Genomic DNA, 57,514 nt, shown 5'->3' with positions numbered 1-57,514 from the left:
GGTGGGAAACGTTGCCGAACACATCGAAATTCACCGCCAACTGATAGTAGGTGCGCTCCAGCAACGGGTAGTCGAACAGCCACATCGTTTGCGGCACTTCGCCGATCAGGCCCTTGGTCACCGAGGCGCTGTCGAAGTGGCGGAAGATGCTCAGCAGCGCGTTGTCGTTGCCGGCCCACAGGCTGGACCAGCTGGGCGCCGGGGCCTCGGCATAAAAGTCGCGGCGCAGGGCTTCGTATTCGTTGCGCTTGTCGCGATAGGCCAGCCACAGGCTGAGCACGCTGCCGACATCGTCGTTCTGCCCGGGCATCGCCAGCAGCGGCGTGGCCTGGCCGCGATAGGCCGGGTCGGTGATGTACAGGTCGTGTTCCGGGGCCTGGAACAGCGCCCAGAAGTTGTCGCGAATCACATCCGTGGCGATCTGCCCGCGACACACCGGGCCGCGAATGAAGGTGCGCACGAAGTATTCGGCGTTATCCAGCATGAACTGGTAGCGGGCCTTGGCCGGAATCGCCTCGAAAGTCTCGAACGGGTTGGCCCGGCGCGCCGGCCCGTAGCCGGGCAAGGCGTTGACCTGCCAGTCGCCGCTGTAGAACAGGGTCTTGACCCGGGCCATCTTCGCCGCGCTCAGCGGGTAGGTGATGTGGGTCTTGTGCACGATCACCCCCTGCACCGGCCACAGGCGGTAATACACCTGGGTGCCCGGATCGTCGTTGGGGCGCCGGGTGTTGATCAGGTCGATGGGCTGGCCGCTGGGGGTACGCGAGCGCACCCACTGGAAGAAGTGCCCCGGCTCGCCGCCTTCGAAATAGATATGGGCGAGGAACCAGTGCTCGTAGAGCCAGCGCGCCACCAGGCTTTCCCGGGCGCCGGGGGCGTTGAGCAGGTTTTCCCACTGGGCCACTTGCAGGCTTTCCCGGGCACTGGGGGCCAGGCCCTGCTCGTCGATTGGTGCGCCGGAGGCCAGCCAGCGTTGCAGGGTCTGGTATTGCTGGTCGCTGAGGCCGGTGACGGCCAGGGGCATGCCTTCCTTGGGATGAGCACCGGCATAGGCGTCAAATTCACCCGGCTGCGGGCACATGTTCTCGCGGCTCAGGCCCAGCACGATGTCACTGGGCAGCTTGGCATTGGGCTGCAATGGCGTGCGGTGGCCGAGTTCGAGCATGCGCGCCATCAGCGCCGCCTGGCTGCCCTGGGCATCGAGCACCGAATAGAAGCCCTGGCGCTGCCAGGCCGCCTTGCCGCTGGCGTCATAGAACAGCCGCGTGGGCGCCTGGGCGTCGCTGCGCTCGCCGTCGTACACCGGGATCTTCGACGCGCCGCGGCTCGCGCCTTCGCCGCTGCCCAGGTTGAGCTGACAAGCGGAGTCGTAGCAGGCATGACAGGCCACGCACTTCTCGGTAAAGATCGGCTGGATGTCGCGGGTATAGGAAATGGCCGGCGCCGGACCCTGGGCCATGCACAATGAACTGAGCAGCAGCAAAGCGCTGGCAACGACAAAACGGTACGGCATGTCCCTGATCCCGAAAGTAAAAAACGCCGCGATTCTACCGATGTCGCCCGACCACCAACATGAGCGATATTCATGCAAAACCCGCGCATTCCGCAAAACCATGCAGGTTTGCTATGATCCTCGCCCTTCGTAATGGCCCTACCAGGTAGTTCTCATGTCTGATCGCAGTGCTCGCCTCCACGCTCTCCAGCAAGCCCTCAAAGAGCGCATCCTGATTCTTGATGGCGGCATGGGCACCATGATCCAGAGCTACAAGCTCGAGGAGCAGGACTACCGCGGCAAGCGCTTCGCCGACTGGCCCAGCGACGTCAAGGGCAACAACGACTTGCTGGTGCTGACCCGCCCTGACGTGATCGGCGCCATCGAAAAAGCTTACCTGGATGCCGGTGCCGACATTCTCGAAACCAACACCTTCAACGCCACCCAGGTGTCCCAGGCCGACTACGGCATGGAGCAACTGGTCTACGAACTGAACGTAGAAGGCGCCCGCCTGGCGCGCAAGGTGGCGGATGCGAAAACCCTCGAAACTCCGGACAAGCCGCGCTTCGTCGCCGGTGTCCTGGGCCCGACCAGCCGCACCTGCTCACTGTCGCCGGACGTCAACAACCCCGGCTACCGCAACGTTACCTTCGATGAACTGGTGGAAAACTACACCGAGGCCACCAAGGGCCTGATCGAAGGCGGCGCCGACCTGATCCTGATCGAGACCATCTTCGACACCTTGAACGCCAAGGCGGCGATCTTCGCCGTGCAGGGCGTTTTCGAGGAGTTGGGCTTCGAACTCCCGATCATGATTTCCGGGACCATCACCGATGCCTCCGGCCGTACCCTGTCGGGCCAGACCACCGAAGCCTTCTGGAACTCCGTGGCCCACGCCAAGCCGATTTCGGTGGGCCTGAACTGCGCCCTGGGCGCCAGCGAGCTGCGCCCGTACCTGGAAGAACTGTCGAACAAGGCCAGCACCCATGTCTCGGCGCACCCCAACGCCGGCCTGCCCAACGAATTCGGCGAATACGACGAACTGCCGGAACAAACCGCCAAGGTCATCGAGGAGTTCGCCCAGAGCGGTTTCCTCAATATCGTCGGTGGCTGCTGCGGCACCACCCCGGGGCACATCGGCGCCATCGCCAAGGCCGTGGCCGGCTATGCCCCGCGGCAGATCCCGGACATTCCCAAGGCCTGCCGCCTGTCGGGCCTGGAGCCCTTCACCATCGATCGCAACTCGCTGTTCGTGAACGTCGGTGAACGCACCAACATCACCGGCTCGGCGAAATTCGCCCGGCTGATCCGCGAAGACAACTACACCGAAGCCCTGGAAGTCGCCCTGCAGCAGGTGGAAGCCGGCGCTCAGGTGATCGACATCAACATGGACGAGGGGATGCTGGATTCGAAGAAGGCCATGGTCACCTTCCTCAATCTGATCGCCGGCGAGCCGGACATCTCCCGCGTGCCGATCATGATCGACTCCTCGAAGTGGGAAGTGATCGAAGCCGGCCTCAAGTGCATCCAGGGCAAGGGCATCGTCAACTCCATCAGCATGAAGGAAGGCGTGGAGCAGTTCATTCACCACGCCAAGCTGTGCAAGCGCTACGGCGCCGCCGTGGTGGTGATGGCCTTCGACGAGGTCGGCCAGGCCGACACCGAGGCGCGCAAGAAGGAAATCTGCAAGCGCTCCTACGACATCCTGGTCAACGAAGTGGGCTTCCCGCCGGAAGACATCATCTTCGACCCGAACATCTTCGCCGTGGCCACCGGCATCGAGGAACACAACAACTACGCGGTGGACTTCATCAACGCCTGCGCCTACATCCGCGATGAGCTGCCCTATGCCCTGAGCTCCGGCGGCGTGTCCAACGTGTCGTTCTCGTTCCGCGGCAACAACCCGGTGCGCGAGGCGATCCACTCGGTGTTCCTGCTGCACGCGATCCGCAACGGCCTGAGCATGGGCATCGTCAACGCCGGCCAGTTGGAGATCTACGACCAGATCCCGCAGCAGCTGCGTGACGCCGTGGAAGACGTGGTACTCAACCGCACGCCGAACGGCACCGACGCGCTGCTGGCCATCGCCGACCAGTTCAAGGGCGACGGCAGCGTCAAGGAAGCGGAAACCGAGGAATGGCGCAGCTGGGACGTCAACAAGCGCCTGGAACACGCCCTGGTCAAGGGCATCACCACCCACATCGTCGAAGACACCGAGGAGTCGCGCCAAAGCTTCAGCCGCCCGATCGAAGTCATCGAGGGCCCGCTGATGTCCGGCATGAACGTGGTTGGCGACCTGTTCGGCGCCGGCAAGATGTTCCTGCCCCAGGTGGTGAAATCCGCCCGGGTGATGAAGCAGGCAGTGGCCCACCTGATCCCGTTCATCGAGCTGGAAAAAGGCGACAAGCCGGAAGCCAAGGGCAAGATCCTCATGGCCACGGTCAAGGGCGACGTACACGACATCGGCAAGAACATCGTCGGCGTGGTCCTGGGCTGCAACGGCTACGACATCGTCGACCTCGGGGTGATGGTGCCGGCGGAGAAGATCCTCCAGGTGGCCAAGGAACAGCAGTGCGACATCATCGGCCTGTCCGGGCTGATCACCCCGTCCCTGGACGAGATGGTCCACGTCGCCCGCGAGATGCAGCGCCAGGATTTCCACCTGCCGCTGATGATCGGTGGCGCCACCACTTCCAAGGCCCACACCGCGGTGAAGATCGAGCCCAAGTACAGCAATGACGCGGTGGTCTACGTCACCGACGCCTCACGCGCCGTGGGTGTGGCCACCCAGCTGCTGTCCAAGGAGCTCAAGGCCGGCTTCGTCGAGAAGACCCGGGAAGAGTACGTGGAAGTGCGCGAGCGCACCGCCAACCGCAGCGCCCGCACCGAACGCCTGAGCTACGCCGCGGCCATCGCCAAGAAGCCGCAGTTCGACTGGGCCGGCTACCAGCCGGTCAAGCCGACCTTCACCGGCGCCCGGGTGCTGGACAACATCGACCTCAAGGTACTGGCCGAATACATCGACTGGACGCCGTTCTTCATCTCCTGGGACCTGGCCGGCAAGTTCCCGCGCATCCTTGAGGACGAAGTGGTGGGTGAAGCCGCCACCGCGCTGTACAAGGACGCCCGGGAGATGCTCGACAAGCTGATCAACGAGAAGCTGATCAGTGCCCGGGCGGTGTTCGGCTTCTGGCCGGCCAACCAGGTGCAGGACGACGACCTGGAAGTCTACGGCGACGACGGCCAGCCCCTGGCCCGCCTGCATCACCTGCGCCAGCAGATCATCAAGACCGACGGCAAGCCGAACTTCTCCCTGGCCGACTTCGTCGCGCCCAAGGACAGCGGCATCACCGATTACGTGGGCGGCTTCATCACCACCGCCGGGATCGGTGCCGAGGAAGTGGCCAAGGCCTATCAGGACGCCGGCGACGACTACAACTCGATCATGGTCAAGGCCCTGGCCGACCGCCTGGCCGAGGCCTGCGCCGAGTGGCTGCACCAGCAGGTGCGCAAGGATTACTGGGGCTACGCCAAGGACGAGCAACTGGACAACGAGGCGCTGATCAAGGAGCAGTACAGCGGCATCCGCCCTGCCCCGGGCTACCCGGCCTGCCCGGATCACACCGAGAAGAGCACGCTGTTTGCCCTGCTCGACCCCGAGGCCAGCGAAGGCCGCGCCGGCCGCAGCGGCGTGTTCCTGACCGAGCACTTCGCCATGTTCCCGGCGGCGGCGGTCAGCGGCTGGTACTTCGCCCACCCGCAGGCGCAGTATTTTGCCGTGGGCAAGGTCGACAAGGATCAGGTGCAGAGCTACACCGAGCGCAAGGGCCAGGACCTGGCGGTCAGCGAACGCTGGCTGGCGCCGAACCTGGGCTACGACAACTGACTCAGATGCGGTAGGAGCCGGATTGTCGGCGAAGGCGTGGTCGAGGCGTCTTCGCTGGCAAGCCAGCTCCTACGAGCCAGTTCCTACACCCGCCCGCCATCACCGACGGCATTGTCTATGCTCTGTTGACACCCCACCGTGTCGAGGGATTTATGGACGATCCAAGCAACGACCACCAGCCCCCAACCTTCCTGCAGATGCTGCAAAGCGTGCTGGCCGCGGCCTTTGGCGTGCAAAGCGGGAAAAACCGCGCCCGCGACTTCAGCCACGGCAAGCCCAGTCACTTCATCGTGCTGGGCATTGTCTTCACTGCCCTGTTCGTCCTGGTGCTGTTGGGCATCGCCAATCTGGCGATGCATCTGGCTGGGGTGTGAAGCCCGGTCAGCGCAGCAACAGCTGCAAACCGAAGGGATAGCGATAGCCGTCTGGCTTGCCTTGGGCGGACAACCCATGAAAGTCGACACGGGCCCCGGCCTGATCGCCAAGGCGCAAGAGCTGCTGGGCTTGAGCACGGGTCAATGACTGGAACAGCGGCAATTGCCAGTCGGGCCCTCCCAGGCGCCGGGGATCGAGCCCCAGCGCATCGTCATGCAGGGCCACCAGAGCCCAGCCACCGATGGTGAAATGCCCGGCCATGAGTACCGACAGCTGCCCGTCGATCAATGCCCGCAAGGCTTCGGGTGAACTGTTGAGCCCGCTGAACAGCAGATCGCCCCCTGGCTTGCGGCCCAACTCCCGGGCAGCCTGCATGGCCCCCAGAGCCATCTCATCGTTGGCCGACCAGACCAGTTGCGTCTGCGGATAGCGCTGCAGCAGTTGACGCGCCTGTTCGTGCGCCCGCTGCCGGTTCCACTCGCCATACACCATTTGCCGCAGGCGCACCTGAGGATGCTCCGCCAGGGCCCGACGCAGCCCTTGTTCGCGCAACTGCGCCGCCGGCGTGACTTTCACCCCGGAGAACGCCAGCAAGTCGATGCTCTGCCCCTCAGGCACAGGGCCGTGCTTGAGCAGCAGCTCATTGAGCATCCGATAGCCGGCCTCTTCGTCGTTGCCCACCATGCTGCCGATCCAATCGGAATAACTGCTGCGACTCTGGTTGATCAAGGCCCGCTGATCTTCGGTCAGCGGACTGTTGACGATAAACAGCTTGACCCCGGTGCCCTGAGACATGCGCAGGATCTGCGGCGCGACATACTGCTCGTTGACCAGCATCAGGTAATCGGGCTTTTGCGCCCGCTGAAACAGCTCGCGGGCCTGATCGAGAGAGTTCTGGGGATTGCGTTCGCCATAGAGAATCTGCAGGTCCATGCCCAGGTCCCGGGCGGCGGCCTGCATGAATTGCGAATAGCTGACCCAGAAGGTTTCGGTTGAATTGCCAGGATTGAGAAACACCACGGATGTCGCCTGAGCCACCGCCCAGAACGGCAGACTCAGAAACAGCAAGCACTTGAACAGAACCTTGAACATTACGAGAAGAGCCCCAGAATTATCCCAGGCAGTATAACTGGCAAAGTACTGGCCAACGGCGGCAAATTGTCATGATTGTCCGACAATTCGGGCTCCTGGTTCGGACTCGACTACTGGTGACTGACCCAAAACACGGCCGTACCCACGACCAGTATGATCAGAAAGAGAATGGCCCAAGCATCAACACTACTGTCACTTTTCCTTGTTTTGGTTGGATGGCTCATAGCATCGCCTCTAGTAGATTTTGTCGGTGACTGCTCAAAGACACGCCCACAGTTAAGCTCAGGATTGCCCCTACCACAAATGGGGTTACTGCATCCTCCCTACCGTTAGTCGTTTTGGTTCTTTTCATATACTCAAACATCACTTTTGCGCATAACCACAAACTGGTATCGTTCGCCGGCTCCGAAGGGAGTGCGCGGCCGTGCGCGCAGATTTGCTTACATGGGTGGCGTTGAGCGTGTGCGCTGGTGTGCCACCTGTAGCCTGAGAACTGGACCTATATGTACGTATACGACGAGTACGATCAGCGGATCATCGAGGACCGCGTCAAGCAGTTCCGTGATCAGACCCGACGCTATCTGGCAGGCGAGCTGAGCGAAGAAGAATTCCGCCCCCTGCGTCTGCAGAATGGCCTCTATATCCAACGTTTTGCCCCGATGCTGCGAGTTGCCGTGCCCTACGGCCAACTGACCTCGCGCCAAGCGCGGATGATGGCCAAGATCGCCCGCGACTACGACAAGGGCTACGCGCACATCAGCACCCGGCAGAACGTGCAGTTCAACTGGCCGGCCCTGGAAGACGTGCCGGACATCCTCGCCGAGCTGGCCACCGTGCAAATGCATGCCATCCAGACCAGCGGCAACTGCCTGCGCAACGTCACCACCGACCAGTTCGCCGGTGTCGCCGCCGATGAGCTGATCGATCCGCGCCCCTGGTGCGAGATCGTCCGTCAGTGGACCACCTTCCACCCCGAATTCGCCTACCTGCCGCGCAAGTTCAAGATCGCCATCAACGGCTCGACTTCCGACCGCGCGGCCATCGAAGTCCACGACATCGGCCTGGAGCCGGTGTACAACGCCGCCGGCGAGCTGGGCTTCCGGGTCCTGGTGGGTGGTGGCCTGGGCCGCACTCCGGTGGTTGGCGCCTTCATCAACGAGTTCCTGCCGTGGCAGGACCTGCTGAGCTACCTCGACGCCATCCTGCGGGTCTACAACCGCTATGGCCGTCGCGATAACAAGTACAAGGCGCGAATCAAGATCCTGGTCAAGGCCCTGACCCCTGAAGTGTTCGCTGAGAAAGTCGAGGCGGAAATGGTCCACCTGCGTGGCGGCCAGACCACCCTCACCGAAGCCGAAGTCCATCGTGTAGCCAAGCACTTCGTCGATCCGGACTACAAGGCCCTGAGCAACCAGGACGCCGAACTGGCGGCCCTGGACAAGGAGCACCCGGGCTTTGCCCGCTGGCGAGCGCGCAACACCCTGGCCCACAAGAAGCCGGGCTACGTTGCCGTGACCCTGTCGCTCAAACCGACCGGCGTAGCGCCGGGGGATGTCACCGACAAGCAGTTCGACGCCATCGCCGATCTGGCCGACCGTTACAGCTTCGGCCAGTTGCGCACCTCCCATGAACAGAACGTGATTCTCGCCGACGTCGAGCAGAGCCAGCTGTTCACCCTGTGGGGCGAGCTGCGTGAAAACGGTTTCGCCACGCCGAACATCGGCTTGTTGACCGACATCATCTGCTGCCCGGGTGGTGACTTCTGCTCCCTGGCCAACGCCAAGTCGATCCCGATCGCCGAATCCATCCAGCGCCGTTTCGACGACCTGGACTACCTGTTCGACATCGGCGAGCTGGACCTGAACATCTCCGGTTGCATGAACGCCTGTGGTCACCACCACGTCGGCCACATCGGCATCCTCGGGGTGGACAAGAAAGGCGAGGAGTTCTACCAGGTGTCCCTGGGGGGCAGCGCCAGCCGCGACGCCAGCCTGGGCAAGATCCTCGGCCCGTCCTTCGCCCAGGACGACATGCCCGACGTGATCTCGAAGCTGATTGACGTGTACGTGGAACAACGTACCGAAGACGAGCGCTTCATCGACACCTATCAACGTATTGGCATCGACCTCTTCAAGGAGCGCGTCTATGCAGCGAATCATTAAGAACAACGAGGTCATCGACGAGACTTGGCACCTGCTGCCCAAGGACGCGACCCTGGACGGCATCTCCAACTGTGACGACCTGATTGTGCCGCTGGCCCTGTGGCGCGACCACGCCCACGCCCTCAAGGCTCGCGACGGCGGTCTGGGCGTATGGCTGGATGCAGACGAAGAAGCCGAGGAAATCGGTGGCGACGTCGAGCATTTCCAGGTCATCGCCCTGAACTTCCCGGCCTTCACCGATGGCCGCAACTACTCCAACGCCCGCCTGCTGCGTGACCGTTATGGCTACAAAGGCGAACTGCGGGCCATTGGCGACGTATTGCGCGACCAACTGTTCTACCTGCACCGCTGCGGCTTCGACGCCTACGCGCTGCGGGCCGACAAGGACCCTTACGAGGCCCTGGAAAGCCTCAAGGACTTCTCGGTGACCTACCAGGCCGCCACCGACGAACCGCTGCCGCTGTTCCGTCGCCGCTAAGCCCTGGCGCCAACAAAAAGCCCTGAACCGGGAAACCGCTTCAGGGCTTTTTTGTATCCGCCTCTCCCACCACCCGTAGGAGCCGGCTTGCCGGCGAAGAGGCCCTTGAGCCTTGTACAAGCCTGGCAGCCGCCTTCGCTGGCAAGCCAGCTCCTACAGCACACGCCCACAAACAACGCGCTCTTTGTAGGAGCCGGCTTGCCGGCGAAGGGGCCCTTGAGCCTTGTACAAACCTGGCAGCCGCTTTCGCTGGCAAGCCAGCTCCTACAGCACACGCCCACAAACAACGCGCTCTTTGTAGGAGCCGGCTTGCCGGCGAAGGGCCCCTTGAGCCTTTTACAAACCTGGCAGCCGCTTTCGCTGGCAAGCCAGCTCCTACAAAGCCGGCGCCTGCAATGCGGGGGTTACCAGAAGCGCTGCTGAGTCAGGCGGCTCCACCAGGTCAGCAGCACGCGGTCGATGGAACCGCTGGCCGCCAGGCCCACACGCTCCTGCAGACTCTTGCGCTCGGCATAGTGCAGGTGGAACACCTCGGCATTCTTGGCTTTTTCCGCCAGGTACTCATCACTGGTCTGCAACTCGTCCACCAGCAGCTTTTCCTGGGCCGCCACGCCCAGCCAGACTTCACCAGTGGCCACTTCATCAATGGCCAGTTGCGGGCGATAGCGGGACACGAAGTTCTTGAACAGTTGATGGGTCACGTCCAGGTCTTCCTGGAACTTCTCCCGGCCCTTCTCGGTGTTCTCGCCAAACACCGTCAGGGTGCGCTTGTACTCGCCGGCGGTGAGCACTTCAAAATCGATGTCGTGCTTCTTCAGCAGACGATTGACGTTGGGCAGCTGGGCCACCACGCCGATGGAACCGAGGATGGCGAACGGCGCGCTGATAATCTTCTCGCCGATGCACGCCATCATGTAGCCGCCACTGGCCGCCACCTTGTCGATGCACACCGTCAGCGGCACCCCGGCCTGGCGAATGCGTGCCAGTTGCGACGAAGCCAGGCCATAGCTGTGCACCATGCCGCCGCCACTTTCCAGGCGCAGCACCACTTCATCCTTGGGCGTGGCCAGGCTCAGCAAGGCGGTGATCTCGTGGCGCAGGCCTTCGGTAGCCGAAGCCTTGATATCGCCATTGAAGTCCAGCACGAACACCCGGGACTTGGCTTCGGCCGGTTGTTTCTTCTGCTTTTTCTGGCTCTTTTCGGTCTTGCTCTGGGCCTTGCGCAGGGCCTTGAGCTGATCCTTGTCCAGCAGGCTCTGCTCCAGACGCTCGCGCAGGTCCTTGTAGAAATCATTCAGCTTGCTGACCTGCAACTGCCCGGCGCCCTTGCGGCGCCCCTTGCCACGCAGGGCAGCGGCAGTGACCAGCACCACCAGAATGGCAACCACCAGGGTCACGGTCTTGGCCAGGAAACTGGCGTATTCGGTGAAAAACTCCACAGGGAGACCTCAAAGGCTTGAAAGGCCCATTCTATGGGCACCCCGCAAAAAATGTCTAACACGAGCCCTGCCGTTTTCAAGCAATTTCTCTACATTTTGCGACCAGCTGTACAGCCCAAGCCAAAGCGTTCGCCAGGGCTGCCGGAATCTCGTGCATGCAGATCGGCAATCCTTGAGCGGCTGCTTCGCTGCAGCCCACTGAACGAGGCGTTCGCCCACCGCAGAGTACGGTGGGCCGTTCATCGAAGCCCAATGCACCTGAGGTGCAAGGCTTGCCCGGGCGGGCGCAAGAAGGCCTCTCCTCGCTTACGGCATGCGTCTATTGCTTGGCGCAGCTATCCGAGGAGACATCGGCAGCAGGGCCGGGGTTCTCCAACGTCGAGAGCTGACGAATCACGCCCATGCATGTCCCGCTCTGCCGGTGCAGATAGGCCTCATAGTCCTTGCCCGGTTGAGGCTCGAATACGTTGGCAGGGGGCAAACAAAAAGCTTGCCCAGCGACCATTTTCATCAGCACCACCGAAGGTCTTCCCGCAGGAATAACGAACTCGGCGTAGGACTCACCGTAGCTAAGGTGCTCGCTTCGCCACGATGCAGGCATGCCCACACTGCGCCTGGTGTGCTGCCCCAGGGTCGAGTTGACCTTGTCTGCAAGGCTGTAGCCATAGGCATAGACGGGCTCCTGTTTCGACATGCAGTCCTGCCCCGGCTTGATGGCAGCGGGTAAACCGTTGTTGCCAAAAAGCCGGATGCGCGCAGTGGTCGCCGGATCGTAGGGTTGTTCCTGCGGGGACTGCTGATAGTTGTTGGAACCGCAGCCACTCACCGATAAAACAGAAATAAAAACCAACAAACGGATTTTCAAAGATCACTCCTAAGTGCAGACATCCGCCTGCTATCGGCGGGTTCTTGAATACCTGTAATGGAGGCACCCAGGCGTTCTGGAAACGCTAGCGAGCGTAGCGTTGGCCAGCAAAGGCACGGCTCGGGCGGCTTCGTGTATCAGCGCTAGAGCCTGCGGCGCAATGAGCCCAAGCATACCGGCGCGACCGAGCCGCCACCAGCAGCGAAACCTTGTGTAACCAAGCTCCAACAAGCATTTCAAACAAGCGTATGTTTTTTCATTGACAGCCCACCGGCATCCTCATAACCTCGCAAAACTTTCAACGTACCGGGACGACACGGACGTGGGCAGCATCTATTTGATTCGACATGGCCAAGCCTCATTCGGTGCAGACGACTACGACGTGTTGTCGGCTACCGGCGTGCGCCAGGCTGCGGTGCTCGGCGAGCATCTGGCTGCGTTGGGCATCAGCTTCGATCGCTGCCTGTCCGGCGACCTGCGGCGCCAGCAGCACACTGCGCGCACCGCCATGGAACAGATGAGCGCCGCCGGTGTTGACCTGCCGTCTCTGGAAATCGATGCCGCCTTCAACGAGTTCGACGCCGACGCCATTATCCGCGCCCTGCTACCGAACCTGCTGCCCCAGGAACCCGAAGCGCTGAATATCCTGCGCAATGCCGCGCAGAACCGCGCCGAGTTCCAACGCATCTTCGCCCTGATCATCCAGCGCTGGCTGGCCGGCACCTACGATCCTCCCGGGCTGGAAAGCTGGCTGGGCTTCGTCGAGCGGGTCCAGGGCGGTCTGCAGCGGATTCTCGAAGCAGCGGACAACCAGCACAAGATCGCCGTGTTCACTTCCGGCGGCACCATTACCGCCCTGCTCCACCTGATCACCCGGATACCTGCCCAGCAGGCGTTCGAACTGAATTGGCAAATCGTCAACACCTCGCTCAACCAGCTGAAGTTCCGCGGGCGCGAGGTGTCTTTGGCTTCCTTCAACGGTCATACCCATCTGCAACTGTTGAAGGCTCCGGAGCTCATCACTTTCCGCTGAGCCCGGCTTACTGTGACCCTTGCTGTAACCACCCATAAAAGGATCGAACCATGACCTCCGTAGCTGACGCCGTACAAGCCATGCAAGCCAAGTTCAACCCAGCTGCCGCTGCCGGCCTGGACCTGGTTTTCGGTTTCCGCATCGATGAATCCAAGCATTTCTCGCTGGTCGTCAAGGACAGCACCTGTGAACTCAAGGAAGGCGAAAACCCTGACGCACAAGTCACTCTGGTGATGGACGGTGAAACCCTGGACGGCATCGTCAGCGGCGAAACCGACGGCATGCAAGCCTTCATGGGCGGCAAACTGCGCGCCGAAGGCGACATGATGCTGGCCATGAAACTGAGCGAGCTGTTCCCAGCCTAAGACCGCGTCAGGCCTGGCTGCCCGCGAATCCCGCCCCCGTGGCGGGATTCGTCGTTTCTGGGCCACGCAACGCCTCTAACTCGCCTGTTTGCCCTGGATCAATACCACTGGGCGGCTCACCCCGCAGGCCACACGCTTGATTGATCTCGGTCAGTTATCCCATCGCAACGCCCCTCTACTCTTGCGCCTCCATCGCGGCCAGGGACGGCACAGCCGGAGCCCTTTGCCACTGTGCTATCACTCACGGAAGAGTCTGCTTATGCGATCACTGAAGATCATCCTGCTGTCCACCGCCTTCAACGGCCTGACCCAACGCGCCTGGCTCGACCTGCGCCAGGCCGGGCATCGCCCCAGCGTGGTGCTGTTCACCGGTGAAGAAGACGTCTGCCGGCAGATCGAAGAAGCCCGGGCCGACCTGGTGATCTGCCCGTTCCTCAAGGACCGGGTGCCGCAACGGCTGTGGAGCAACACCAAGCGCCCGGTGGTGATCATTCATCCGGGGATCGTCGGCGACCGCGGCGCCAGCGCCCTGGACTGGGCCATCAGCAAGGAACTCAAGCGCTGGGGCGTCACCGCGTTGCAGGCGGTGGAAGAAATGGACGCCGGGCCGATCTGGTCGACCCATGAGTTCAACCTGCCCGCCGGCCTGCGCAAATCCGAGCTGTACAACGGCCTGGTCAGCGACGCCGCCATCCGTTGCATCCGCGATGTGGTGGAGAAATTCCGCAACGGCTTTACCCCCGTGCCCCTGGACTACGACAACCCCGCAGTGCTTGGCCGCCTGCAGCCGAACATGAAGCAATGCGACCGCACCTTCAGCTGGCACGACAGCGCGCAATTCATCAAGCGCAGCATCGACGCCGCCGACGGCCAGCCCGGCGTATTGGCCAGCCTCGCCGGCGGTCAGTACTACGTGTACGACGCGCACCTGGACTCGCGTACCGGCATGCCTGGGCAACTGCTGGCGGTGCATGACGATGCGGTGCTGGTGGCCTGCGGCGATCACAGCCTGTGGATCGGCTCTCTGCGCCTCAAGCCTCAGCCCGGCGAAGAGACCTTCAAGCGCCCCGCCCGCCACGTACTCGGCGAACGCCTGGCCGAGGTACCGGTGCTGGACTGGTCGATATCCAGCAGCCCGTTCAGCACCGAGTCCTACCAGCCGATCCGCTATCGCGAGTCCGGCCGAGTCGGTGAGCTGACCTTCGAGTTCTACAACGGCGCCATGAGCACCGAACAGTGCCAGCGCCTGGTCAGCGCCCTGCGCTGGGCCAAGGCACGGGACACCCAGGTGCTGCTGGTACGCGGCGGCCGCGGTGCCTTCAGCAACGGCGTGCACCTGAACGTGATCCAGGCCGCCCCGGAGCCGGGCCTGGAAGCCTGGGCCAACATACAGGCGATCGACGACGTCTGCCTGGAACTGCTCAGCGCCCGCCAACTGGTGGTCAGCGGCCTGACCGGCAATGCCGGCGCTGGCGGCCTGATGCTGGCCCTGGCCGCGGACGTGGTCCTGGCCCGCGCCGATACCGTGTACAACCCGCACTACAAGAGCATGGGCCTGTACGGCTCCGAGTACTGGACCTACAGCCTGCCCCGCGCCGTCGGCCAGGCCATGGCCAAGCAACTGACCGAAGCCTGCCTGCCCATCAGCGCCCTCCAGGCCCTGCAGATGGGCATGGTGCAAGAGATCGGCCCGCGCTGCCCGGACGAGTTCGGCCTGTGGCTGCTGCAACGGGCCAACGGCGTCCTTACCGACCCGCGCTACCAGCACCTGCGCCAGCGCAAGCTGGATGCCGACCCGCAACTGATGCAGCACTGCCGCAACGCCGAGCTGGAAGAGATGCACATGGACATGGTGCAAAACCGCAAGGGCTTCGCCGAGAAGTGCAGCAACTTCGTCTACAAGCGCAAGACCTGCTGCACGCCAGAGCGCCTGATCGAAGCCTGGGCCAAGCCTCAGGACATCGCCCTGGTGGGTTGATCCACGGTCAATACACGGCGCCGTCACCGCACGGCTCGACACCGGGCGGTTTCATTTTCCCGGCTGCAGCAACAACGCCACCAACGCCGTCCAGCCCGTCTGGTGACTGGCCCCCAGCCCGCGCCCGGTTTCACCATGGAAGTACTCATGGAACAGCACCAACTCGCGGTCCTCGGCCTGCACCTGCAACTGCGGGTAGCCACTCATGGACGGCCTGCGCCCTTCCTCGTCCAGCAGAAACAGTCGCGTCAGGCGCTGGCTCAAGCCGTCGGCCACTTCCTCCAGGGACGCCAGATACCCGGAACCCCGCGGGTACTCCACCGAGAAATTGACGTCGTAATAACGATGAAACTCCCGTAGGGATTCGATCAGCAGGTAGTTGATCGGCATCCACAGCGGCCCGCGCCAGTTGGAATTGCCGCCGTACAGCCGTGAATCGGACTCCGCCGGTACATAGCGGGCGCACAGCTGCTTGCCGTCCACTTGCAGGGCGAACGGCTGCTCGAAGGCCTTGGACAGGGAGCGGATGCCGAAGTCCGAAAGGAACTCGCTTTCATCGAGCATGCGCTTGAGCAGGTCCTTGGTACGCTCGCCGCGCAACAGCGCCAGGAGCATGCGGTTGCCCTGGCCCGGCTCGTACCAGCGCGACACCAGGCTCGCCAGGTCCGGACGATGATGCAAAAAGCCCAACAGGCGCTGAGCCAGCCCCGGCAGGTTTTCATGCTCATGCTGCTCCAGCACCTGCACGGCGAACAGCGGCATCAGGCCGACGATGGAACGCAGGCGCAGGGGTTCGTTCTGCCCGTCGGGGCGGTGCAACACGTCGTAGAAAAACCGGTCCTGCTCGTCCCACAGCCCCTCGGCACTTTCATCTACCCGGTTGATGGCCCCGGCGATATAGAGGAAGTGCTCGAAGAATTTCACTGCGATGTCCACGTACACCCCATTGCGCTTGGCCAGCTCCAGGGCAATGCGCATCAGGTCCAGGGCGTAGGCCGCGACCCAGGCCGTGCCATCGGCCTGATCCAGGGCGAAGCCATCGGGCAAGGGTGCGGAACGGTCGAACAGAGCAATATTGTCCAGGCCGAGAAAACCGCCCTGGAACAGGTTGCGGCCCTCGGCATCCTTGCGGTTGACCCACCAGGAAAAATTCAGCAGCAACTTGTGGAAGATGCGTTCGAGAAAGTCCAAGTCGCCCACGCCGGTCAGGGCCTTTTCCCGCTGATAGACGCGCCAGCTGGCCCAGGCGTGCACCGGCGGGTTGGCATCATCGAAGCGCCACTCGTAGGCCGGCAGTTGGCCGTTGGGATGCATGAACCGATCCTTCACCAGCAACAGCAGTTGCTGCTTGGCAAAACCGGGGTCGATCAGGGCGAAGGCTACCGCTTGCAAGGCTAGGTCCCAGGAGGCGTACCAGGGGTATTCCCAGGTATCGGGCATGGCAACGATGTCGCAGTTGGACAGATGGCGCCAATGGGTATTACGCAAATGCTCGCGCGCCATCGGCGGCGCCGGCTGCCCGGGATCGCCATCGAACCATTGCTTGACGTCGAAGTAATACAGCTGCTTGGACCACAGCAACCCGGCCAGGGCCTGACGCTGCACATTGCGCGCGTCGCGGCTCGAGATGCCCTGCTGCAACGCCGCGTAGAACTCATCGGCCTCGCGTCGCCGCTGCTCGAACAGGTAACGGGCGCTGACCGGTTCGCTGCCGGCCGGGGCAAAGCGCAGGAACAGCCGCTTGCTCTCGCCACCGGCCAGTTCCAGGACGAAATGCGCCGCCACCCGGGTGCCGCCATCGAAGACCACCGCGCTGGCATGCCCGCCCACCAGATAGTCATTGATGCCGTCCTTGAACGGCCCCGGCGCCGCCAGCCCATCCAGCTTGGGAAAGTTGCTGTCGTTGTTGCAGAACAGCCACTGGCAAGGCTCGGCACCCCAGGCGGTGATCTGCCGCTCGGGCAGTTGCCCGCGCCGCGCCAGCACCCGGTCACCCTCCAGACGCAGGCTCGGTATCGGTTCATCGCCACCCCAGCTCCAGGTGTTGCGCGCCCAGACCTGAGGCAGTACCCGCAACCGCGCCGGCTGGTGGAAACGGTTGTGCACGGTGATGTGCATGAAAATGTCATCGGCGGTGTGCTTGGCGTACTCCACCGTCACATCGAAGTAACGGTTGTCCTCGAAAACCCCGGTATCGAGAATCTCGTACTCGGCATCGTTCAGGCCGCGCCGGGCGTTTTCCGCCACCAGGTCGGCATAGGGAAAGGCCGCCTGGGGGTACTTGTAGAGCATGCGCATGTAGGCATGGCTGGGCACGCCGTCGAGGTAGAAATACAGCTCCTTGACGTCCTCGCCATGGTTGCCTTCGGCATTGTTCAGACCGAACAGGCGCTCCTTGAGAATACTGTCGTGCTCGTTCCACAACGCCAGCCCCAGGCACCAGTGCTGGGCCTTGTCGGAGAACCCCGCCAGCCCGTCCTCGCCCCAGCGGTAGGCGCGGCTGCGGGCGTGCTCGTGGGGGAAATAGTTCCAGGCATCGCCATCGGCGCTGTAGTCCTCGCGCACCGTGCCCCACTGCCGCTCACTCAGGTACGGACCCCACTGGCGCCAGTGCTCCGCCTCGCTGCCTTGCAGACGCTGGCCTTCAACCGTATCGAGAAAGCTGGTGGTGGATGCTGCCGACATGGGAGGTGTCCTTGGCCATGGAGGTGACTTGCAGTGTAGGAGCGGCTTGCCGCACCGCCCCATGACAAATGTTTCACGGTGCGAACGCACAAGGCCGCAGAATCAGTACGAAAAGCCCGCGCCAGAGCCTGTACGGTTAAATTCTCCGCTCCTGGCTCGTTATAATCGGCAACCCTTTTATGGCCATGCGGATTCACTGATGTTCAGTTGCAAAGCGTTTTTCCCGGCCCTGTTACTGCTGGCCACCTGTCCGGCCCAGGCCGCAGGCCTTGACCTGAGCTACCCGCAACCGCCGTTGCCGGCCAGCGCCCAGGCCCAGGCACCAGAGAGCGACACGCCGAAACTCAAATTGCAGTTCAAGCCGACCATCAGCTTTGAGCACAGCTGCAGCGGCCAATGCACCTACGAAACCAATATCGACCAGTTGCACGAACGCGAAACCCGCCACAGCGCAAGCGTCGGCTTCGACTGAGCCCGGCCATTGAACCCGCAGCACGCTTGATCCACACTCGCGCTCCTGAGTCCTACAGCAAACTCAGAAAGTCCTGCCCTGCCAGTGCCTTGTTCCGTTTTGGGGTGCATGCCTATAGTCCCGGGTCGTCCTGATGACGAACGGGTTTGGCGACCCGATGACCGTGTGCGAGAGCCCTGTGCTTGTTTGCAGGGCTTTTCGCATCCGTAACGCTGCCTTTATGGCGGCTGTACGCGGGAGACCTTCGGGTCTGCCGGCTCCCCGGTCCCGGTTCGCCAACCTGCGTACAGCTGCCACCTTTCGTTTGGCGACGATCCAGTGGCGCTCTCAACCGACCGAGGCGTTACTTATGAACAGATACATGCCGATCACCGGCCACGACTGCACCATTCCCTCCCTGCTGATCGATACCCAGGCCCCTGCCGATGTGCTGTATGAAGCAGCCGCCTATCGCATCCGCGCCGTCACCCAACTGCTGGAAAGCTTCGCCGCCCGCCCCAACATCCCCGGCGATGCCGTGGTGCTGCAAGAGCTGGCGCTGATCTGCGCCATTCCGCTGCGCGATGGCTGCGATGTGCTGGATGTGCTGGGTCGCCAGCTGCAAGCGCAGCCACGCTGAACCTGTAGGAGCCGGCTTGCCGGCGAAGAGGAGCGTGAGCCATGTGCTGACCTTTCGGCCCTCTTCGCTGGCAAGCCAGCTCCTACGAATAGCCTTGCGTGCACTGAAACTGTCTAGGCCCTGTTTGCGGGCGCAGACCTGAGCCGAATGACGGGTTTGCAAAACACTCGCCGGCGTCAGGGCATACCTTATCTGGCCTTACAGTTATCCAACTCATCTTGAGTGGTTAATGTTGTCGCCAAACCCAACCGATATTTACAGTAGGCAATAACTTTCCGCCTCTCCAAGTCGCTTAATTCGGAGAGCGACTTATCGTCAGATTCATAGGCAAAGATGTTCTCAAACGCCATTTGAAAAGTTGGATATCTCTTGATGAAAAAAACTTTTTCAGGATAGGCGTCCTCCATTTTTTCGTAGAACCCGACATACAGATAAGCGACTAGCAGAATAGATACAGTAAAGAATAGTTTTTTCATGAGGATGGCGACTGTAATGTTTGGGTTAAGATTCGTCGATTTCGCATCCAATCCACTCCAATGCCACAACAACACCTATCGCCCTGACGTGCAGCAGGAAGCCCATCGAATATAACGTCTGGAAACCTTCAGCTATTGAGTTGATGCCATGCCTAGGAACAGGGCAAAGGGTTAAGTCAGTTTTCCGTGCGACTGGCTTCGCCATAGTGGCCCCCCGTGAACAAAAGTGCCTATGCCACCAACAACCTGGTAGAGCGACCTGGCACTTCATGAAAACCAGAAATATCGCACTCGATCGCATCAATTTCCGAATCGATTTGAAGCTTCAAATCGTGAAAGTCTCGGCGTTCCAATTATCAAAGGTGATCCGGAGAGAGCACGCTAATGAACAAAAGTTTCCTTTACGCAATCTGCATCACCACCGCATGTTCAACCCTCTCCCAACTCGCAAACGCCTATGAAGCCAATGAAAAATACATACCAGACTGGGAAATGTTCAGACACATAGTGGAAAGTTATAAAAAAGGAATCAACAACCAGAAAAACATCAAATACGCAAAAGAAGCCGAGGCACGGGGCAAAGCTGCATTCCTCAAAAGCGACTATGCAAAAGCGGACTACCGCGGCTACGGAGACGCAATAGCCTGGATTCCTCGGCCCGAGTACTACTTCATCGTGGGCGATCTCAATATGCGCAGCAAGTTATCCCTTCATACCGACTCTCCTTATTCCACCCCAGAATACAAAGCCTGCTGGGACAAATATCTGTTCGCCCTGGATGCACGTAGTAGCGTAATAGACCACTTTGAAAGAGGCTTCAGCTTAACTGCAGAGTTGGATTTATCTGCCACTAAAAACTCGAAAATCTACCAACAAGCCCTGACCAATGCCGCCTGCTTTGCCCGACTGACCAGCAAGTACTCCGAAGGAGTCGGCCCTCAGTGCGTGCCGGTCGAAGAGGTCAAGAGCTGCCTCGGTAGTCCTCTGCTGTTGCTGTATCACTAGAAAGCTCTGAGGCCGCCTTCGCGGGCAAGCCCGCTCCTACGCCATGTTCCAGCATTGAGTGGGATGCAGGGGAGACACCGCTGCAGTGCTCACAAAAACGCAACACCACACTGCGTCCTTTGTGATGGTTGGGCTAAGGTGCAAGCGCTACAGTCGGGTCATCAGCAACCCGACTGACGCCCGACACAAGGATGCGTTCGATGACTGATTTGCACGATCTATCCACCGCGCAGTTGCTGGCGCAATTTTCCAGCCGCCAGCTATCGCCCCTGGACTACTACGAACATCTGCTGGCCCATATCGGGCGCTGGGAGCCGCATATCCGTGCGCTCTATGCCTTCGATCCGGAGTCGGTACGCCAGCAGGCCCGGGCCGCCACCGAGCGCTGGAACAAGGGTGCGCCCAACGGCCCGCTGGACGGGATTCCGGTGACGGTCAAGGAACTGATCGCTACTCGGGGCACGCCGATTCCCCTGGGCAGCGCGGCCACCACCCTGAAACCGGCCCTGCAGGATGCGCCACCCGCGGCGCGGATGCGTGAGGCTGGGGCGATCATCCTGGCCAAGACCACGGTGCCGGATTTCGGCATGTTGTCCTCGGGGTTGTCGAGCTTTCACGGCATTACCCGCAACCCCTGGAACACCGCCTGCAATACCGGCGGCTCCAGTTCCGGTGCCGCAGCAGCCGCCGCGGCCGGTTACGGGCCGCTGCACATCGGTACCGATATCGGCGGCTCGGTGCGCCTGCCGGCCGCCTGGTGCGCTCTGGTGGGGTTCAAGCCGACCCTGGGGCGGATTCCCATCGACCCGTATTACACCGGACGTTGCGCCGGGCCCATGACCCGCAGCGTCGATGACGCGGTACTGATGATGCGCTACCTGGCCAGGCCCGATGCCCGCGACGCCACTAGCCTGCCGCCCTTGACCGGCGACTGGAGCGATGCGCCGGTGTCGGTCAACGGCTTGAAGATCGGCCTGATGCTGGAGCCCGGCGCCGGGCTGCAACCGGAAGGTTTTGTCTGTGAGGCGGTGGAGCGCGCCGCGCGGCTATTCGAAAGCCACGGCGCCCAGGTGCGCCCCCTGGCGCCGATCATGGACCGCGCGCAACTGGACGGCCTCGATCGCTTCTGGCGCGCCCGGCAATGGGCGGAACTCTCAGCCCTGGGCGCCGAGCAGTTCGCCCAGGTGCTGCCGTACATCCGCGATTGGGCGGCGCCGGGCGCCGACTTGTCCGGGGTCGAGGCGGTGCAGGGCTTCAACCAGACCTTCGAGATGCGCCGACGCGCCGCCCAGGTGTTCAGCGAGTTCGATCTGGTGCTGTCGCCGACCAACCAGGTCAACCGCTTTCCCGCCGAGTGGCCATCGCCTACCAATAACCCGCAGCAGCCGTTCGAGCACATTGTCTTCACCCTGCCCTGGAACATGGGCGAGCAACCGGCGCTGTCGATCAACTGCGGTTTTGCCGCCGATGGCCTGCCCATCGGCCTGCAGATGATCGCCCCGCGCTTCGCCGATCAATGGCTGCTGCAAGTGGCCAAGACCTATGAGAGCTGGCGCGGAGCGATCCACAGCTGGCCGAATCCGCCGTCTCACTGACACACCGAAACTGCCACCTTCACCCCAGCCCCGGGCTTCGCCGCCCGGGGTCTGGGCAACCTATGAATAAAAATTCGAGGGGCCAGTATGCACAGCCAAGCGTCCAATCCATGCGCCACACCCGAGCCCGAAACGCCCAACGCGGCGGGGGGCAAGCGCAGCGTGTTCGCGGTGATCCTCGGCAATGCCGTGGAGTTCTTCGATTTCGGGGTCTACGCCACCTTTGCGGTGATGATCGGCCACACCTTCTTTCCCTCCGACAGTGCCTTTGTCAGCCTGATGCTGTCGGTCACCGCCTTCGGCGTCGGCTTTATCGTGCGGCCCCTGGGGGCGGTGCTGATCGGTGCCTACGCCGACCGCGTCGGGCGCAAGCCGGCGATGCTCCTGACCCTGGTGATGATGGCCGTGGGCACCGGCAGCATCGCCATCCTGCCCAGCTACGAGAGCATCGGCATCGCCGCGCCAATCCTGCTGGTAATCACCCGGCTGATCCAGGGCCTGGCCTGGGGCGGCGAGGCCGGCCCCGCCACCACCTACATCCTCGAAGCCGCGCCGGCACACAAGCGCGGCACCTATGCCTGCTGGCAGGTGGTGGCCCAGGGCGTGGCCGCCATGGCCGCCGGCACCGTCGGCTACACCCTGACCCAGGTGCTGTCCCCCGAGGACCTCAACACCTGGGGCTGGCGCGTGCCCTTCGTGTTTGGCCTGTTGGTGCTGCCGATCGGCATCTACATCCGCCGCAACCTGGCGGAAACCTTCCATGGCCAGGGCGCAGAGGCCAGCACCGGCAGTCTGGTGCGCCAGGTGTTCGGCGAACATCGCCGGGCCCTGGTGCTGGGGTTGCTGATTCTCTCCGGCAGCACCATCACCCAGTACTTCATCAACTACATGACCACCTTCGCCCTCACCGAGCTCAAGCTGCCCACCAGCATCTCCATGCTTTCGACCCTGGTGGCCGGCGCGGCGATGGCGGTGTGCGCGATTGCCGGGGGCATGCTCTGCGACCGCTTCGGCCGCCGTACCATTCTCATGGCGCCACGGGTGGTGCTGTTGCTGGTGCTGTTCCCGGCCTTGCAACTGATGACCGAACACCCCAGCCCGGCGACCTTCCTGCTGACCCTGGCGGTGCTCTCCGGCCTGCATGGCATGAGCGGCGCGGCGTTGATCGTGCTGCTGGTGGAGAGTTTTCCCAAGGCGGTGCGCTCCACCGGTTTCTCCATCGTCTACGCCTTTGGCGTGGCGGCCTTCGGCGGCACCGCACAGATCATCATCACCTGGCTGATCGGCACCACCGGCAACCCGATGTCGCCGGTGGGTTACCTGCTGGTGGCCAACCTGGTGTGCCTGACCGCGGCCTGGTTCGCCAAGGAAACCCGCCCGCAAACACCCGGGCGCAGCCACCCCGGTCAACGGCTCGCACAAGCCCGCGCCCGCTGAGCATTCGCCTCACGGCCTGACACCCTTTTCCGGCACCGCGTTTTTCTCTACCCTGCCGGCCGCGCATGACCGCGGTCGGGCGGTGGACCGACGCCTTTGATTTGTGGGGAAGCACCATGCAACAGCCTGTACTGTTCACCCTGGCACTGGCGGCCAGTAGCGCCGTCATCGCCCAGGACAACCCGCGCCCGAGTCAGCAGGACCAGGCTCCGGGGTTCATCGAGGGCAGCCACCTGGACCTCAACCTGCGTCACTACTACTCCAACCAGCACACCCAGCGCGACACCTACCTGAGCATCAAGAAGCCCGACGGCATTGAACGTACCCGGGTCAGGGAAACCTGGGTGCAGGCCGGCATGCTCAAGTACAGCTCGGGCTACACCCAGGGCCTGATCGGCCTGGGTGTGGATGCCGCGCTGTTCAGCGCGGTCAACCTGGAACGCGGTCATGGCCGGGTGGCCAATGGCGGCGACCGGGTGCTGGTGGACAGCGACGGCGACGCCCTGCCCACCTGGAGCCGCCTGGGCATCGGCGATGTGCGCCTGCGCCTGTCCAACACCGAACTCAAGGCCGGGCGCCTGATGACCGACAACCCGGTGCTGCGCTACAAGGACAACCGCGCCCTGCCCTCAAGCTTCCAGGGCGTGGGCCTGTACAGCAACGAAACCGACTGGCTGGCACTGCAGGCCGGCAGCTTCGACCGGGCCATCCCGCGCACCGGCACAGGCAGCGAGCGCCTGACCACTACCTTCGGCAACCGCGCCTACAGCGGCGAGCGCATCAGCTACCTGGGAGCCACCGTCAAACCCGGCCCGGGCCTGGAAGGCAGCCTCTACGCCTCGCGCTTCGAGAACATGTGGGACCAGTACTACCTGGGCCTGATCCACCGCGCCGGGGACAAGAACCAGCTGGCGCTGAAGACCGCGTTCAACTACTACCACACCCGGGACCAGGGCCAGCAACGCCTGGGCTACATCGACAACGACGCCCTGAGCCTGGCCGTCACCGGCAGTCACCAGGCCCACAGCCTGACCCTGGCCTGGCAGCAGGTGTTCGGCAACGAGTACTTCGACTATGTCTGGGAATCCACCGGCAACTACATGGCCAACTCCCTGTACTCGGACTACAACGGCCCCAATGAAAAATCCTGGCAACTGCGCTACGACCTGGATTTTGCCGCCTACGGCGTGCCGGGGCTGAGCGCCAGCCTGTGGCACGCCAAGGGCTGGGACATCGATGGCACGCACTACGACGGCGATCGCAACGGTCGCAACCGCGGCTACAACGTGCGCGGCCTGGACGGCGCCAAGCACAACGAAAACGGCCTGATGCTGGCCTACGTGGTGCAATCCGGGCGGCTCAAGGATGCAGTGCTGCGCACCATCGTCTACAACCACCGCGCCAGCGGCGGACAGATCGATGGCAGCTACGACGAGTTCCGCCTGGTGGGCAACTTTCCGTTCAACCTGTTCTGACCACCGCCCCTCCTCCGTAGGAGCCGGCTTGCCGGCGAAGAGACCCGCCAGCCTTGCATCGCCTTGGCGGACGCCTTCGCGGGCAAGCCCGCTCCCACGCCAGACTCCAGCATCGCGCAAAACCCCGTAGGAGCCGGCTTGCCGGCGAAGAGGCCCGCCAGCCTTGCATCGCCTTGGCGGACGCCTTCGCGGGCAAGCCCGCTCCTACGCCAGACTCCAGCATCGCGCAAAACCCCGCAGGAGCCGGCTTGCCGGCGAAGAGGCCCGCCAGCCTTGCATCGCCTTGGCGGACGCCTTCGCGGGCAAGCCCGCTCCCACGCCAGACTCCAGCATCGCGCAAAACCCCGTAGGAGCCGGCTTGCCGGCGAAGAGGCCCGCTAGCCATGCATCGCCTTGGCGGACGCCTTCGCGGGCAAGCCCGCTCCTACGCCACGCTATGGCGTTGCATGGTGCGGGCGAGCATTTCCTGGCATTTCAACGTGGCCACCGACAATGGCCGGTTGCGCACTACGCACAGGTCGACGCGGATCCGCTCCAGGTGTTCATCATCGATCGGCACCGCCACCAGCCCATCCCCCAGGTCCCGGGCCTCGGCATCCACCTGGGGCAGGATCAGCACCGCCGCGCGCTGACGCGCCAGGCTTTTCTGCACCTCCAGGGAGCTGGTGGTGAACACCGGCAGAATGCTCACCCCACGTTTTTTCGCCGCACCTTCCAGGGCCTGGCGCACGCCGTAGGCCGAATCGGGAATGGCCAGGGGCTGGCCCTCCAGGTCCGCCAGGCGAATGCTCGGGCACTGGGCAAAGGGATGTTCGGCGCTGACCAGCACCCGATGCCACAGTTGGCAATGGGCGGTCACTTCCACCTCGGCCCGTTCCGGCAGGTAGAAGGCCAGCCCGAGGTCGGCCTCGCCACTGCACAGGGCATCCAGGGTGGCGCCGGCACTGGCGATGACAATGTTGAAGGTGACTTTCGGATGAGCCCGGTTGAACGCCGCGAGCACCGGCGCCAGCACACTGGAAACGATACTTTCCGACACATGGATGCTGACGCTGCCCGCCACCTGGCTCTGGCGACTGGCAATCACATCGCGCACCTGATCGAAGCCGCGCAAGGTCGAGCTGACCTGCTCGGCCAGGCACTCGCCTTCCACCGTCAGGCGGATGCCCCGCGGGCCGCGCTCGATCAGCGCGCTGCCGAAAAAGTGCTCCAGCTGCTCGATCTGCCGGCTCACGGCGGTGGGAGTCACGTACAGGCGCTCGGCCGCCTGACGCAGGGAGGCGCACCGGGCCACCTCATGGAAGTAACGCAACGCTCGTAATTGCATGGCTACAGGCCCCCCTCGCTGAACGGACCCAGCAAGCACGCAATTACTGCGCCAGCCCTTCGCCCATCGGTCCTGGCCGCGCGGTTGTCACACAAAAGATTGATCTGCACGGTGCCCCTGCCTAACCTGCTAGAGCGCCGACGCCTCATTCGGCAGGCTCCATTCCCCGCGCCCTGGCCGGCCCGTTCGCAAGGAATCTCCATGAACATTCTGCCCCGCACCACCTCCCTAGCCTCACTTCTCGCCGCTCTGGCGCTGCTCAGCGCCTGTTCCAGCGTGACCCGGGAAATCCGGCAGGAACCCACCATCACCTCCGCCGGCATCCTGGCCTTTCGCGATATCTGCCTGAAATCCGCACCGTCCTTCGCCGGTGCCGAAACCGCCGCCCGGTCCCATGGCATTCTTGAACTCACCGATGCAGGCTTCGCCAAGATGGGCATGAACGAGGACCAGACCCTGGGGGTCCAGGTCCAGGCCGGCAAGGAATGCGCGATCACCACCCCGAGCCAGAACGACAGCTCGCTGACCCAGCAGTTTCTGAGCATGGCCGGCAAATTCTCCAGCACCCCGCTGGCACAGAGCGTGCCGACCAAGATCACCCTCGACGGGCAGACCTTCATCCTCATGCACGATCGTCGTGGCGGTGAAGCCTATGTGCTGCTGAAGGCGCCGTAAGCCGCTGCCCGCTCCCGCAAGCAGGCCTCCAATCCAACGCCAATCACCTGCCCTCGGTCCTTGAGCGGCAGGTGAAGCTGCGTAAATCTCCCACTTGAGAACCAACCTCAAGGACAGCGCGAAAGCGCTGGCAAGAAGCTTCTTGGAAAACGACAAGGCCTTTCTTGCACGAATCCATAGCCGGTTTTTCTGAACTAACATGCTGGCGCCGCTTGCACAGCCTTCACTTCCCCGGGGTTATGCCGCCGCTTTTCCCGGCCCGGCACTCTGCAGCAAGTCATAAGGCTATGACCTCCACCACAAAGACAGTGACCGTCGAGTGACCCATTTTTCGCAACGAAAACCACCTGCTCTCACTTGCGTGTCTTCCGAGGGCCCCATGAAAAACAAACGTGTACTGATCGTCGACGACCACCCGATCATCTGCGCCGCCGTCGCCGAGCTACTTGAAGAACATGGCTACCAGCCGATCGGCGAATCCTCCGACGGCTTCGACGCGCTGGAGAAGATTCACAAGCTGCGCCCCGACTACATGCTGCTGGACATCAGCCTGGACAACCTGGACGGGCTCTCGGTCCTGCAACGCATTGCCATGGACAACCTGGAGGTCAAGACCCTGGTGTTCACCGCCAATCGCGCCAGCACCTACGGCGTGCGTTGCCTGCAGGCCGGCGCCATGGGCTTCATCAGCAAGAGCGCCGGCCTGCAGGAACTGGTCAAGGGCCTGAATGCCCTGGCCGACGGCTATCTGTATTTCCCCAGGGAGGTATTGGAGATGTACCGGGGAATCGGCCACGCCGCCAATGACGTACTGAACAACCTGACCAACAAGGAACTGGTGATCCTGCAATTGCTGGCCAGCGGCTACAGCAACCTGGAAATCGCCAGCAAGCTCAACCTGAGCAACAAGACCATCAGCGGACACAAGATCAATGTGCTGAAGAAGCTCGGGGTGCGCACCACCATCGAACTGGCCACCATCGCCAAGGAGATGGACCTGCTGTGACCAACCCCGGCCCGGCGCAGTTACTGATGAGGCGCCCTCGATTTTTTTGGCAGAAACAACCGCGCCGTCGACCAACAGGTGACGAAGGCGGCCAGGAACACCACAAACAACCCCAGCCAGTAGCCCTCATAGCGAGCCCTTTCGCTGTGCGTGACCACCTCATGGATAAACAGCGACACCCAGCCGGTGGCAAGCGCGGCGCCCAGCAGCGCCAGGGCGTTGCAGCTGCGCGCCGAGCGCCTGACCTTGAGCAGCGACACCCCCAGCGCCAGGCCGAACAACGGCAGGAAAAACCCCAGGACCGCCACCAGCGGCGTCAGCAACGGCATCAGCAGGATCTCGGCGCCATGCACCTCGCCGATCAGCCGTGGATGAGTGGCGATATGCGCCACCAGCAGCACGCTATTGATCAGCCCCGCGACAAACCCCGGCACCAGGGGGCACAGGATAAAGATCATGAACACCTTGAAACGCGGGTAACGAACCTCAGTCATCGAGCAATCCCTGACGAGCGTAAAAGGCCGGGATTGTGCACGGCGATCGCTTTTTTTGCCCTGTGATTTTTGCCCATTGCCCCCTGCCCATTGGCCGGATAAAGGGTCGACGACTACGCTGCTGGCGACAAAAACAACAACAGGAACAGCGTCGTGCGAGACACCATCGAACACTTTCGCGAGCAGTATCGAGCCGCGGTCAGTCCGCGCTACAACCCCTGGCTGCATGGCGGTTTTGTCCTGGGCTATGGCCTGCTGTGCATCGCTCTGCTGTACAGCACCCTGCGCCAGGTACAGCCTCTGGAATGGCTGGCGGTGCCCCTGGCGCTGCTGTTCTTCAACCTGTGCATCTACCTGGTGCACCGTTGGCTGGGGCATCACAAGCAGCGCTTTGCGCGGCTGTTCTATGCCCGCCATAGCGGCGACCACCACAGTTTTTTCGCCCCCGGGCAAATGACCTATGAGGGTCGCAAGGACTGGCGGGTGATCCTGTTTCCGGCCTGGCTGATCGTGGTCCACAGCCTGCTTTTCGCCCTGCCGCTGTGGGCCTTGCTGCGCCTGTGGAACAGCAACGTGGCGGCGCTGTTCGCCAGCTGCACCTTGATCGGCTACCTGGCCTACGAAGTCTTCCATGCCTGCGAGCACTTGCCCGCCAGCCACCCTCTGGCGCGCCTGCCCTGGGTGCGGCAGATGCGCCGCCTGCACGAGCTGCATCACCGCCGCGAGCTGATGCAGGAGCGCAATTTCAATATTGTCCTGCCGCTGATGGACTGGCTGTTCGGCACCCTGTACTGGCAGCCCGAAGAGTCGCCAGCGGACGGCCCCATGACCCGCCTGCAGCACCAGGTCGATATCCCGCGCAGCGCCGAGGCCACCCTGGCCTACGCCGCCAGTCCACGCTGCTGGCCGCAATGGCATCCGTCCTCGTTGCAGGTGCTGGGCGCCGAGGGCCCGTTGTCCGCCGGGCAGGGTTTCGAGGAAGACATCCATGCCGGCGGGCGCCGCGGCCACCTCAGCTGGCGGGTCGAGGAGTACCTGCCGGGGCAGCGCTGGCGCGCCAGCGCCCGGGGCGAGCATGGCCTGGAGCTGCGCCTGAGCTATGAGTGCCAGGCGCTGGCGGCCCAACGCACGCGCTTTATCCGCACCCTGGAATATCGCTTCCAGCCGCTGCTGATGCGCCTGGGCAATCAGCTGTTATTCAAGCGGCGGATTGAGCGAGAATCCGCCGCCTCATTGCTGGCATTGTGCGAAACGGCCCAGCACGCCATACCACTGCCGCCCGCCCCGGCGCCAGACCACCCGGTCTGAAGCCGCCCCCGACAGGAGTCATTGCATGAATCACATCGCCCCTCGACGTTTCAGCGCGGCACGGATTGTCCTGCTGGTGCTGCTGGCGATCCTGGCTTTCTTGCTGCTGTGGCCGACCCGGGTCCAGCCGGTGGCCTGGAACCCGGCCCCCGCGCCCTCCCTGAGCCAGGGCACCTATGCCCAGAACCACAAGCTCAAGGCCCTGCAACCGGTGGGCACCCGGGATATCGACGGCCCCGAAGCCCTGCTCCTGGAACAGGACCAGCTGATCAGCGGCCTGCATGACGGCCGGGTGATCCAGACCCACCTCGACGGCAGCACCCTCAAGGTACTGGTCAACACCGGCGGCCGCCCCCTGGGGCTGGCCCGGCACCCGGACGGACGCCTGATCATCGCCGACGCCATCAAGGGCCTGCTGGCCCTGGACAGCCAGGGCCAATTGCAGACCCTGAGCAGCGAAGCCAACGGCCTGAAGTTCGGCTTTACCGACGATGTGACGGTGGACGCCGCCGGGCGCTACGCCTACTTCAGCGACGCCAGTAGCCGCTGGGGCTACGGCCATGACGGCGAGGCGGTGATCGAGCACGGCGCCGACGGGCGTCTGTTGCGCTACGACTTCCAGAGTGGCCAGACCGAAGTCCTGCTGGAGCGCCTGGAGTTCGCCAACGGCGTCGCCCTGGGGCCGGACGAGGCCTATGTGCTGGTCAACGAAACCGGCGCCTACCGCATCAGTCGCTACTGGCTCAAGGGCGAGCAGGCCGGCCAGCACGATCTGTTCATCGACAACCTGCCGGGGCTGCCGGACAACTTGAGCTTCAATGGCGCCGGGCGTTTCTGGGTGGCCCTGTATGCACCACGCAACCCGTTGCTCGACGGCACGGCGCCCTACCCCTTCGTGCGCAAGATGCTGGTGCGGGCGATGACGGTATTGCCCAAGCCGGTGGAGAAACGCGGCTTTGTACTGGGCCTGGATACCCAGGGCCGGGTGATCGCCAACCTGCAGGACGCCAGCAGTGGCAACTACTCGCCGATCACCACGGTGCGCGAATACGGCGATGCGCTGTACCTGGGGTCGCTGACGGCCAGGCACATGGCACGGCTGTCGTTGCAGGAGGCGCTGGCACCTTGAGGGTGGAGGGAGTTGATGCGCCGCGCCTTGTTGGAGGTGTGTGGCGGGTGTTTTAGGGCGGCTACGCCGCCCAGCGGGAGCAAGCTCCCTCGCCACAAGCAAGCTCCCGGGCCACAAGCAGGTTCCCTCGCTACAGCAGGCTTCCTTGCCACAACAAGCGTCTTTGCCGCAGCAAGCCTTCTTGCTACAGCAAGCGCCCTCGTCACAGGGGGAAGGTCAGGAACCGGCGGTGAGTTTCTCGGAGATTTCGTCCTTGATCAGCAGGCGCTTTTCCTTGAGTTTCTTCAGTTCGTCGTCGGCAGCAGCCGCCGCTTCGGCCTTGAGCACCTGATCGTCGATGATGTTGTATTTGTCGAACAGCGCATTCAGATGGGGGTCACTGGCCCGACGTTTCTGAATGTCTTCCTTACTGCAGCTCAGGTCCTGGTAAAGGTCGTGGGTCACCGGCATGGAACACCTCCGTGGTTGATGGCAGCAAGGGCGTGGTGACGCCCCTGCCGGAGATCAGAATGGCCTTGGCGCCCCGGGTCTGTCGACCGTTAATCAGACCAGCGGTAACCGTTCGTCGCCCGCCCTGCCCTGGATCAATGCCCGGCCAGGGCCTGGGCCAGAAACGCCGCGGTACGGCTGTCGCGCTGCCGAGCCACATGCTCCGGCGTGCCACAGGCCACCAGGGTGCCGCCCTGGTCCCCCGCGCCCGGGCCGATGTCCATGACCCAGTCGGCCTGGGCCACCAGGCGCATGTCATGCTCGACCACCACCACGCTGTGCCCCGCCTCCACCAGCTTGTCCAACTGGGCAAGCAAACGGTCCACGTCCTGCGGATGCAGGCCGGTGGTGGGTTCGTCGAGCACGTACAAGGTCGCGCCCCGGGCATTGCGCTGCAGTTCGGTGGCCAGCTTGATGCGCTGGGCCTCACCGCCGGACAGCTCGGTGGCCGGCTGCCCCAGACGCAGGTAATCCAGGCCGATGTCGCGCAGCACTTGCAGGGCGCGGCGAATGCCCGCTTGCTCGGCGAACACCGGCAAGGCCTGCTCGACACTCAGCTGCAGCACCTGGGCGATGTTCAGGCCCTGCCAGGTCACGGCCAGAGTCTCGGGGTGGTAACGGGCCCCATGACAAGTAGGGCATGGGGCGAAGACGCTGGGCATGAACAGCAGCTCGACGCTGACAAAGCCTTCGCCCTCGCAGGCCGGGCAACGGCCCTTGGCCACGTTGAAGGAAAACTGCCCGGCGTCAAAGCCGCGCTCCCGGGCCTCGGGGGTGGCGGCAAACAGCTTGCGCACCTGATCGAACAACCCGGTGTAGGTCGCCAGATTGGAGCGCGGAGTACGGCCGATGGGCTTCTGGTCCACCTGCACCAGGCGCTTGATCTGCTCCAGGCCGGCACTGACCCGACCGCCACTGCTCGGCGGCGCGTCGTCTTCCAGGTCCAGCTCCGGCGCCTCCTCGCCGCCGCCCACCTTGCCCAGATGGGCCCCCACCAGCTCCAGCAGGGCCTGACTCACCAGGCTGGACTTGCCGGAGCCGGACACCCCGGTCACCGCGGTGAAGCAACCCAGGGGGAAGGCGGCATCCAGGTCCTTGAGGTTGTTGCGGCTGACACCCTCCAGGCGCAGCCAGCCCCGGGGCTGGCGCGGGGTGCGCCGGGTCGGGGCCCGCTCGGCGAACAGATAGGCCCGGGTCGGTGAGGCCATGACCGCCGCCAGCCCCGCCGGCGGCCCGCTGTACAGCACCTGGCCACCGCGCTCCCCGGCGGCCGGCCCCACGTCCACCAGCCAGTCGGCACGGCGCAGGGTCTGCAGGTCATGCTCCACCACGAACAGCGAGTTGCCAGCAGCCTTGAGCCGTTGCAAGGCCTGGAACAGCGCTTCGGCATCCGCCGGATGCAGGCCCGCCGAAGGCTCGTCCAGCACGTAGATCACCCCGAACAACTGCGAGCCCAACTGGGTCGCCAGGCGCAGGCGCTGCAATTCGCCGCTGGACAGGCTCGGCGTGCTGCGCTCCAGGGCCAGGTAGCCCAGTCCCAGGTCGGTCAGGGTGCCGACCCGCTCCAGCAGGTCCTGGGCGATGCGTTGCGCGGCCAGGCGTTTCTCCGGGGACAGGTTGGGCGTGCGCCGCACCTGCGGTGCGCCCTGGACATGCCGCGGCTGGCGCGCGGCACGGGTCTGGGCATGGTTCGGCACCGACTCATCGGCGGCGGCCTGCTCCAGATAAGCCGCGGCCGCCACCGGCCGCAGCACCTCGGCCAGTTGCAGCAACGGCAGGCGCGCCAGCTCGCCGATATCCAGCCCGGCAAAGGTCACCGCCAGGGCTTCGCGCTTGAGCCGCTTGCCCTCGCACTGTGGGCACGGGCTGCCGCGCATGAACTGCGCCACGCGCTTTTTCATCAGCGCGCTCATGGTGTGGGTGAAGGTGTGCAGCACATAGCGCCGGGCGCCGCTGAAGGTGCCCATGTAGCTCGGCTCCTGTTTGCGCTTGAGGGCCTCGCGGGTCTGCTCCGGGGTCAGCCCGGCGTACACCGGCACCGTGGGGGTTTCCTCGGTGAAGAGAATCCACTCACGCTGCTTTTTCGGCAGTTCGCGCCAGGGAATGTCGACGTCGTAGCCCAGGGTCACCAGGATGTCCCGCAGGTTCTGCCCCTGCCAGGCCAGCGGCCAGGCGGCCACGGCGCGCTGGCGGATGGTCAGCGAAGGATCGGGGACCATGCTCGCTTCATCGACGGCATAGACCCGGCCCAAACCGTGGCACTCCGGACACGCCCCTTGGGGGGTGTTCGGTGAAAAGTCCTCGGCATAGAGCATCGGCTGCCCCGGTGGGTAGCTGCCGGCCCGGGAATAGAGCATGCGCACCAGGCTGGACAAGGTGGTCACGCTGCCCACCGAGGAGCGCGTGCTCGGCGTGCCGCGCTGCTGTTGCAGGGCCACTGCCGGCGGCAGACCGTCGATGCGATCGACGTCCGGCACCCCGACCTGATCGATCAGGCGCCGGGCATAGGGCGCCACCGACTCGAAATAGCGCCGCTGAGCCTCGGCATACAGGGTGGAAAACGCCAGGGACGACTTGCCCGAGCCGGACACCCCGCAAAACACCACCAGGGCATCCCGGGGAATGTCCACGTCGACATTCTTCAGGTTGTGCTCGCGGGCGCCGCGCACCCGGACAAAACCGTCGCGCTCAGAAGGTGGCGTGCTCGCCAGGGCATCACGGGGGACATGGGACGAAGAAGTCATGAACCTGCCTGCAGTTGGACATCGGAAGGGACGCAAACCCACCCCGGGGCTGGCCCTGGTGCGGCTGTCTGAATCGGCTCAGCCCCCCAGCAACGAGCGCACCATGGCGCTCAGGTCCTCGGGGGCGTAGGGCTTGCTCAGCAGGTGGGTATCCGGGCTGAGCTGATGATTGCGCGAGATCATGTCCCGGGTATGCCCCGAGGTGAACAGCACCGCGACCGGCGGCGCCTGGGTCCTGGCCCAGGTGGCCAGGTCGGTGCTCTTGATCTGCCCGGGCATCACCACGTCGGTGAAGATCAGATCGACCACCAGCCCCTGCGCCAGCAGTTGCATGGCGGCATCGCCGCTGGCCGCGGAGCACACCTGATAGCCCTCGTGCTTGAGCATCTCCACCGCGGCGCCACGCACATCGGTGTCGTCCTCCACCACCAGGATCCGCTCCTGGCCCGCGCTCGCCCGGGGCACCGGGCCGGCGGCCGACAAGGCGGGCCGAGCGGCGCTGCGGGCAAAGTACATCTGCACCCTGGTGCCCTGCCCCGGACGGCTGAGAATCTCGATATGGCCACCGCTCTGCTTGACGAAGCCGAACACCATGCTCAGCCCCAGGCCAGTGCCATGGCCGTCGGTCTTGGTGGTGAAGAACGGCTCGAAGGCCTGCTTCAGTACCTCGGCGGACATGCCGCCACCGCTGTCGGCCACCGTCAGCCGCAGGTACTGGCCGGGGCTCAGGTCCGTGCCGGCGCAGAACCTTCGGTCCAGCAGCAGATTCTCCACGCTGATGCCGATGGTGCCCTCGCCGGCCATGGCATCCCGGGCGTTGATCGCCAGGTTGAGCACGGCATTCTCCAGCTGGTTGCGATCCACATGGATGCACCAGGGCTCGGCGGGCAGTTGCACCTGCAGGCGAATGGTTTCCCCCAGTGCCCGTCGCAGCAGTTCAGCCAACCCCTGATCCAGTTCCCGGGGATCGTACAACGCCGGTGACAGCGGCTGGCGCCGGGCGAAGGCCAGCAACTGGGCCGACAGCTTGGCTCCCCGCTCCACCGCCGTCAGCGCGGCACGGGTGCGGCGCTGCACATTGCCGTTGTCCGGCTCGTGCCGGGCCAGCAGGTGCAGGTTGCCGGCGATCACCTGCAACAGGTTGTTGAAGTCATGGGCCACACCGCCGGTGAGGCCGCCAATGGCCTCGAGCTTCTGTGACTGGCGCAGTTGCTCTTCGGCGGCCATGCGCGCGTTGACCTCCTCCAGCACCCGCTGTTCGAGACTGCGCGCCATCTGCCGCAGGTTGTCCTCGGCGGCCTGCCGGCGCTGTTCGGAAATCACATGGCCGGTGGTTTCCACGACGATGGCGATCACCCCGGCCGGCGCCTGGTCGTCGCCGGCCACCGGGCTGTAATAGAGGTCCAGCCAGACGCTTTCCGGCTCGCCATTGCGCAGCAGCACCAGCTCCTTGTTGCGATAGGACAAGGTGCCGCCACTGAGGCAGGTGTGCATCACCCCGCGATTGAACTCGGCCACTTCCGGCCACCCCAGCTCCACCGCACAGCCCAGCAGATAGGGATGGCGGCCGCCGGCGAATACCGCGTAGGCATCGTTGTAGATCATGTAGCCCAGCGGGCCCCAGAGCATCACCATCGGCACCGGCGAGCCGAGCATCAGCTGCACCGTGCTGCGCAGACTGTGGCTCCAGTTGCGCAATGCACCCAGGCTGGTGACGGACCAGTCGAACGCCCGGATGCGTTCGGCCATCTCGCCTTTCCACCCCTGGCACCCGTGATGATCTGATAAGAACGGCATGAACGGACTCTGCGAAAAACGTGATACGGCATGGGTTTTCAGGAGATTGCAGCGCAGCCTCCAGAGCCTTTGAGCACAGCCTTTGCCGATGGTTTCACGGAAATTGCCGCGGCCCGGATCAGCCGATCCGGGGCGAACCTGAAAGAACAGGATAGGCGATGCCGTCCGGTCCGGGAGGACGCCTGCGGGCGCCCTCCCGGCCACAGGCGGATTGCCCGCCCGTCAGGACCTCAGTCGGTGCCGTATTTCGGCGAGCGCGGACCGTACAGCAGGCCGGTGCGTTGCCCGGCCGACAACAGGCGCTGGCTGGTGATGCCGGCGATCGGGTGCCCGGCGTCGGTGCTGGTGTTGATGATCTGCTTCACCGCGGCGGTGATCAGCATGCCCACCAGGCCACCGTTGTTGCCGTTGTTGCCTTCCTCGCTGGAAGCCCGGGCGCTGCCGGTCCACAGGGTGGTGCCGGTCTTCAGGTCCACCAGGGTGGCGGTGGCGGTGACCACCGTCTGGCTGCTGATCAGCATGTAGCTGGTGCCGTATTCCTTGACCGTGATGTACAGCCCGGCGTCGGCGCCGAAGATCTCGTTGAGCTTGGCCGGCGACAGGCCATGGATGTCCGCCGGGGTGGTCAGGCCGTTGTGGCGGAAGGTTTCATCCACCACGGCAATCGGCATCACGTAGTAACCGGCTTCGGCCAGGGGAAAGGTCACCTGGGACAGCATGCTGTAGGTGGCCTTGACGTCCGGCGATTCATTGAGCGGCGGCAGCACCAGGATCGACTTCGGCCGGGCCTGCTTGTAGGCCGAGTAGTCCACGGTCTTGGGCGCGGCGCAGCCCACCAGCAGGCTGACGGCCAACAGGCCCAGGAGGTTGCGCAAGGTGGTGAAGTTCATTGGGCAGCTCCCTGCTTGGCGTTTTTCAGCAGAAAGTCCATGTACGAGGCAGACTCGGGGAACAGCGCCTTCTCGGTATTGAACTGCTGCACCATCTGGTCATCCTTGCCCAGGCCCGCGTAGAGCATGCCCAGGTGCGCGTGGTAACCCGGCGGTACCGCCCTGCCGGTGGACTTGATCTTCTGCAGGTCGCGCTCCAGCGCCTCGACCTGGGCCTCGCGGGCTTCCTCGCCCTTGAAGTATTCGTAGGTCTGGGCCTGGTAGGTTTCCCACTGGTACAGCGTCTTCGGCCCGCTGCAACCGGCCAGCAAAACGCTGCCCAGCAAGGCGCCGGCCAGCAGTGGCCGCGCGGTGATTGTCTTGAACATGCTTCGTCTCCCTGTTAGCAGTGCTGATCAGCGGCCGGGTTTCCAGGCGCCAGTGTCGATGGCCTCGACCATGCGGTTGACCGCCTCGCGCATGGCCAGGTCCAGCACCTTGCCGTTGAGGGTCGAGTCGTAGGAGGCGGTGCCGCCGAAGCCGATCACTTCACGGTTGGACAGCGCATACTCGCCAGCGCCCTGGGTCGAATAGACCACTTCGGACGTGCTGATGTTGACGATGTTCAACGCCACCTTGGCGTAGGCCACCTGGGTCTTGCCGCGGCCGAGAATGCCGAACAGCTGGCGGTCGCCGGTTTCCTTGCGGCCGAACTCGGTGACGTCGCCGGTGACCACGAAATCCGCGCCCTTGAGTTTCTGCGCCTGGCCCTTGAGCGCCGCTTCCTGCTGGATCTCGCCCATGTTGTCGCGATCCAGCACGTTGAACCGGTTGGTCTGCTGCAGGTGGGTGATGAGGATGGTCTTGGCCTGGCCGCCGAGGCGGTCGACGCCGTCGGAGAAGATCCCGCGCATGTAGCTGGAACGGTTATCGAACTTGCCCACCGCCATCGGCACCCGGGCCCCGGTCCACACCTGGCTGGCGCTCTGGACCTTTTCCACCGGCAAGGCGCGGGAGCTTTCAGTGGCGCAACCGCTCATGCCCGCCAGCACCGCCAGTGCTACGCCGGACAACATCAACTTCGAGATCAATCTCACTCCAGGTTCCTTTTTGAGTATCCATTAAACGCACTTTCGCCCTGCCGCACGCGCTCCGAAACCCGGTCTGTGCGGGCTGGGCAAGGGCAGTCAGGGCGTTGTGAAACTTGATGCAGGGGGCAGCATCGGCGGCGATTATGCCAAAACGCCATCATTGCGAAAAGGAATAAAAAAGCTTGACGTCATTCTCTTGACTGGCCGCTTCAGCGGTCGCTCCGACCCTTGCGGCAAGTGCCTGATCCCTCAGCGAAAATCCCGACTGCGCACGCTGATGCCATCCAGCAGCGGGCTCAGGTCCGTCAGGCGCCCGGCAATCAGGTGGCGCACTTCACCCTCGCTTTCCAGGGTGCCGTCGACCTTGAGCAACTGCGAGCCCACCAGCACCCGGCGCTGGCGCTCGGCCAGATCGCGCCAGACCACCACGTTGACGTTGCCGAACTCGTCTTCCAGGGTGACGAAGGTCACTCCGCTGGCGGTACCCGGACGCTGGCGTCCGGTGACCAGCCCGGCCACGCTCACCGAACGCCCGTGTTCCACCGCCAGCAGCTCGCGCGAGCTGCGGCAACGCCGGGCCTTGAGCTGCGCACGCAGCAGCGCCAGAGGATGGGGCCCCAGGGTGGTGCCGAGGCTGTGGTAATCGGCCTGCAGATCCTCGCCGACACTCGGCCGAGGCAGGTTCACCGGGGCCTCCTCCTGGCGTGGCAGATCGGCGAACAGCCCCAGTTGCTTCTCCACCCCGGCCACTTCCCAGCGCGCCCGGTAGCGATCCCCGGCCAGCGCCCGCAGGGCTCCGGCATCCGCCAGCAGTTCCTGGGCCCGGACATCCAGCCGGGCCCGCTCGGCCAAGTCGGCAATATCGACAAAGACCCGCTGCCGGCGGGCGCTTTCGATGCGCAGGCCATCCTCCTGGCGAAAGCCCTTGATCATGCGCAGCCCCAGGCGCAAGGCCGGCTGCCCGGACTGGCCCTGTTCAGCGTCCAGGCTGCAGTCCCAGTCACTGGCGCTCACATCCACCGGCAAAATCTGCAAGCCGTGGCGCCGAGCATCCTGGAGGATCTGGTCCGGGCTGTAGAAACCCATGGGCCAGCTGTTGATCAGGGCGCAGGCGAAGGCCGCCGGTTCGTGGCACTTGAGCCAGCAGCTGGCGTAGGTCAGCAAGGCAAAGCTGGCGGCATGGGACTCGGGAAAGCCGTAGCTGCCAAAGCCCTTGATCTGCTCGAAGATCTGCGCGGCGAACGCGTCGCTGTAGCCGTTCTTGCGCATGCCCAGGCGCAGCCGTTCGCGGTGCGGTTCCAGGCCGCCGTGGCGCTTCCAGGCGGCCATGGAGCGGCGCAACTGGTCGGCCTCGCCGGGGGTGTAGTCGGCGGCGACAATCGCGATCTGCATCACCTGTTCCTGAAACAGCGGCACCCCCAGGGTGCGCTTGAGCACGCCTTCAAGCTCCGGAGACGGATAGGTTTCCGGCTCTTCACGGTTACGCCGGCGCAGGTAGGGATGAACCATGCCGCCCTGGATCGGCCCGGGGCGGACGATGGCCACCTCGATCACCAGGTCGTAGAAGTTCTGCGGCCTGAGCCGGGGCAACATCGACATCTGCGCCCGGGACTCGATCTGGAACACGCCGATGGTGTCGGCGCGGCCAATCATTTCGTAGGTGGCGCGGTCTTCGGCCGGAATGCTGGTGAGGCTGTAGCGCTGGCCGCGGTAGCCGTGGATCAGGTCGAAACAGCGGCGGATGGCGCTGAGCATGCCCAGGGCGAGGATGTCCACCTTGAGCAGGCCGACCATGTCCAGGTCGTCCTTGTCCCACTGGATCACCGTGCGCTCGGCCATGGTCGCGTTCTCCACCGGCACCAGTTGGTCCAGGGGCTGCTCGGAAATCACGAAGCCGCCGGGGTGCTGGGACAAGTGCCGGGGAAAGCCGATCAATTGCCCGGTCAGGCTCAGGACCCGGCGCAGCACCGGGCTCTCGGGGTCGAAGCCGACCTCCTGCAAGCGCTCGACGCTGGGCGGGGTGTCGCTCCAGTGGCCGCAGCAGTCGGCCAGGGCGTTGACCTGATCCGGCGGCAGGCCCAGGGCCTTGGCCACATCGCGCACCGCCCCGGCGCCGTGGTAGGTGCTGACCACCGCGGTCAGCGCCGCGCGGTGCCGGCCGTAACGCTGGAACACGTACTGCAGCACCTCTTCGCGGCGCTCGTGTTCGAAGTCGACGTCGATGTCCGGCGGCTCGTTGCGCTCGCGGGACAGAAAGCGCTCGAACAGCAGGGTCGAGCGGTCCGGGTCGATCTCGGTGATGCCGAGGACGAAACACACCACCGAGTTGGCCGCCGAGCCCCGGCCCTGGCAAAGGATGTGCTGGCGCCGGGCGAAGTCGACGATGTCGTGCACGGTGAGGAAATAACTCTCGTAGCCCAGGTCGCCGATCAACTTCAGCTCATGCTCGATCTGCTGCAGTACCTCGACCCGGGCCCCGGCGGGCCAGCGGCGCAGAATGCCGCGCTGGGTCAGCAGCCGCAGCCAGGACCCGGCGTCATGCCCCTCGGGCACCAGCTCCCGGGGGTATTGGTAGCGCAGTTGGCCGAGGTCGAAAACGCAACGCCCGGCGATGGCCAGCGATTCGTCGAGCAGGACTTGCGGGTACAGGCCTTGCAGCACCTCGATGGGGCGCAGGTGACGCTCGCCGTTGGCAAACAGGCGTTGCCCGGCCTCGGCCACCGGCAGGTGATGGCGGATCGCGGTCATGGTGTCCTGCAGCGCCCGGCGCCCGCGCACGTGCATGTGCACATCGCCACAGGCCACGGCCGGCAGCCCCAGTTGCCGGGCCAGGGCCAGCCGCTGTTGCAGGTGCCGGGCATCGTCCTGGCCGCAATGCAGCTCCAGCGCCAGCCACAGGCGCTCGGCGAACACCTGCTGCAACCAGCGGCCCTGGGCCAGCGGCTCGCCGGCGCCCGTCAGCCACAGGGCCAGCAGCCCCGGCAAGGGCTCGGCGAAGTCCTCGCGCAGCAGACGATAACTACCCTTCTCGGCCCGGCGCCGGGCCCGGGTGATCAACCGGCACAGGCCCTGGTAACCCGCCAGGTCCTCCACCAGCAGCACCAGTCGCGGGCCGTCCTCGACCTGCATTTCGCTGCCGACGATCAGCTTCAGGCCGCTGTCGCGGGAGGCCTGCCAGGCACGGACGATTCCCGCCAGGGTGCATTCGTCGGTGATCGCCAGGGCCTGGTAGCCCAGGGCCTTGGCGCGCTGGAACAACTCGGCGGCACTGGAGGCGCCGCGCTGGAAACTGAAGTTGGACAGGCAGTGCAGCTCGGCGTAAGCGCTCATGCGAACCAGCCTTGCAGGAGCAAGGGCCCGGGTTCGCCCACCTGACGATAGGCCCAGCCCTGCTGGCCGGCCGCGGTTTCGATCAAATAGTAGTCGCGGCGTACGTCGGCGCCGTCCCACCAGCCGGACTCGATGCGCTCCGGGCCCATGAGAATCCGCACGCTGCCTTCGTTCAAGGGCTGCACTTCGCTGAACAGCCAGCCGGGGCGGCGCAGCCCGGGGTTGGCCGGGCACGGCTGCGGGTCGGCCTGGGGTTGCCAACTGCGCTCCGGTCGATGATCGGCGCGATACCCCAGGCCCTGCACCGCGTCATCCCCCAGGCGCGCCCGCAGGCGTTCGCGCAACTGCTCCCAGGGCAGGTTCTGCTGCGGGCGCTCATCGAACAATTCCGTGTGCCGGGGCACGAACAGCGGCAGGTCCTCGGCCACCAGCCGCAGGTTGCGCACCGGCGCCGGCACCTGGATCTGCTCCAGGCGCCCGCGGGCCAATTCGAACAGCATCGCCGGGTCGCGCTCGGCGCTGAGCAGCCCCACCGGGATCAGGGTGTCGGCGCCTTCGGCGTGTTCCAGGTGCAGGGCAAAGCGCTGCACCCCGCTGTCGCGACCACAGAGAAAGGCCGCCAGGTCGGCGGTCAGCCGGCGCAGGGGAAACAGCAGCGCCTGGTGCGACAGCACATCGAAATTCAGCTCGATGCGCAGGTCGAAACGGTCCGGCGGCTGATAGAACGCCAGCCCCAGCGGACGCTCGCCGAGCAGGGTATCCAGGTGCTTGAGCAAGCGGCCGTCAAAACGCCGGGCCAGGCTGGGCCGGGGCAGCTCCCGCAGTTGCTGGAAGCTGCGCACCCCCATGCGCGACAGGGCCGTGGCCTGCTCCGGGGCCAGCCCCAGACGCTCGATGGGCATGCACTCCAGGGCCTGGAGCAAAGCCTCGCCGTCGGCCACCGCCAAGCCGTCATAGGCATTGGCCAGGACCCGGGCCGCCGCCGGATTGGGCGCGGCAACGATCCGATGGCGAAAGCCCAGGGCCTGCAACTCTCGGCGCAACCGCGCCTCCAGTTGCGGCCAGGGGCCGAACAGGCCCAGGCTGGATTCGATCTCCAGCACCAGGGTACGCGGGTAGGCCACGCTGACCTGGGAACTGAAGCCATAGGCCCAGGCGGCGAGAAACTGCTGCCAGTGCTCGATCTGCCGGGGGTCGTATTCGGCGCTGGCAAAGGCTTTGGTCAGGGCCTGGGCGGCAGTCAGCGATTGCCCGGGGCGCAGGCCCAGCTCGCGGGCGGCGCCGTTCACCGCCTGGATCACCCGGCGCTGCGGGGTGCCACTGAGCAGCGCCAGGGGCGCCTCGGGTTCGGCGCGCTGACGCAACACCGCGTCCAGCGCCAATTGCGGGAACAGGATACACACCCAGCGCATGCCAACCTCAGTGCCCGGCGGGCCAGGCAATAGGCGCCGGATGGGCCAGCCCGCCCCGGCACTTGAGCACCCGCAACTGCACAGGGCGGCCCTGCACGCTGATCCTCAGGGCCGCCGGCGACGGGTTGTGCGCAGCCTCCAGGGGCCGATAGGCGAAGGCCAGGGTCTGGCCACTTTCCGCCGCCACCTGCAGGCGCCGCAGGGCGCGATCGTCGACCTGCCGCGGCCAGCACAGCACCGCGCCGCAACTGCCGGAACGCAGGCACTGCTCGGCGGCCCACAGGGCATCGCGCTCCCCGGCCTGGATGATCGACAACTGGCGCACATCCACCCCGGCGTTCTGCCAGGCCTGGGGATAGGGCACGAACGGTGGCGCCACCAACACCACCCGCTCCCCCGCCGCGGTCAGCCGCGCCAGGCTCGGCCACAGCAACTGCAGCTCGCCCAGGCCCTGGGCGGCGATGAGGATTTCCGTCAGCGCAGCCTCCGGCCAACCGCCCGTGGGCAGCACCGCATCCAGAGCGGCATGCCCCGTCGGGTGCAGGCTGACCGGCGCGGCCGCCGGGCGGCCTTTCCATACCCGTCCGCCATTGAACAGGGTATCCAGTGCGACCACGGCGCCCATCAGCCTGGCCTCACCAGGCCGCAGAACACGCCCTCGATAAACAGCTCGTGCTCGGCGCTGACCTCGATCGGCTGGTAGGCCGGGTTGCGCGGCAGCAGGCGGATGCCCTGGCCCTTGCGCTCGAAACGCTTGATGGTCACCTCGCCATCCAGGCGAGCGATCACGGTCTGGCCGTTGCGCACCTCGCTGCTGCGGCGCACCGCCACCAGATCGCCGTCGAGAATGCCGTCATCGATCATCGAGTCGCCCTGGACCCGCAGCAGGTAATCCGGAGTGCGGGAGAACATCCCCGGGTCCAGCCACAACTGACCGTGGATTTCTGCATCGACGCCAATCGGCGCACCGGCGGCGACCCGCCCCAGCACCGGTATTTCCAGCAGCTCGGGGCGCCGTGGCTGGTTGAGCAGGCGAATGCCCCGGGCCTGATGCGGGTTGACCTCGATGAACCCGGCCTGGGTCAGCGCCAGCACATGCTTGCGCGCCACGCTGCGCGAGGCGAAACCAAAAGCCTCGCTGATTTCAGCGAGGCTCGGGGGCTGGCCGTGATCGGCGATGCGCTCGCGGATAAAGGTCAGGATGGCGCTGCGGCGGGGAGATAAAGTCGTCATGGAGTACATTTGTACTCCTCTCGGATTTATCTGACAAGAACCGCCAATCAGTCCAGTCCGTGGCGGGCCAGAAAGCCGCCGACATAGTCGATGAACGCCTGCACCTTGGCGGTCGCCCGCCGGTGGCTGGGGTACACCGCGAGGATGTGCGGACCGAAGCTGTCCGGGTCGATCTCATAGTCGGCCATGACCTGCACCAGACGCCCGTCAGCCAGGTACGGCGCGGCGCTCCACAGCGGAGTGTGCAGCAGGCCGCGCCCGGCCAGGGCATTGGCCAGCAGCAGGTCGTAATTGTCACTGCGCAGGCGTGGCGCCTGGGGCTGGGGCAGGCTCAGGCGCTGGCCATCGCGCTCGACCCACCAGAACTCCCGGCTGAGCAAGGGGTGGCGATACAGCAGCCATTCATGCTCTTCCAGGGTCTGCGGGTTCACCGGCCGGCCCTTGCGCGCCAGGTAGACCGGGCTGGCGCACAGGGCCAGGCGGTTGCTCCCGACCACCCGGGCAATCAGCCCCGGCAGGTCGTCATGGCCTTCGCGCAGGGCCAGGTCGTAGCCGCTTTCCAGCAGGTTGACGAACTCGTCGCACAGGTCCACCTGCAGATTGATCTGCGGGTACTGCTCAAGAAAACCGTCACACACCTGATCGAGAAACGCCTGTCCATAGGCCAGCGGCGCGGTGACCTTGAGGTTGCCGCGCAGACCGTGCTGCAACTGCTCGACCTCCTCGCCCACCTCCTCCAGCCGCTGCAGCACCTGGCGCGCGGTCTCCAGGTAGAGCCGGCCGACTTCGGTGAGCACGATGCGCCGGGTACTGCGCTCGAACAAGCGCGAACCCAGCTCGGCCTCCAGATGGTTGACCGCCTTGGTCAGGGCCGACGGGGTCTTGCCCAACTGCTCCGCCGCCCGGCTGAAACTGCCCAACTGAGCGGTGACCACGAACATCTTCAAGGCACTCCACTTGTCCATGGTTTTTCCATCCAGGCAAAAATGTTTTTCGTGAATCGGCCGTTCTGCCCGCTGCGGGCAGCCCCTAATCTGGCGATCAGACGCAATAACAAGGAAATGTTCAATGAAAAGATTGACCCCGACGCTGCTGCTGGCTGCCATGAGTTTTGCCTCGTTGGAAGCCATGGCCGCTGCCGACCTGGTGCTGCTCAACGGCCAGATCTTCACCGCCGACCGCGCCCAGCCCAAGGTCCAGGCCCTGGCGGTGGAGAACGGCAGGATTCTGCGAACCGGCAGCGACCCGCAGATCAAGGCACTGATCGACAGCCACACCCGGGTCGTCGACCTGGGGGGCAAGACCCTGATGCCGGGCCTGATCGACACTCACTCCCATGCGATCTTCGGTGGCCTGGAAATGACCAGCGCCAACCTGCAGGACGAAGTGGTCAGCCTCGACGAACTGGAAAAACGCCTGCGCGCCTGGCGGGACGACGGCAGCGCCCGGCATGCCGACGTACTCAGCATCGCCGGCATGAGCTCGGCCTACTGGGCCCAGGCCCAGGCTCTGGGCCAGCGTTTCAATCAGGGTGAATGGGCCGGCGTGCCAGTGGTATTCACCGGCAGCGATCACCATACCGCCTGGGCCAATGACTTCATGCTAAAGCGCGCCGGAATCGACGCCGCCCTGCTCAAGAGCCTGCCCGAGGCCGAGCGCAACACCATTGGCCAACTGCCCGACGGCCGCCCCAACGGTTTCCTGGTGGACGCCGGCTGGGACCGGGTGGCCGCGAAAATGCCGGCGCCGGGCCCGGAGCAGATGCTGCGCGCTGCGCAATCGGCCCTGCACTACAACAACAGCCTGGGGATTACCGCCTGGATGGACCCCGCCGCCAACGCCGCCCCCGGCGAAGCGGTGTTCGCCATCAAGCCCACCGAACACTCCGTCGGCGTGCTGCCGGCCTACAAGGCCCTGGCCGAAAGCGACGGGCTGACCGCCCACATCGCCGCACTGCTGGTGGCCAACCCCCGTAGCCGTCCCGCCGACCTCGACACCCTGGACAAGGTGCGCCAGCAGTTCCAGGGCATTCCCAACCTGACCCTGCCGGGGATCAAGATCTTCGCCGACGGGGTGATCGAATACCCGGCCCAGAGCGCGGCGATGATCGAGCCCTACAACAACTCCCACAAACCCGGCGAACTGCTGATCGACCCGGCGCACTTCGGCGAGTTGGTCAGTGCCATCGACCAGCGCGGCTGGCTGGTCCACATCCACGCCATCGGCGACCGCGCGGTGCGCGAATCGCTGAACGGCATCGAGCAGGCACGCCAGGATCGTCAGAGCGGCATCAGCCACTCCATCACCCACCTGCAGATGGTCAACCCCAAGGAATTCGCCCGTTTCAAGCCGCTCAACGTGGTGGCTTCGATGCAACTGCTCTGGGCTTCGGCCGACGACTACACCACGAACATGATCAAGCCCTACGTCAGCGCCCTGGCGTTCCGCTACCAGTACCCGGCGCACTCGCTGCTCAAGCAGGGCGCGACCATCGCCGGCGCCAGCGACTGGCCGGTGTCCTCGCCCAACCCGTGGAACGCCATGGCCCAGGCCATCACCCGCCAGGGGCCGCTGGGGGTGCTCAATGCTGATGAACGCCTGGATCGCGAAACCATGTTCTACGCCTACACCCTCAATGCCGCACGCACCCTGGGCCTGGAACAGCAGATCGGCTCACTGACGGCCGGCAAGCAGGCCGACTTCATCGTCCTCGACCGCGACGTGTTTGCCGTGGACGAAAAGGCCCTGCATGAAACCCAGGTACTGCAGACCTGGTTCGCCGGTCGCGAGGTCTATAACCGCCCGCTCTGAGCTCCGCCCACCGTTGCAACGCCTGCCCCGCGCTCTGATGACGCCGGGGCACGGCGCCGCCTTGCCCGCTTCCCCCCCATAACAATCACAACAACGGGATCCCCATGAAGCCCCTAACCCTGCTCACCCTGGGCGCCGCGTGCCTGCTGCCCCCGGCCAGCCACGCCCTGCCCCTAACCGACGACCTGACAGTGGAACTGGAACTGACCCTGGCCAGCGACTACCGCACCCGCGGCATCTCCCAGACCCAGAACGACCCCGCAGCCCAGGCCGCCGTGACGCTACTGCATGGCAGCGGCCTGTACCTGGGCAGCTGGAGTTCCAACGTCGACTTCGGTGGCGGTCTGAAGACCCGCCAGGAAGTCGACTACTACGGCGGCTGGCTGTGGCAGGCCAGCCAGGACCTGAGCCTGGACCTGGGCTACCTGAAGTACAGCTACCCCCGGGAAGCGCAGTTCAACCAGAGCGAGGTGTACGGCATCCTCAGCGTTTACGGGGTCAAGCTCGCGGCCTATTACTCCAACGATGCCCCCGGCATCGACAGCCAGCAGAGCACCCTGTACCGCTACCTCGGCTACGAGACCCGATTGCCGCTGGAGCTGGGGCTGCACCTGCGCTATGGCGAGATGGACTTCAAGGACCCACGACTGATCCGCGCCTCGGGCCAGAGCGATGACAGCTACCGCGAGTGGGAGGCCAAACTGACCCGGGACATGGCCGGGCTGGAACTGGGCCTGAGCTACATCGGCACCGATCTGTCCCGCAGCCAGTGCACCAGCAACTACGGCTTCAGCGACCTGTGCGGCGCCACCTGGGTGGCCAGCGTCAAGAAGTCCTTTTGAATGCTCCGGGGCGATGCCCGTCCCGGGACCGCCTGCGCCGGCAAGCCAGCTCCAAGGAAAGACCTCGCGCCGACTTGCTGGCGAACAGCCCGGAAAGAGCGGCACCACTGGCTCAGCCGCGCTGCAGGATCCGATCCATCACCCAATCGGTCTTCAGCGCTTCGCTGGCCAAGGCCGGGTGCACGGCGTCACCGCGGATATGGGCATTCATGCCCTGCACGTGATGCCACTGGATGTGCTCGGGGTGGTCGATGACCAGGCTCAGGGGCTCTTCGGCTTCAAGTTGCAGCGGATGCTCGTCGAACACGGAAAAGCTGATGCGCCCCAGGCTGCCGATGATTTCCACCCGGTCCAGCCGGCGGTCGGCGACGAAGTTCCAGGCGCCGCTGCCCAGCGCCCCGCAGGCGAAGCGCCAGCTGGCGCTGACCGCGTCCTCGGCGGCATACAGCCCGGCCTGACGGGTGCTGATGCCGGCCACCTCGACGATATCGCCCAGCAAGTACTGGAACAGGTCCAGGCCATGGCTGGCCAGGTCGGCGAAGTAACCGCCACCGGCAATCCGCGGGTCGGTACGCCAGTTGGCCGCACCGCTGCGATCGGCTTCGGAGGCGGGCTTGCTCAGGCTCCAGTGCAGGTGCCGGACTTCACCGATGCGTCCATCCGCCAACCATTGCCGCACCTGCGCAAAGCGCGGCAGGGAACGCCGGTAATAGGCGACGAACAGGTGCAGCCCGGCCTGCTGGAACGCCTGCTGCATGGCCTGGCTCTGCCCGGCATGCAAGGCCATGGGCTTTTCCACGCAGCAATGCTTGCCGGCGGCGGCCACTTGCAGGCTGTAGGCGTAATGGCTGTCGGGAGGCGTGGCGATGTACACCGCATCCACCTCGGGGTCGTCGATCAGGGCCTGGGCATCGGTGTAGTAGCGGGCGATGCCATGGCGCCGGGCATAGTCGCGCACCGCCTCGGCGCGGCGGCCCATCACCGCCACCAGCGCCGAACCCGGAACCTTGTAGAAGGCCGGGCCGCTCTTGCGCTCGGTGACGCTGCCGCAACCGATCATGCCCCAGCGCACGGTGCGCAGCGACCCGGCCTCGGTGTTCATTTCACCGCTTGCAGCGCGCGCAGGTCGAGCCGGCCGTTGTGCAGCGGCGGGCACCAGTAATAGCCACCGGTGAGCGGCCGGCTCATGCGGTACAGGCCGTCGACGATGCCGTCTTCCAGGCCGCTCATGCGTCGCAGTTGGACTTCGAAGGCGTTCAGGCTGTGACCGAAGGCGAGGAACATCAGGCCGCCCTGCTCACCTTCGATCCAGGGCATCGAACGGCGCACCATGAAAGCCTCCGGGGTGAAGCTTTCCTGGGCGGTGCGCTTGACGTGGGCCGATTCCGGCGCGTCGTCCAGTTCTTCGTTGTCGCTCAGGCGCCGGCCGATGATGTGGTCGCGCTCTTGCTGGTGCATCGCGGCAAAACCCTTGAAGTCGTGCTGCCACTGCTGGATCGCGGCAAAGCTGCCACCGCGCAGGCCGTCTTCACCCTCGGCCAGTGCGGCGGCCGCGGCGACTTCAGCCTCAGGGTTTTCGGTGCCGTCTTCGTAACCGGTGAGGTCATGGCCGGTCTTGTGGCGGAAGGTTTCGTTCATCGCCACCAGGCGCAAGGCCGGGGCCAGGGCCGCCGCCAGTTGGTTGCTGCGGTGCAGCAGCTCGCCGCGATCATCACCGTGCAGCCAGACCCACAGCGCATGCTGGGTCGAAGGGTTGTCGACACCAACACCGGTCAGTGCCGGGAACGCCTTGAGCCCTTGCACCCGGCCACCCAGGGCCTTGACCAGCGAGGCGCCAAAACCCGCCACCGCCGTGGCGCCATCCACCCGCGCCAGCAACTGGTCGAGGGCCTGGGGCAATGCCTCAAGGGACTCAAGAGCAAAGAACAAATGACGGGCCTGGGATGGAACGGGGGCAGCGAGGATGCCGGACTGGTAGTAACTCATGGGAACTCCTGAATAAAGGCGAGGGAGTTTACCGCTGTGGGCCCGCGGCGTCAGCGTTGCAACCGTCACAGCAGGTGTGGCAACGACAGACAACCTCGATCCGCGGCGGGGTAGCCGCGGCCCCAGGCGGCGAACACTGGCTCAGGGCTGGCGAGGACCTTGAAGCCGGCGCGGCGATCAGCCGCCCGGAGCGACGCAAGCCAGCAGGCAAGATCAGCCTCAGCGCACCCGGAATCGACTGTTGCCCGACACAAGCTGAAACGTTTAATCTCAAGTCGCGATCGCTGATCCGCCACCGGCCCGCCGTCCTGCGCCATGAGCCGCCGCGTCCGGCGCCCGAGCGTACAAAGCGCTAAAACCGCAGCCCATTCAGGCGTATAAACCTGGGAGCGATGGCGCCACTGTCATCCGCGCCGCCGCCATTTCCAACACGGGGTAGAGTCATGACCACAGCCAATGTCCTCACCAACCTGTTTCCCGCTGCCACCGACATCCCCGAAGCCTATCGCCTGCCCGATCCGGTGGAGCAGCGCGACTACCTGGTGGACGGCGAGCTGCGCACCTGGAACGGCCCCCTGGCCCAGGTCCGCAGCCCGATCTACCTGAGCGGCGCCGACGGCGACCGGCAAGTGATCCTCGGCAGCACCCCGCTGCTGGACGCCGACACCGCCCTCACCGCCCTGGACGCCGCCGTGCGCGCCTACGACCGTGGCCAGGGCATCTGGCCGACGATGCGCGTGGCCGAGCGCATCCAGCACGTGGAAGCCTTCCTGGCGCGCATGCGTGAACAGCGCACGGCGGTGGTCAGGCTGCTGATGTGGGAAATCGGCAAGAACCTCAAGGATTCGGAGAAAGAGTTCGACCGCACCTGCGACTACATCGTCGACACCATCGGTGCGCTCAAGGAACTGGACCGGCGCTCCAGTCGCTTCGAACTGGAGCAAGACACCCTCGGCCAGATCCGCCGGGTGCCCCTGGGCGTGGCCCTGTGCATGGGGCCCTACAACTACCCGCTGAACGAAACCTTCACCACCCTGATCCCGGCGCTGATCATGGGCAACACCGTGGTGTTCAAGCCGGCCAAGCTCGGCGTGCTGCTGATCCGCCCGCTGCTCGAAGCCTTCCGCGACAGCTTCCCGGCCGGGGTGATCAACGTCATCTACGGCAGCGGCCGCGAGACCGTCAGCGCGCTGATGGCCAGCGGCAAGATCGACATCTTCGCCTTCATCGGCACCAACAAGGCCGCCAGCGACCTGAAGAAGCTCCACCCCAAGCCCCATCGCCTGCGCGCGGCCCTGGGCCTGGACGCGAAGAACCCGGGGATCGTGCTGCCCGACGCCGACCTGGACAACGCGGTCAGCGAGGCCGTCACCGGCGCGCTGTCGTTCAATGGCCAGCGCTGCACCGCGCTGAAGATCCTGTTTGTCCACGAAACCGTGGTCGAGCGCTTCATCGAACAGTTCAACGCCAAGCTCTCGGCCCTCAAGCCGGGCATGCCCTGGGAACCCGGGGTGGCCCTGACGCCGCTGCCGGAAAACACCAAGGTCGACTACCTGCACGCCCTGGTGGCCGATGCCCAGGCCCACGGCGCCCAAGTGGTGAACCCTCACGGTGGCGAGTCGCGGGCGTCGTTCTTCTACCCGGCGCTGCTGTACCCGGTGACCCCGCAGATGCGCGTCTACCACGAGGAACAGTTCGGCCCGGTGGTGCCGATCGTGCCCTACAACGATCTGGACACGGTGATCGACTACGTCCTGGAATCGGACTTCGGCCAGCAACTGAGCCTGTTCGGCAGCGACCCGGCGGTGATCGGCCGGCTGGTGGACACCTTCGCCAACCAGGTCGGGCGGATCAACATCAACGCCCAGTGCCAGCGCGGCCCGGACACCTTCCCCTTCAACGGTCGCAAGAACTCCGCCGAGGGCACGCTGTCGGTGCATGATGCGCTGCGCACCTTCTCGATCCGTACCCTGGTGGCGACCAAGTTCCAGGAGCGCAACAAAGCGCTGATCAGTGACATCATCCGCAACCGCGACTCCAGCTTCCTGACCACCGACTACATTTTCTGAAGCACCCTGCCGGGGCTCGCCACGCGGCGAGTCCCGGCCACTGCGGCAACCACTCGAACCACTGGGAGAAACCTGTCTGGGCCCGTTCAACTTCCTGCGGGGCATCACCCTGCCCCCCTTGCTGCGCCGCCTGCTGCGTCCCGTGCTGGACCCGTACCGGCGCTACCGTCACGCCCGGCTGATCCACGCGGTGCGGGTCGCCCTCGGCCTGATCGCCACCATCCTCCTGACCACCGGCCTCAACCTGCCCCACGGTGAATGGGCCTCGGTGACCATGCTGGTGGTGATCGGCGGCCTGCAGCACCACGGCAACATCGGCAAGAAAGCCGCCGAGCGGGCCATCGGCACCCTGGTGGGCGCCGGGGTCGGCCTGGTGCTGGTGGTGCAGCAGGCGTACTTCGGCCAGCCCTGGCTGACCTACCTGGGGATGTCGGCGGTCTGCGGCTACTTTTCCTATCACGCCATCGGCAAGGGCGGCTACACCGCGCTGCTGGCGGCGATCACCGTGTTCATCGTCGCAGGCCACGGTGACAACCAGGTCAGCGACGGCCTGTGGCGCGCGGTGGACATCCTCATCGGCATTGCCCTGGCCCTGGCGTTTTCCTTCGCCATTCCGCTGTACGCGGTGTACTCCTGGCGCTACAACCTGGCCAGCGCCCTGCGCGACTGCGCCCAGCTGTACGGACGGATCGTCCAGGGCCAGTCGGTAACCGACGACGAACACCTCAAGCTGCTGGGCCGGGTCAACGCCGCCATGCTGCAACTGCGTTCGCTGATGCCGTCGGTGTCCAAGGAAGTGCGCATCTCCATGACCGAACTGGACGCCATCCAGCGCAACCTGCGGATGTGCATCAGCACCCTGGAGATCCTCGGCAACACCCGCCCCGACGCCAGCGACCGGCAGGCCATGGCGCAGATGCAACTGGCGCTCAAGGCCGAGCACCGGCAGATTCGCGTGCAACTGATCGGCATGGCCCGGGCCCTGCAAACAGGGGTCACCCAGCGCCTGGAAAAAGCCGTGGAAGGCAGCCCCGAGAACGCCCTGGAAGCGCCGGTGTATTCGGCCCTGGATGGCTACCGGCTGCTAACTCGGCAGCTGGCGGCGACCCTGGGCGAGATGCGCCAGCGCCTGGGCAAGAGCGCCCGGCATTGGAAGATCTAGGCCCTTGGCTTTGTACGAAAAGCCTTGATACTCGGTGATGCTGCGTTGAAAACGGTCTCGGAATGCTCATTTACAACCCGTAAACTCCGCTTCCTCGACCGTTTTCGCCTTGCCTGACCTTCGTCTCAAAACTTTTCGCACAGAGCCTAGAACAGCTCGCTGAAGGGAATGAAACGTGCCGGATCGCCCACTTGCAGGGTATGGCCCTCAAGCACCTCCACCAGGCCATCGGCCCAGCTAGCCCCCAGCAGCACCCCGGAGCTCTGGTTCGGATAGAGCACGGCACGCCCCTGTTCCAGGCGCGCCCGCAGGTATTCCCGGCGGCTGCTGGCCTTGGGCCAGGCGAAGGCCACCGGCACCTCGACGCTCAGCGGCGCCACCTCCTGCACCCCTTGGATCCGCAGCAGGTAGGCCCGGGCCAGCAGGCCGAAGGTCACCAACGCCGAGGCCGGGTTGCCCGGCAGGCCGATCATCGGCACCTGGCCAAAGTGGCCCACGGTCAGCGGCTTGCCGGGCTTGATCGCGAGCTTCCAGAACAGCGGCCGACCGTTGCTGCGCAGCACCTGGCCCAGGCAGTCGGCGTCCCCCGCCGAGACGCCGCCGGTGCTCAGGATCAAGTCCGCGCCGTGCTGCAACTGCTCCAGCCGCAGCCGGGTCTGCTGCGGCTGGTCGGGCAGAATCCCGGCGTCGATGACCTCGCAACCCAGGCTGTCGAGCCAGTGGCGGAGCAAGGTGCGGTTGCTGTTGTAGATGCAACCGGGGCGCATCGGCGTGCCCGGCTCCAGCAGCTCATCACCGGTGGACAGCAACGCCACCCGCGGACGGCGCACCACATGCAGCTCGGTGCAGCCCTGGGCCGCGGCCACCGCCAGTTCGAAAGGTCCCAGGCGCTTGCCGGCCTGCAACAGCACCTGGCCGACACGGTTTTCCTGGCCCTGGGGGCGGATGTTCTGCCCCGGTTTCAGGGTCTGGGTGAAACGCACCCGGCCATCCTCCAGCAGCTCGACGTTCTCCTGCATCTCCACGCAATCGGCGCCGGCCGGCAGCGGCGCGCCGGTGAAAATCCGCGCACAGCTGCCCGGCGGCAAGGGGTCGCCGGGCTGCCCGGCGAAGATCGTCTGCGACACCGGCAGTGGCTGGCCATCCCAGTGCTGCAGGTTCAGGGCGTAGCCGTCCATGGCGCTGTTGGGCCAGGGCGGCAGGTCCAGGGTTGCCACCAGGTCAGTGGCCAGCACCCGTTGCCGGGCTTCATCCACGGCGAGGGTTTCACTCTCCGGCAGGCGCTGGGCATCGGCCATGGCCAGCAGGCTGGCCAAGGCATCTTCCAGCGGCATCAGGCAACCCTGGCTCATCCCCGCGACTCGCAGGCCTGCACCGGCTTGAGGTGCGGCACGAAATTGCACGGCCGATGGCGGGCATCCAACTGCTCGGCGAGGATGCCTTCCCAGGCGGTGCGGCAGGCCCCGGTGGAGCCCGGCAGGCAGCACACCAGAGTGCCGTTGGCCAGTCCGGCCAGGGCCCGGCTCTGCACCGTGGAGGTGCCGATATCGAGAATCGAGATGGCGCGGAACAGCTCGCCGAAACCGTCGATGTGCTTGTCCAGCAGGCAGCTCACGGCTTCCGGGGTGCTGTCGCGGCCGGTGAAGCCGGTGCCGCCGGTGATCAGCACCACCTGGATGCGCTCGTCGGCGATCCAGGTCGCCACCTGGGCGCGGATCTTGTACAGGTCGTCCTTGAGCAGGTTGCGCTCGCTCAGGGTGTGACCGGCTTCCAGCAGGCGACTGACCAGCAGTTGCCCGGAGGTGTCCGTGGCGTATTCCCGGGTATCGCTGACTGTCAGCACGGCTATGTTCAAGGGTACAAACAACGCATCCGACTTCACGCTCATATCATTCTCCGACCGGCAAGATAAAAACCATGGGCTCAGGCTAAGGGCGCCAAAGCGCGGCTGTCTAATCGTTCTGGCTGACCGGATTATCGATCCGCTCTATCGTCGCCGGGACCTGGCGGCCCGTCCGATAAGCCGGATCGATCAGCCATTCGATACTTGCGATTGGACGTGCTCGAAAGACAATGCGATGGTTTGCGCCACCCACCGGATATGCACCCGAACATGACCCCGACCCGCCCTGCCCCGACCCTCTGCGCACCCTGCTCGATCCTGCTGCTGGCGGGGGGACGCGGCGCGCGCATGGGCGGTCGCGACAAGGGCCTGGTGGCCTGGCAGGGCCGGCCCTTGATTGCCCATGTACAGGCCACGGTGCGGCCCTTCAGCGATGACCTGATCATTTCCTGCAACCGCAACGCCGAGCAGTACCGGCCCTATGCCGATCGCCTGGTGGCGGATGAGCAGGCGGATTTTCCCGGCCCCATGGCCGGCGTGCTGGCGGGCCTGGCAGTGGCCCGGCACCCCTGGCTGCTGGTGCTGGCCTGCGACGCGCCGCGGATCGACGGCGCGCTGATCCAGGCGCTGCTGGATGCCCGCCCGGCGGACAGCCCCGGCCCGTTGATGGTGCAGCAGGACGGACAGTGGCAACCCATGTTCAGCCTGATACCCACGGCCCTGGCAGCCGACTTGCGCGCCGCCTGGGAGCGCGGCGAGCGCAGCCTGCTGCGGGCCCTCGCCGCCCACGGTCTGAAGCCTCTGGCCTGCGCCGCCGACGATCCGCGGCTGAGCAACTTCAACACCCCTGAACTACTGTCTGAAACAGACCCCGGGCCCTTGGCTTGAACGCCGACGGTGTGCCCCGAGGGTTCGGCCCGGGAGGATTGAACGTCTTTCCACGGACCGGACTCCTGCGTTAATACTGACTCCGATTCCCTTCACCACAGGTGCCATTGTGGACATCAAGCAACTCAAGTTTCTGATCGCCCTGGAGCAGACCCGGCACTTTGGCCAGGCTGCCGCGCGCTGCCACATCACCCAGCCGACCCTGTCCATGCGCCTGCGCAACCTGGAGGACGAACTGGACCTGATCCTGGTGACCCGCGGCCAGCGTTTCGAAGGTTTCACCGAGGCCGGCGAGCGGGTCCTGGCCTGGGCCAAGACCCTGCTGGCGGCCCATGACGGGCTGTTCGCCGAGGCCGCCGCCTGCCGCGGGCAACTGGTGGGTAACCTGCGCCTGGGCCTGGTGCCGCTGAGCGGCTTCAACCCCATCAGCTATGTGCAGAAGCTTTCGGCGAGCTTTCCCGAGCTCAAGTTCAGCCTGTCGTCCGCCAGTTCCGACCGGATCATCGAGGACATCGGCAACAACCAGCTGGACCTCGGGGTCTGCTACCTGGACCACGTCAACCCCAACTACCTGGACTTCTTCGAGATCGGCGAGACCCGGGTCGGCCTGCTCTACGACACCCGGCACTTCCATTTCGAAGGCAGCGAGATGAGCTGGGAAGACGCCGCCGAGTTGCCCCTGGGCATGCTCAGCACCGGCATGCACTATCGCAAGTCCATCGACCTGAGCTTCCGCAGCCGTGGCCTGAACCCGACGCCGATCCTGGAAAGCGATTCCACCTACCAGCTGTTCCAGGCGATCCACGAGGGCTTCTGCTGCTCGATCATGCCCCTGGACAGCGGCCTGGATTCGCCCATCGACAACCTGGCCTTTATCCAGCTGCCGGATGCCAGCGTGCTGGCGCCCCTGGGGCTGGTGATGCGCAAGACCGAGCCGCGCTCGGCGATTGCCGAAAAATGCTTCGCCGAAGCCAGGAAGCTGTTTGCGCTCAAAGACTGAATGAATGCCCCGGGCCGCCCATGGCCCGGGGCGAATCGACTGTATCGAGGTGTAGTCATGGTGTGCCGGATCGAGCAACCGGAGCAACAACCCGAAGCCAACGCGCCGGCGCCGGCGCCGCAGCGCGTGGCCTATCGCGAATACGGCCCCGACGGCGTGGTGGCCGAGGCGCCGCTGGCCGCCGAGATCGCCCTGGCGATCACCTACAACGGCCTGAGCCAGGCGGTGATGATGGTGTCCCCCGGCAACCTGGAAGACTTCATTCGCGGCTTCAGCATCACCAACGACATCGTCAGCGACCTCAGCGAAATCTACGATATCCGCCTCAGCCACTTTCCCCAGGCCTGCCAGGCCGACGTGCAGATTTCCAGCCGGGCCTTCTGGGCCCTCAAGGACCATCGTCGGCAGATGGCCGGGACCAGCGGCTGCGGATTATGCGGCGTCGAAGCCCTGGAACAGGCGCTGCCACAACTGCAGATCCTCGAACCTTCGCCCCTGCCCCCGGCCGAGCACCTGCAGGGCCTGCGCGAGCGCATCGAACAGGCCCAGCACATGGCCCGCAGCAGCGGCGCCCTGCATGCAGCGCTGTACTTCGACGCACAGGGCGAGGTGCGCCTGTGTCAGGAAGACATCGGCCGTCACAACGCCCTGGACAAGCTGATCGGCGCGCTGTTGAACGCCGGGATCGACGGTCGCCAGGGCTTCACCGTGGTCACCAGCCGCTGCAGCCTGGAACTGATCCACAAAGCCGTGCGCGCGCGCCTCGGCACCCTGGTCAGCCTCTCGGCACCCACCGCACTGACCGTGCAATGGGCCAACAAACACCACCTGAACCTGATCCACGTGCCCCATCGCAATGCTCCGCGGATCTACAGCCCGATCTGAAGTGGCGAGGGAGCTCGCTCCCGCTCGGGCGCGCAGCGGCCGCCAACACTGAATCCGCGATCCACCTGACAGACCACGGATTCAGGCCCTGGGAAGGCTGCGCCTTCCAGCGCCAGCAAGCTCGCTCGCCACTGGCTTTGTACGACCGCTTTCGGCAGCCCTTCAGGGCTGGCCCCAGCGTTGAGCGGCTTGCCG

At 64.8% G+C, this 57,514-nt stretch carries 48 protein-coding genes (2 of these 48 cut by a window edge); 24 read left to right on the top strand and 24 right to left on the bottom strand.

The genetic code is table 11. The annotated features are described in order from the left end of the window. Positions 1-1,513, bottom strand: partial view of a fatty acid cis/trans isomerase gene (locus BLV47_RS11835; RefSeq protein ID WP_092313674.1) — the 5' portion only. The gene continues 779 nt to the left of window position 1, outside the view; 1,513 of the gene's 2,292 nt are visible here — the first part of the coding sequence; its start codon is at positions 1,511-1,513; the stop codon falls past the left edge of the window. 154 nt (positions 1,514-1,667) lie between these two features. Here BLV47_RS11835 and metH point away from each other — a divergent pair, with 154 nt between their 5' ends. After that, on the top strand, positions 1,668-5,378 hold the full coding sequence (gene metH / locus BLV47_RS11830) for a methionine synthase (RefSeq protein WP_092313671.1): 3,711 nt from the start codon (positions 1,668-1,670) through the stop codon (positions 5,376-5,378). A gap of 152 nt (positions 5,379-5,530) precedes the next feature. Then, positions 5,531-5,752 carry a DUF2970 domain-containing protein gene (locus BLV47_RS11825; RefSeq protein ID WP_060844002.1) on the top strand — a complete coding sequence of 74 codons (222 nt, stop codon included), beginning with the start codon at positions 5,531-5,533 and terminating at the stop codon, positions 5,750-5,752. 7 nt (positions 5,753-5,759) lie between these two features. On the opposite strand, the gene BLV47_RS11820 is transcribed toward BLV47_RS11825, so the two are convergent. Further along, on the bottom strand, positions 5,760-6,845 hold the full coding sequence (locus tag BLV47_RS11820; protein WP_092313668.1) for an ABC transporter substrate-binding protein: 1,086 nt from the start codon (positions 6,843-6,845) through the stop codon (positions 5,760-5,762). A 503-nt stretch (positions 6,846-7,348) separates the two neighbouring features. Between BLV47_RS11820 and BLV47_RS11815 the strand changes: the two genes are divergently transcribed. Further along, complete coding sequence (locus BLV47_RS11815; protein WP_047305033.1) at positions 7,349-9,007, top strand: nitrite/sulfite reductase; 1,659 nt, start codon at positions 7,349-7,351, stop codon at positions 9,005-9,007. Further along, entirely contained in the window at positions 8,991-9,485 is a 495-nt protein-coding gene (locus BLV47_RS11810; protein WP_092313665.1) for a DUF934 domain-containing protein, read from the top strand. Before BLV47_RS11815 ends, BLV47_RS11810 begins: the two co-directional genes overlap by 17 nt. Positions 9,486-9,889: 404 nt before the next feature. Here the strand turns inward: BLV47_RS11810 and sohB are convergent, their stop codons facing one another. Together sohB and BLV47_RS11800 are read right to left on the bottom strand one after the other, a co-directional pair. After that, the gene (gene sohB, locus BLV47_RS11805) at positions 9,890-10,924 is read right to left on the bottom strand and encodes a protease SohB (RefSeq protein WP_060839972.1); all 1,035 of its coding nucleotides are present in this window, start codon (positions 10,922-10,924) and stop codon (positions 9,890-9,892) included. 319 nt (positions 10,925-11,243) lie between these two features. After that, positions 11,244-11,789 (bottom strand): hypothetical protein, encoded by a 546-nt coding sequence (locus BLV47_RS11800; protein ID WP_092313662.1) that lies wholly within the window; start codon positions 11,787-11,789, stop codon positions 11,244-11,246. A 322-nt stretch (positions 11,790-12,111) separates the two neighbouring features. Here BLV47_RS11800 and BLV47_RS11795 point away from each other — a divergent pair, with 322 nt between their 5' ends. The 3 genes from BLV47_RS11795 (at position 12,112) to BLV47_RS11785 (ending at position 15,165) form a co-directional block, all read left to right on the top strand. Next, the gene (locus tag BLV47_RS11795; protein ID WP_092313659.1) at positions 12,112-12,822 is read left to right on the top strand and encodes a histidine phosphatase family protein; all 711 of its coding nucleotides are present in this window, start codon (positions 12,112-12,114) and stop codon (positions 12,820-12,822) included. Positions 12,823-12,872: 50 nt separating this feature from the next. After that, complete coding sequence (locus tag BLV47_RS11790; RefSeq protein WP_092313656.1) at positions 12,873-13,187, top strand: SCP2 sterol-binding domain-containing protein; 315 nt, start codon at positions 12,873-12,875, stop codon at positions 13,185-13,187. Between the two features lie 259 nt (positions 13,188-13,446). Beyond that, positions 13,447-15,165, top strand: coding sequence for a hydrogenase maturation protein (locus BLV47_RS11785; RefSeq protein ID WP_092313653.1), 1,719 nt, complete (start codon positions 13,447-13,449; stop codon positions 15,163-15,165). A 51-nt stretch (positions 15,166-15,216) separates the two neighbouring features. Here the strand turns inward: BLV47_RS11785 and BLV47_RS11780 are convergent, their stop codons facing one another. Beyond that, entirely contained in the window at positions 15,217-17,850 is a 2,634-nt protein-coding gene (locus BLV47_RS11780) for an MGH1-like glycoside hydrolase domain-containing protein (protein WP_092313649.1), read from the bottom strand. Between the two features lie 199 nt (positions 17,851-18,049). On the opposite strand from BLV47_RS11780, the gene BLV47_RS11775 reads away from it, so the two are divergent. Continuing rightward, positions 18,050-18,322: a hypothetical protein gene (locus BLV47_RS11775; protein ID WP_208605257.1), complete on the top strand. Its 273-nt coding sequence runs from the start codon at positions 18,050-18,052 to the stop codon at positions 18,320-18,322. A 349-nt stretch (positions 18,323-18,671) separates the two neighbouring features. Further along, positions 18,672-18,941, top strand: coding sequence for a hypothetical protein (locus BLV47_RS11770; protein WP_092313646.1), 270 nt, complete (start codon positions 18,672-18,674; stop codon positions 18,939-18,941). A gap of 188 nt (positions 18,942-19,129) precedes the next feature. On the opposite strand, the gene BLV47_RS11765 is transcribed toward BLV47_RS11770, so the two are convergent. After that, positions 19,130-19,417, bottom strand: a complete 288-nt coding sequence (locus tag BLV47_RS11765; protein ID WP_092317186.1) for a hypothetical protein — start codon at positions 19,415-19,417, stop codon at positions 19,130-19,132. 384 nt (positions 19,418-19,801) lie between these two features. On the opposite strand from BLV47_RS11765, the gene BLV47_RS11760 reads away from it, so the two are divergent. The 4 genes from BLV47_RS11760 to BLV47_RS11745 all read left to right on the top strand — a co-directional run bounded on the left by BLV47_RS11760 (position 19,802) and on the right by BLV47_RS11745 (position 24,929). After that, positions 19,802-20,422, top strand: coding sequence for a hypothetical protein (locus BLV47_RS11760; RefSeq protein ID WP_092313643.1), 621 nt, complete (start codon positions 19,802-19,804; stop codon positions 20,420-20,422). Positions 20,423-20,622: 200 nt separating this feature from the next. Continuing rightward, positions 20,623-22,017: an amidase gene (locus BLV47_RS11755; protein WP_092313640.1), complete on the top strand. Its 1,395-nt coding sequence runs from the start codon at positions 20,623-20,625 to the stop codon at positions 22,015-22,017. A gap of 87 nt (positions 22,018-22,104) precedes the next feature. After that, positions 22,105-23,454, top strand: coding sequence for a citrate-proton symporter (locus BLV47_RS11750; RefSeq protein WP_092313637.1), 1,350 nt, complete (start codon positions 22,105-22,107; stop codon positions 23,452-23,454). 116 nt (positions 23,455-23,570) lie between these two features. After that, complete coding sequence (locus BLV47_RS11745; RefSeq protein WP_092313634.1) at positions 23,571-24,929, top strand: OprD family outer membrane porin; 1,359 nt, start codon at positions 23,571-23,573, stop codon at positions 24,927-24,929. 424 nt (positions 24,930-25,353) lie between these two features. Here BLV47_RS11745 and BLV47_RS11740 read toward each other — a convergent pair whose 3' ends face one another. Then, positions 25,354-26,256 carry a LysR family transcriptional regulator gene (locus BLV47_RS11740; RefSeq protein ID WP_092313631.1) on the bottom strand — a complete coding sequence of 301 codons (903 nt, stop codon included), beginning with the start codon at positions 26,254-26,256 and terminating at the stop codon, positions 25,354-25,356. A 201-nt stretch (positions 26,257-26,457) separates the two neighbouring features. Between BLV47_RS11740 and BLV47_RS11735 the strand changes: the two genes are divergently transcribed. Together BLV47_RS11735 and BLV47_RS11730 are read left to right on the top strand one after the other, a co-directional pair. Continuing rightward, the gene (locus BLV47_RS11735) at positions 26,458-26,931 is read left to right on the top strand and encodes a hypothetical protein (protein WP_092313628.1); all 474 of its coding nucleotides are present in this window, start codon (positions 26,458-26,460) and stop codon (positions 26,929-26,931) included. A gap of 379 nt (positions 26,932-27,310) precedes the next feature. Further along, the gene (locus BLV47_RS11730; protein ID WP_092313625.1) at positions 27,311-27,937 is read left to right on the top strand and encodes a response regulator transcription factor; all 627 of its coding nucleotides are present in this window, start codon (positions 27,311-27,313) and stop codon (positions 27,935-27,937) included. A gap of 20 nt (positions 27,938-27,957) precedes the next feature. Here BLV47_RS11730 and BLV47_RS11725 read toward each other — a convergent pair whose 3' ends face one another. Then, on the bottom strand, positions 27,958-28,431 hold the full coding sequence (locus BLV47_RS11725) for a hypothetical protein (RefSeq protein ID WP_092313622.1): 474 nt from the start codon (positions 28,429-28,431) through the stop codon (positions 27,958-27,960). 153 nt (positions 28,432-28,584) lie between these two features. Here BLV47_RS11725 and BLV47_RS11720 point away from each other — a divergent pair, with 153 nt between their 5' ends. Further along, on the top strand, positions 28,585-29,739 hold the full coding sequence (locus tag BLV47_RS11720) for a sterol desaturase family protein (RefSeq protein ID WP_092313619.1): 1,155 nt from the start codon (positions 28,585-28,587) through the stop codon (positions 29,737-29,739). Positions 29,740-29,764: 25 nt separating this feature from the next. Then, the gene (locus BLV47_RS11715; protein WP_092313616.1) at positions 29,765-30,868 is read left to right on the top strand and encodes an SMP-30/gluconolactonase/LRE family protein; all 1,104 of its coding nucleotides are present in this window, start codon (positions 29,765-29,767) and stop codon (positions 30,866-30,868) included. 216 nt (positions 30,869-31,084) lie between these two features. On the opposite strand, the gene BLV47_RS11710 is transcribed toward BLV47_RS11715, so the two are convergent. The 11 genes from BLV47_RS11710 to BLV47_RS11660 form a co-directional block, all read right to left on the bottom strand. After that, positions 31,085-31,318: a DUF465 domain-containing protein gene (locus BLV47_RS11710; RefSeq protein WP_016965577.1), complete on the bottom strand. Its 234-nt coding sequence runs from the start codon at positions 31,316-31,318 to the stop codon at positions 31,085-31,087. A 134-nt stretch (positions 31,319-31,452) separates the two neighbouring features. Next, positions 31,453-34,101, bottom strand: coding sequence for an ATP-binding cassette domain-containing protein (locus tag BLV47_RS11705; RefSeq protein ID WP_092313613.1), 2,649 nt, complete (start codon positions 34,099-34,101; stop codon positions 31,453-31,455). Positions 34,102-34,179: 78 nt separating this feature from the next. Beyond that, positions 34,180-35,898, bottom strand: coding sequence for an ATP-binding protein (locus BLV47_RS11700; RefSeq protein ID WP_092313610.1), 1,719 nt, complete (start codon positions 35,896-35,898; stop codon positions 34,180-34,182). Positions 35,899-36,128: 230 nt separating this feature from the next. Continuing rightward, entirely contained in the window at positions 36,129-36,788 is a 660-nt protein-coding gene (locus BLV47_RS11695; RefSeq protein WP_092313607.1) for a DUF799 domain-containing protein, read from the bottom strand. Continuing rightward, positions 36,785-37,156: a DUF4810 domain-containing protein gene (locus tag BLV47_RS11690; RefSeq protein WP_092313604.1), complete on the bottom strand. Its 372-nt coding sequence runs from the start codon at positions 37,154-37,156 to the stop codon at positions 36,785-36,787. The genes BLV47_RS11695 and BLV47_RS11690 overlap by 4 nt, the downstream gene beginning before the upstream one ends. Positions 37,157-37,183: 27 nt before the next feature. Continuing rightward, a complete protein-coding gene (locus BLV47_RS11685; protein WP_167365693.1) occupies positions 37,184-37,843 on the bottom strand; it encodes a CsgG/HfaB family protein in 660 nt (219 codons plus the stop codon). 264 nt (positions 37,844-38,107) lie between these two features. Next, on the bottom strand, positions 38,108-41,188 hold the full coding sequence (locus BLV47_RS11680; protein WP_092313598.1) for an error-prone DNA polymerase: 3,081 nt from the start codon (positions 41,186-41,188) through the stop codon (positions 38,108-38,110). After that, a complete protein-coding gene (locus tag BLV47_RS11675; protein WP_092313595.1) occupies positions 41,185-42,600 on the bottom strand; it encodes a Y-family DNA polymerase in 1,416 nt (471 codons plus the stop codon). The genes BLV47_RS11680 and BLV47_RS11675 overlap by 4 nt, the downstream gene beginning before the upstream one ends. A gap of 7 nt (positions 42,601-42,607) precedes the next feature. Continuing rightward, entirely contained in the window at positions 42,608-43,225 is a 618-nt protein-coding gene (gene imuA, locus BLV47_RS11670; protein ID WP_092313592.1) for a translesion DNA synthesis-associated protein ImuA, read from the bottom strand. Continuing rightward, on the bottom strand, positions 43,225-43,842 hold the full coding sequence (gene lexA, locus BLV47_RS11665) for a transcriptional repressor LexA (protein ID WP_092313589.1): 618 nt from the start codon (positions 43,840-43,842) through the stop codon (positions 43,225-43,227). Before lexA ends, imuA begins: the two co-directional genes overlap by 1 nt. Positions 43,843-43,880: 38 nt before the next feature. Next, positions 43,881-44,798 carry a LysR family transcriptional regulator gene (locus BLV47_RS11660; RefSeq protein ID WP_092313586.1) on the bottom strand — a complete coding sequence of 306 codons (918 nt, stop codon included), beginning with the start codon at positions 44,796-44,798 and terminating at the stop codon, positions 43,881-43,883. Between the two features lie 103 nt (positions 44,799-44,901). On the opposite strand from BLV47_RS11660, the gene BLV47_RS11655 reads away from it, so the two are divergent. Further along, positions 44,902-46,644 (top strand): amidohydrolase, encoded by a 1,743-nt coding sequence (locus BLV47_RS11655; RefSeq protein WP_092313583.1) that lies wholly within the window; start codon positions 44,902-44,904, stop codon positions 46,642-46,644. Positions 46,645-46,748: 104 nt separating this feature from the next. Continuing rightward, on the top strand, positions 46,749-47,486 hold the full coding sequence (locus BLV47_RS11650) for a TorF family putative porin (RefSeq protein ID WP_092313580.1): 738 nt from the start codon (positions 46,749-46,751) through the stop codon (positions 47,484-47,486). Positions 47,487-47,598: 112 nt separating this feature from the next. Here BLV47_RS11650 and BLV47_RS11645 read toward each other — a convergent pair whose 3' ends face one another. Both BLV47_RS11645 and BLV47_RS11640 read right to left on the bottom strand, forming a co-directional pair. After that, positions 47,599-48,567, bottom strand: a complete 969-nt coding sequence (locus BLV47_RS11645; protein ID WP_092317182.1) for a Gfo/Idh/MocA family protein — start codon at positions 48,565-48,567, stop codon at positions 47,599-47,601. A gap of 17 nt (positions 48,568-48,584) precedes the next feature. Continuing rightward, on the bottom strand, positions 48,585-49,472 hold the full coding sequence (locus BLV47_RS11640; protein WP_092313577.1) for a Dyp-type peroxidase: 888 nt from the start codon (positions 49,470-49,472) through the stop codon (positions 48,585-48,587). Positions 49,473-49,915: 443 nt separating this feature from the next. Here BLV47_RS11640 and BLV47_RS11635 point away from each other — a divergent pair, with 443 nt between their 5' ends. Next, positions 49,916-51,541 (top strand): NADP-dependent glyceraldehyde-3-phosphate dehydrogenase, encoded by a 1,626-nt coding sequence (locus BLV47_RS11635; protein ID WP_092313575.1) that lies wholly within the window; start codon positions 49,916-49,918, stop codon positions 51,539-51,541. A 118-nt stretch (positions 51,542-51,659) separates the two neighbouring features. Beyond that, positions 51,660-52,703 (top strand): FUSC family protein, encoded by a 1,044-nt coding sequence (locus tag BLV47_RS11630; RefSeq protein ID WP_092313572.1) that lies wholly within the window; start codon positions 51,660-51,662, stop codon positions 52,701-52,703. A 146-nt stretch (positions 52,704-52,849) separates the two neighbouring features. Here the strand turns inward: BLV47_RS11630 and BLV47_RS11625 are convergent, their stop codons facing one another. Beyond that, positions 52,850-54,055, bottom strand: coding sequence for a molybdopterin molybdotransferase MoeA (locus BLV47_RS11625; RefSeq protein WP_092313569.1), 1,206 nt, complete (start codon positions 54,053-54,055; stop codon positions 52,850-52,852). Continuing rightward, the gene (gene moaB / locus BLV47_RS11620) at positions 54,052-54,591 is read right to left on the bottom strand and encodes a molybdenum cofactor biosynthesis protein B (RefSeq protein ID WP_092313565.1); all 540 of its coding nucleotides are present in this window, start codon (positions 54,589-54,591) and stop codon (positions 54,052-54,054) included. Before moaB ends, BLV47_RS11625 begins: the two co-directional genes overlap by 4 nt. A gap of 225 nt (positions 54,592-54,816) precedes the next feature. Here moaB and mobA point away from each other — a divergent pair, with 225 nt between their 5' ends. The 3 genes from mobA (at position 54,817) to fdhD (ending at position 57,319) form a co-directional block, all read left to right on the top strand. Beyond that, a complete protein-coding gene (mobA, locus tag BLV47_RS11615) occupies positions 54,817-55,434 on the top strand; it encodes a molybdenum cofactor guanylyltransferase MobA (RefSeq protein WP_208605256.1) in 618 nt (205 codons plus the stop codon). 109 nt (positions 55,435-55,543) lie between these two features. After that, positions 55,544-56,434, top strand: a complete 891-nt coding sequence (locus BLV47_RS11610) for a LysR family transcriptional regulator (RefSeq protein WP_060840021.1) — start codon at positions 55,544-55,546, stop codon at positions 56,432-56,434. Between the two features lie 57 nt (positions 56,435-56,491). Beyond that, complete coding sequence (gene fdhD, locus BLV47_RS11605) at positions 56,492-57,319, top strand: formate dehydrogenase accessory sulfurtransferase FdhD (protein WP_092313559.1); 828 nt, start codon at positions 56,492-56,494, stop codon at positions 57,317-57,319. A gap of 162 nt (positions 57,320-57,481) precedes the next feature. Here the strand turns inward: fdhD and moaE are convergent, their stop codons facing one another. Continuing rightward, positions 57,482-57,514, bottom strand: the 3' end of a protein-coding gene (gene moaE / locus BLV47_RS11600) for a molybdopterin synthase catalytic subunit MoaE (protein ID WP_092313556.1). Its footprint extends 423 nt past the window's final position; 33 of the gene's 456 nt are visible here — the last part of the coding sequence; its start codon lies beyond the right edge, outside the window; its stop codon occupies positions 57,482-57,484.

The sequence above is a fragment of the Pseudomonas saponiphila genome, assembly GCF_900105185.1.
Lineage (GTDB): Bacteria > Pseudomonadota > Gammaproteobacteria > Pseudomonadales > Pseudomonadaceae > Aquipseudomonas > Aquipseudomonas saponiphila.
The sequence above is the reverse complement of the archived record's forward strand: the minus strand, read 5'-3'. Positions and strand labels throughout refer to the sequence as shown.

What these genes read in the sequence shown, in the direction of transcription:
- BLV47_RS11810 (WP_092313665.1), top strand. Translation starts at nt 8,991, where the DNA reads ATGCAGCGAATCATTAAGAACAACGAGGTCATCGACGAGACTTGGCAC.
- BLV47_RS11690 (WP_092313604.1), bottom strand. Translation starts at nt 37,156, where the DNA reads ATGTTCAAGACAATCACCGCGCGGCCACTGCTGGCCGGCGCCTTGCTG.
- BLV47_RS11780 (WP_092313649.1), bottom strand. Translation starts at nt 17,850, where the DNA reads ATGTCGGCAGCATCCACCACCAGCTTTCTCGATACGGTTGAAGGCCAG.
- BLV47_RS11695 (WP_092313607.1), bottom strand. Translation starts at nt 36,788, where the DNA reads ATGAACTTCACCACCTTGCGCAACCTCCTGGGCCTGTTGGCCGTCAGC.
- BLV47_RS11785 (WP_092313653.1), top strand. Translation starts at nt 13,447, where the DNA reads ATGCGATCACTGAAGATCATCCTGCTGTCCACCGCCTTCAACGGCCTG.
- BLV47_RS11710 (WP_016965577.1), bottom strand. Translation starts at nt 31,318, where the DNA reads ATGCCGGTGACCCACGACCTTTACCAGGACCTGAGCTGCAGTAAGGAA.
- BLV47_RS11775 (WP_208605257.1), top strand. Translation starts at nt 18,050, where the DNA reads ATGTTCAGTTGCAAAGCGTTTTTCCCGGCCCTGTTACTGCTGGCCACC.
- BLV47_RS11765 (WP_092317186.1), bottom strand. Translation starts at nt 19,417, where the DNA reads ATGAAAAAACTATTCTTTACTGTATCTATTCTGCTAGTCGCTTATCTG.
- BLV47_RS11650 (WP_092313580.1), top strand. Translation starts at nt 46,749, where the DNA reads ATGAAGCCCCTAACCCTGCTCACCCTGGGCGCCGCGTGCCTGCTGCCC.
- BLV47_RS11715 (WP_092313616.1), top strand. Translation starts at nt 29,765, where the DNA reads ATGAATCACATCGCCCCTCGACGTTTCAGCGCGGCACGGATTGTCCTG.
- fdhD (WP_092313559.1), top strand. Translation starts at nt 56,492, where the DNA reads ATGGTGTGCCGGATCGAGCAACCGGAGCAACAACCCGAAGCCAACGCG.
- BLV47_RS11790 (WP_092313656.1), top strand. Translation starts at nt 12,873, where the DNA reads ATGACCTCCGTAGCTGACGCCGTACAAGCCATGCAAGCCAAGTTCAAC.
- BLV47_RS11625 (WP_092313569.1), bottom strand. Translation starts at nt 54,055, where the DNA reads ATGAGCCAGGGTTGCCTGATGCCGCTGGAAGATGCCTTGGCCAGCCTG.
- BLV47_RS11750 (WP_092313637.1), top strand. Translation starts at nt 22,105, where the DNA reads ATGCACAGCCAAGCGTCCAATCCATGCGCCACACCCGAGCCCGAAACG.
- BLV47_RS11760 (WP_092313643.1), top strand. Translation starts at nt 19,802, where the DNA reads ATGAACAAAAGTTTCCTTTACGCAATCTGCATCACCACCGCATGTTCA.
- BLV47_RS11725 (WP_092313622.1), bottom strand. Translation starts at nt 28,431, where the DNA reads ATGACTGAGGTTCGTTACCCGCGTTTCAAGGTGTTCATGATCTTTATC.
- BLV47_RS11770 (WP_092313646.1), top strand. Translation starts at nt 18,672, where the DNA reads ATGAACAGATACATGCCGATCACCGGCCACGACTGCACCATTCCCTCC.
- BLV47_RS11660 (WP_092313586.1), bottom strand. Translation starts at nt 44,798, where the DNA reads ATGGACAAGTGGAGTGCCTTGAAGATGTTCGTGGTCACCGCTCAGTTG.
- mobA (WP_208605256.1), top strand. Translation starts at nt 54,817, where the DNA reads ATGACCCCGACCCGCCCTGCCCCGACCCTCTGCGCACCCTGCTCGATC.
- BLV47_RS11730 (WP_092313625.1), top strand. Translation starts at nt 27,311, where the DNA reads ATGAAAAACAAACGTGTACTGATCGTCGACGACCACCCGATCATCTGC.
- BLV47_RS11825 (WP_060844002.1), top strand. Translation starts at nt 5,531, where the DNA reads ATGGACGATCCAAGCAACGACCACCAGCCCCCAACCTTCCTGCAGATG.
- BLV47_RS11655 (WP_092313583.1), top strand. Translation starts at nt 44,902, where the DNA reads ATGAAAAGATTGACCCCGACGCTGCTGCTGGCTGCCATGAGTTTTGCC.
- imuA (WP_092313592.1), bottom strand. Translation starts at nt 43,225, where the DNA reads ATGGGCGCCGTGGTCGCACTGGATACCCTGTTCAATGGCGGACGGGTA.
- BLV47_RS11755 (WP_092313640.1), top strand. Translation starts at nt 20,623, where the DNA reads ATGACTGATTTGCACGATCTATCCACCGCGCAGTTGCTGGCGCAATTT.
- BLV47_RS11680 (WP_092313598.1), bottom strand. Translation starts at nt 41,188, where the DNA reads ATGAGCGCTTACGCCGAGCTGCACTGCCTGTCCAACTTCAGTTTCCAG.
- BLV47_RS11735 (WP_092313628.1), top strand. Translation starts at nt 26,458, where the DNA reads ATGAACATTCTGCCCCGCACCACCTCCCTAGCCTCACTTCTCGCCGCT.
- moaB (WP_092313565.1), bottom strand. Translation starts at nt 54,591, where the DNA reads ATGAGCGTGAAGTCGGATGCGTTGTTTGTACCCTTGAACATAGCCGTG.
- metH (WP_092313671.1), top strand. Translation starts at nt 1,668, where the DNA reads ATGTCTGATCGCAGTGCTCGCCTCCACGCTCTCCAGCAAGCCCTCAAA.
- lexA (WP_092313589.1), bottom strand. Translation starts at nt 43,842, where the DNA reads ATGTACTCCATGACGACTTTATCTCCCCGCCGCAGCGCCATCCTGACC.
- BLV47_RS11685 (WP_167365693.1), bottom strand. Translation starts at nt 37,843, where the DNA reads ATGTTGTCCGGCGTAGCACTGGCGGTGCTGGCGGGCATGAGCGGTTGC.
- BLV47_RS11640 (WP_092313577.1), bottom strand. Translation starts at nt 49,472, where the DNA reads ATGAGTTACTACCAGTCCGGCATCCTCGCTGCCCCCGTTCCATCCCAG.
- BLV47_RS11820 (WP_092313668.1), bottom strand. Translation starts at nt 6,845, where the DNA reads ATGTTCAAGGTTCTGTTCAAGTGCTTGCTGTTTCTGAGTCTGCCGTTC.
- BLV47_RS11815 (WP_047305033.1), top strand. Translation starts at nt 7,349, where the DNA reads ATGTACGTATACGACGAGTACGATCAGCGGATCATCGAGGACCGCGTC.
- BLV47_RS11700 (WP_092313610.1), bottom strand. Translation starts at nt 35,898, where the DNA reads ATGCCGTTCTTATCAGATCATCACGGGTGCCAGGGGTGGAAAGGCGAG.
- BLV47_RS11745 (WP_092313634.1), top strand. Translation starts at nt 23,571, where the DNA reads ATGCAACAGCCTGTACTGTTCACCCTGGCACTGGCGGCCAGTAGCGCC.
- BLV47_RS11740 (WP_092313631.1), bottom strand. Translation starts at nt 26,256, where the DNA reads ATGCAATTACGAGCGTTGCGTTACTTCCATGAGGTGGCCCGGTGCGCC.
- BLV47_RS11675 (WP_092313595.1), bottom strand. Translation starts at nt 42,600, where the DNA reads ATGCGCTGGGTGTGTATCCTGTTCCCGCAATTGGCGCTGGACGCGGTG.
- BLV47_RS11635 (WP_092313575.1), top strand. Translation starts at nt 49,916, where the DNA reads ATGACCACAGCCAATGTCCTCACCAACCTGTTTCCCGCTGCCACCGAC.
- BLV47_RS11705 (WP_092313613.1), bottom strand. Translation starts at nt 34,101, where the DNA reads ATGACTTCTTCGTCCCATGTCCCCCGTGATGCCCTGGCGAGCACGCCA.